General features: G+C 30.3%; 51 protein-coding genes, 2 riboswitches and 2 other annotated features (1 of these 55 only partly in view). Of the genes, 41 read left to right on the top strand and 10 right to left on the bottom strand.

Translation table 11 applies throughout. From position 1 onward, the window contains the following. Window positions 1-158, top strand: a binding site (T-box leader); it begins 67 nt to the left of the window's first position. A 103-nt stretch (window positions 159-261) separates the two neighbouring features. The 8 genes from tyrS to B3B03_RS16545 all read left to right on the top strand — a co-directional run bounded on the left by tyrS (window position 262) and on the right by B3B03_RS16545 (window position 7,106). Then, window positions 262-1,491, top strand: a complete 1,230-nt coding sequence (tyrS, locus tag B3B03_RS16580; RefSeq protein ID WP_346877851.1) for a tyrosine--tRNA ligase — start codon at window positions 262-264, stop codon at window positions 1,489-1,491. 101 nt (window positions 1,492-1,592) lie between these two features. Then, entirely contained in the window at window positions 1,593-3,230 is a 1,638-nt protein-coding gene (locus B3B03_RS16575; RefSeq protein ID WP_346848948.1) for a hypothetical protein, read from the top strand. Between the two features lie 16 nt (window positions 3,231-3,246). Continuing rightward, entirely contained in the window at window positions 3,247-3,513 is a 267-nt protein-coding gene (locus B3B03_RS16570; protein ID WP_346848949.1) for an EscU/YscU/HrcU family type III secretion system export apparatus switch protein, read from the top strand. A gap of 41 nt (window positions 3,514-3,554) precedes the next feature. Further along, window positions 3,555-4,244 carry a metallophosphoesterase gene (locus B3B03_RS16565; protein ID WP_346848950.1) on the top strand — a complete coding sequence of 230 codons (690 nt, stop codon included), beginning with the start codon at window positions 3,555-3,557 and terminating at the stop codon, window positions 4,242-4,244. A 102-nt stretch (window positions 4,245-4,346) separates the two neighbouring features. Beyond that, window positions 4,347-5,135, top strand: a complete 789-nt coding sequence (locus B3B03_RS16560; protein ID WP_035132458.1) for a GTP pyrophosphokinase — start codon at window positions 4,347-4,349, stop codon at window positions 5,133-5,135. A gap of 65 nt (window positions 5,136-5,200) precedes the next feature. Continuing rightward, the gene (locus tag B3B03_RS16555; protein ID WP_346877850.1) at window positions 5,201-5,611 is read left to right on the top strand and encodes a carboxypeptidase-like regulatory domain-containing protein; all 411 of its coding nucleotides are present in this window, start codon (window positions 5,201-5,203) and stop codon (window positions 5,609-5,611) included. A gap of 305 nt (window positions 5,612-5,916) precedes the next feature. Beyond that, complete coding sequence (locus B3B03_RS16550) at window positions 5,917-6,840, top strand: MFS transporter (protein ID WP_346877849.1); 924 nt, start codon at window positions 5,917-5,919, stop codon at window positions 6,838-6,840. 2 nt (window positions 6,841-6,842) lie between these two features. Further along, complete coding sequence (locus B3B03_RS16545) at window positions 6,843-7,106, top strand: hypothetical protein (RefSeq protein WP_346877848.1); 264 nt, start codon at window positions 6,843-6,845, stop codon at window positions 7,104-7,106. Window positions 7,107-7,183: 77 nt separating this feature from the next. On the opposite strand, the gene leuS is transcribed toward B3B03_RS16545, so the two are convergent. The 5 genes from leuS to B3B03_RS16520 all read right to left on the bottom strand — a co-directional run bounded on the left by leuS (window position 7,184) and on the right by B3B03_RS16520 (window position 12,511). Then, window positions 7,184-9,622, bottom strand: coding sequence for a leucine--tRNA ligase (gene leuS, locus B3B03_RS16540; protein WP_346877847.1), 2,439 nt, complete (start codon window positions 9,620-9,622; stop codon window positions 7,184-7,186). Window positions 9,623-9,688: 66 nt separating this feature from the next. Beyond that, window positions 9,689-9,891, bottom strand: a binding site (T-box leader). A gap of 67 nt (window positions 9,892-9,958) precedes the next feature. Next, window positions 9,959-10,465 carry a hypothetical protein gene (locus B3B03_RS16535; protein ID WP_346877846.1) on the bottom strand — a complete coding sequence of 169 codons (507 nt, stop codon included), beginning with the start codon at window positions 10,463-10,465 and terminating at the stop codon, window positions 9,959-9,961. A 12-nt stretch (window positions 10,466-10,477) separates the two neighbouring features. After that, complete coding sequence (locus B3B03_RS16530) at window positions 10,478-11,098, bottom strand: J domain-containing protein (RefSeq protein WP_346877845.1); 621 nt, start codon at window positions 11,096-11,098, stop codon at window positions 10,478-10,480. Next, complete coding sequence (locus B3B03_RS16525; protein ID WP_346877844.1) at window positions 11,091-11,963, bottom strand: DUF5685 family protein; 873 nt, start codon at window positions 11,961-11,963, stop codon at window positions 11,091-11,093. Before B3B03_RS16525 ends, B3B03_RS16530 begins: the two co-directional genes overlap by 8 nt. After that, on the bottom strand, window positions 11,963-12,511 hold the full coding sequence (locus tag B3B03_RS16520; protein ID WP_346848958.1) for a class IV adenylate cyclase: 549 nt from the start codon (window positions 12,509-12,511) through the stop codon (window positions 11,963-11,965). Before B3B03_RS16520 ends, B3B03_RS16525 begins: the two co-directional genes overlap by 1 nt. 183 nt (window positions 12,512-12,694) lie before the next feature. On the opposite strand from B3B03_RS16520, the gene B3B03_RS16515 reads away from it, so the two are divergent. Beyond that, a complete protein-coding gene (locus tag B3B03_RS16515; RefSeq protein WP_346848959.1) occupies window positions 12,695-13,735 on the top strand; it encodes a nucleoid-associated protein in 1,041 nt (346 codons plus the stop codon). A gap of 45 nt (window positions 13,736-13,780) precedes the next feature. Here the strand turns inward: B3B03_RS16515 and fba are convergent, their stop codons facing one another. The 3 genes from fba to B3B03_RS16500 form a co-directional block, all read right to left on the bottom strand. Next, window positions 13,781-14,728, bottom strand: coding sequence for a class II fructose-1,6-bisphosphate aldolase (fba, locus tag B3B03_RS16510; protein WP_035132444.1), 948 nt, complete (start codon window positions 14,726-14,728; stop codon window positions 13,781-13,783). A gap of 113 nt (window positions 14,729-14,841) precedes the next feature. After that, entirely contained in the window at window positions 14,842-15,222 is a 381-nt protein-coding gene (locus B3B03_RS16505; protein WP_150844052.1) for a DUF4363 family protein, read from the bottom strand. A 17-nt stretch (window positions 15,223-15,239) separates the two neighbouring features. After that, window positions 15,240-15,950, bottom strand: coding sequence for a DUF421 domain-containing protein (locus tag B3B03_RS16500; protein ID WP_346848960.1), 711 nt, complete (start codon window positions 15,948-15,950; stop codon window positions 15,240-15,242). Between the two features lie 226 nt (window positions 15,951-16,176). Between B3B03_RS16500 and B3B03_RS16495 the strand changes: the two genes are divergently transcribed. The 4 genes from B3B03_RS16495 to cax all read left to right on the top strand — a co-directional run bounded on the left by B3B03_RS16495 (window position 16,177) and on the right by cax (window position 20,889). Then, complete coding sequence (locus B3B03_RS16495) at window positions 16,177-17,832, top strand: nucleoside kinase (protein WP_346877843.1); 1,656 nt, start codon at window positions 16,177-16,179, stop codon at window positions 17,830-17,832. A gap of 288 nt (window positions 17,833-18,120) precedes the next feature. Further along, on the top strand, window positions 18,121-18,801 hold the full coding sequence (gene sdaAB / locus B3B03_RS16490) for an L-serine ammonia-lyase, iron-sulfur-dependent subunit beta (RefSeq protein ID WP_035132436.1): 681 nt from the start codon (window positions 18,121-18,123) through the stop codon (window positions 18,799-18,801). A 5-nt stretch (window positions 18,802-18,806) separates the two neighbouring features. Then, a complete protein-coding gene (sdaAA, locus tag B3B03_RS16485) occupies window positions 18,807-19,685 on the top strand; it encodes an L-serine ammonia-lyase, iron-sulfur-dependent, subunit alpha (protein ID WP_346848963.1) in 879 nt (292 codons plus the stop codon). Between the two features lie 118 nt (window positions 19,686-19,803). After that, window positions 19,804-20,889 carry a calcium/proton exchanger gene (cax, locus tag B3B03_RS16480; protein WP_346877842.1) on the top strand — a complete coding sequence of 362 codons (1,086 nt, stop codon included), beginning with the start codon at window positions 19,804-19,806 and terminating at the stop codon, window positions 20,887-20,889. A 62-nt stretch (window positions 20,890-20,951) separates the two neighbouring features. On the opposite strand, the gene pssA is transcribed toward cax, so the two are convergent. Further along, on the bottom strand, window positions 20,952-21,464 hold the full coding sequence (gene pssA / locus B3B03_RS16475; RefSeq protein WP_035132430.1) for a CDP-diacylglycerol--serine O-phosphatidyltransferase: 513 nt from the start codon (window positions 21,462-21,464) through the stop codon (window positions 20,952-20,954). 237 nt (window positions 21,465-21,701) lie between these two features. Here pssA and B3B03_RS16470 point away from each other — a divergent pair, with 237 nt between their 5' ends. After that, entirely contained in the window at window positions 21,702-22,589 is an 888-nt protein-coding gene (locus tag B3B03_RS16470; RefSeq protein ID WP_346877841.1) for a YegS/Rv2252/BmrU family lipid kinase, read from the top strand. Window positions 22,590-22,965: 376 nt separating this feature from the next. After that, a complete protein-coding gene (locus B3B03_RS16465) occupies window positions 22,966-23,319 on the top strand; it encodes a hypothetical protein (RefSeq protein ID WP_346877840.1) in 354 nt (117 codons plus the stop codon). Window positions 23,320-23,400: 81 nt separating this feature from the next. On the opposite strand, the gene B3B03_RS16460 is transcribed toward B3B03_RS16465, so the two are convergent. Further along, window positions 23,401-25,332 (bottom strand): YgiQ family radical SAM protein, encoded by a 1,932-nt coding sequence (locus B3B03_RS16460; protein ID WP_346877839.1) that lies wholly within the window; start codon window positions 25,330-25,332, stop codon window positions 23,401-23,403. Window positions 25,333-25,819: 487 nt separating this feature from the next. Here B3B03_RS16460 and B3B03_RS16455 point away from each other — a divergent pair, with 487 nt between their 5' ends. The 26 genes from B3B03_RS16455 to eno all read left to right on the top strand — a co-directional run bounded on the left by B3B03_RS16455 (window position 25,820) and on the right by eno (window position 57,649). Continuing rightward, entirely contained in the window at window positions 25,820-27,082 is a 1,263-nt protein-coding gene (locus B3B03_RS16455; RefSeq protein WP_346848968.1) for a magnesium transporter MgtE N-terminal domain-containing protein, read from the top strand. 140 nt (window positions 27,083-27,222) lie between these two features. Then, window positions 27,223-28,572, top strand: a complete 1,350-nt coding sequence (locus B3B03_RS16450; RefSeq protein ID WP_346877838.1) for a VanW family protein — start codon at window positions 27,223-27,225, stop codon at window positions 28,570-28,572. A 137-nt stretch (window positions 28,573-28,709) separates the two neighbouring features. Then, window positions 28,710-29,666, top strand: a complete 957-nt coding sequence (locus B3B03_RS16445; protein WP_035132421.1) for an AAA family ATPase — start codon at window positions 28,710-28,712, stop codon at window positions 29,664-29,666. Between the two features lie 94 nt (window positions 29,667-29,760). Next, window positions 29,761-30,822 (top strand): DUF58 domain-containing protein, encoded by a 1,062-nt coding sequence (locus B3B03_RS16440; protein WP_346848970.1) that lies wholly within the window; start codon window positions 29,761-29,763, stop codon window positions 30,820-30,822. Between the two features lie 4 nt (window positions 30,823-30,826). After that, window positions 30,827-33,232 carry a transglutaminase-like domain-containing protein gene (locus B3B03_RS16435; RefSeq protein WP_346877837.1) on the top strand — a complete coding sequence of 802 codons (2,406 nt, stop codon included), beginning with the start codon at window positions 30,827-30,829 and terminating at the stop codon, window positions 33,230-33,232. After that, on the top strand, window positions 33,232-34,053 hold the full coding sequence (locus tag B3B03_RS16430) for a Cof-type HAD-IIB family hydrolase (protein ID WP_346848972.1): 822 nt from the start codon (window positions 33,232-33,234) through the stop codon (window positions 34,051-34,053). The genes B3B03_RS16435 and B3B03_RS16430 overlap by 1 nt, the downstream gene beginning before the upstream one ends. A gap of 105 nt (window positions 34,054-34,158) precedes the next feature. Beyond that, window positions 34,159-34,626, top strand: coding sequence for a tRNA (cytidine(34)-2'-O)-methyltransferase (locus tag B3B03_RS16425; RefSeq protein ID WP_035132416.1), 468 nt, complete (start codon window positions 34,159-34,161; stop codon window positions 34,624-34,626). A gap of 513 nt (window positions 34,627-35,139) precedes the next feature. Then, window positions 35,140-35,245: riboswitch (glycine riboswitch) on the top strand. Between the two features lie 3 nt (window positions 35,246-35,248). Continuing rightward, window positions 35,249-35,303: riboswitch (glycine riboswitch) on the top strand. Between the two features lie 68 nt (window positions 35,304-35,371). Further along, window positions 35,372-35,749: a GrdX family protein gene (locus B3B03_RS16420; RefSeq protein ID WP_035132414.1), complete on the top strand. Its 378-nt coding sequence runs from the start codon at window positions 35,372-35,374 to the stop codon at window positions 35,747-35,749. 15 nt (window positions 35,750-35,764) lie between these two features. Next, window positions 35,765-36,688: a thioredoxin-disulfide reductase gene (gene trxB, locus B3B03_RS16415; protein ID WP_346848973.1), complete on the top strand. Its 924-nt coding sequence runs from the start codon at window positions 35,765-35,767 to the stop codon at window positions 36,686-36,688. Between the two features lie 72 nt (window positions 36,689-36,760). Continuing rightward, window positions 36,761-37,090 (top strand): thioredoxin family protein, encoded by a 330-nt coding sequence (locus tag B3B03_RS16410; protein WP_035132410.1) that lies wholly within the window; start codon window positions 36,761-36,763, stop codon window positions 37,088-37,090. Between the two features lie 100 nt (window positions 37,091-37,190). Next, entirely contained in the window at window positions 37,191-38,477 is a 1,287-nt protein-coding gene (locus B3B03_RS16405) for a glycine/sarcosine/betaine reductase component B subunit (RefSeq protein WP_346848974.1), read from the top strand. A 65-nt stretch (window positions 38,478-38,542) separates the two neighbouring features. Then, window positions 38,543-39,010: a glycine/sarcosine/betaine reductase complex selenoprotein A gene (gene grdA, locus B3B03_RS16400; protein ID WP_343826952.1), complete on the top strand. Its 468-nt coding sequence runs from the start codon at window positions 38,543-38,545 to the stop codon at window positions 39,008-39,010. A gap of 86 nt (window positions 39,011-39,096) precedes the next feature. Next, entirely contained in the window at window positions 39,097-40,401 is a 1,305-nt protein-coding gene (gene grdB, locus B3B03_RS16395) for a glycine reductase complex selenoprotein B (protein WP_346848975.1), read from the top strand. 175 nt (window positions 40,402-40,576) lie between these two features. After that, window positions 40,577-42,115 (top strand): glycine/sarcosine/betaine reductase complex component C subunit beta, encoded by a 1,539-nt coding sequence (gene grdC / locus B3B03_RS16390; RefSeq protein ID WP_346877836.1) that lies wholly within the window; start codon window positions 40,577-40,579, stop codon window positions 42,113-42,115. 100 nt (window positions 42,116-42,215) lie between these two features. Further along, window positions 42,216-43,379 carry a glycine/sarcosine/betaine reductase complex component C subunit alpha gene (gene grdD, locus B3B03_RS16385; protein ID WP_346848977.1) on the top strand — a complete coding sequence of 388 codons (1,164 nt, stop codon included), beginning with the start codon at window positions 42,216-42,218 and terminating at the stop codon, window positions 43,377-43,379. 217 nt (window positions 43,380-43,596) lie between these two features. Then, window positions 43,597-44,697: a BMP family ABC transporter substrate-binding protein gene (locus tag B3B03_RS16380; RefSeq protein ID WP_346877835.1), complete on the top strand. Its 1,101-nt coding sequence runs from the start codon at window positions 43,597-43,599 to the stop codon at window positions 44,695-44,697. A 231-nt stretch (window positions 44,698-44,928) separates the two neighbouring features. After that, window positions 44,929-46,458 carry an ABC transporter ATP-binding protein gene (locus B3B03_RS16375; RefSeq protein WP_346877834.1) on the top strand — a complete coding sequence of 510 codons (1,530 nt, stop codon included), beginning with the start codon at window positions 44,929-44,931 and terminating at the stop codon, window positions 46,456-46,458. A 1-nt stretch (window position 46,459) separates the two neighbouring features. Beyond that, window positions 46,460-47,536: an ABC transporter permease gene (locus B3B03_RS16370; RefSeq protein WP_346848980.1), complete on the top strand. Its 1,077-nt coding sequence runs from the start codon at window positions 46,460-46,462 to the stop codon at window positions 47,534-47,536. Continuing rightward, complete coding sequence (locus B3B03_RS16365) at window positions 47,529-48,470, top strand: ABC transporter permease (RefSeq protein WP_346848981.1); 942 nt, start codon at window positions 47,529-47,531, stop codon at window positions 48,468-48,470. Before B3B03_RS16370 ends, B3B03_RS16365 begins: the two co-directional genes overlap by 8 nt. Window positions 48,471-48,634: 164 nt before the next feature. Next, a complete protein-coding gene (gene rpoN, locus B3B03_RS16360) occupies window positions 48,635-50,020 on the top strand; it encodes an RNA polymerase factor sigma-54 (protein WP_346877833.1) in 1,386 nt (461 codons plus the stop codon). Between the two features lie 223 nt (window positions 50,021-50,243). Further along, window positions 50,244-51,284, top strand: a complete 1,041-nt coding sequence (locus tag B3B03_RS16355; protein ID WP_346848983.1) for a sugar-binding transcriptional regulator — start codon at window positions 50,244-50,246, stop codon at window positions 51,282-51,284. A gap of 219 nt (window positions 51,285-51,503) precedes the next feature. Then, the gene (gene gap, locus B3B03_RS16350) at window positions 51,504-52,511 is read left to right on the top strand and encodes a type I glyceraldehyde-3-phosphate dehydrogenase (protein ID WP_035132381.1); all 1,008 of its coding nucleotides are present in this window, start codon (window positions 51,504-51,506) and stop codon (window positions 52,509-52,511) included. A 103-nt stretch (window positions 52,512-52,614) separates the two neighbouring features. After that, window positions 52,615-53,811 carry a phosphoglycerate kinase gene (locus B3B03_RS16345; protein WP_346877832.1) on the top strand — a complete coding sequence of 399 codons (1,197 nt, stop codon included), beginning with the start codon at window positions 52,615-52,617 and terminating at the stop codon, window positions 53,809-53,811. Window positions 53,812-53,993: 182 nt separating this feature from the next. Beyond that, window positions 53,994-54,740 carry a triose-phosphate isomerase gene (gene tpiA, locus B3B03_RS16340; protein WP_346848985.1) on the top strand — a complete coding sequence of 249 codons (747 nt, stop codon included), beginning with the start codon at window positions 53,994-53,996 and terminating at the stop codon, window positions 54,738-54,740. Window positions 54,741-54,760: 20 nt separating this feature from the next. After that, window positions 54,761-56,287 carry a 2,3-bisphosphoglycerate-independent phosphoglycerate mutase gene (gene gpmI / locus B3B03_RS16335; RefSeq protein ID WP_346877831.1) on the top strand — a complete coding sequence of 509 codons (1,527 nt, stop codon included), beginning with the start codon at window positions 54,761-54,763 and terminating at the stop codon, window positions 56,285-56,287. 66 nt (window positions 56,288-56,353) lie between these two features. Continuing rightward, complete coding sequence (eno, locus tag B3B03_RS16330; protein WP_035132373.1) at window positions 56,354-57,649, top strand: phosphopyruvate hydratase; 1,296 nt, start codon at window positions 56,354-56,356, stop codon at window positions 57,647-57,649. Window positions 57,650-57,671 lie beyond the last annotated feature (22 nt).

Here is a 57,671-nt window from a genome sequence, read left to right as displayed (position 1 = left end):
GTAAAGGATTTTAATGAAATACATTTTAGAGTCTTAGGTCGAAGTAGTAGTAGGCTGTTACGGTTTCCTAACGTTATTAAGGAAGAGAATAATTTAAATGTTTTTAAAGATTTTAAATTATAAATTTGGGTGGTACCACGGAAATTTTCGTCCCTAGTATTTTTATACTAGGGACTTTTTTAGTTTCTTAATTATATTTGTTAAAATTGAAATCATAGCCGAAGATTAAAGTAAAAAAACTATAAGATGTTGGAGGAAGTTATGGAAAATTACAATGTATATGACGTTTTAAAGGAACGTGGATTTTTAAAGCAATTAACACATGAAGAAGAAATGAAAGAAATATTTGCAAAGGAAAAGGTAACTTTTTATATAGGATTTGATCCCACAGCAGATAGTCTTCATATAGGACATTTTATTGCTATGATGTTTATGTCTCATATGCAAAAGGCAGGGCATAGACCCATAGCTTTAGTTGGTGGTGGTACTGCAATGATAGGTGATCCATCAGGTAGAACAGATATGAGAAAAATGCTAACTAAAGAGGAAATTGATCACAATATATCTTGTATAAAAGGTCAACTTTCAAGGCTAATAGACTTTAGTGATGATAAAGCAATCCTAGAAAATAATGCAGACTGGCTTTTAGATTTAAATTATGTGGATTTTATAAGAAATATAGGTTCACACTTCTCAGTTAATAGAATGCTTACTGCTGAGTGCTTTAAACAAAGATTAGAAAAAGGATTATCCTTCTTAGAGTTTAACTACATGTTAATGCAAGGATATGATTTCTACGTATTGAATAAAAAGTATGATTGCACAATGGAATTAGGTGGAGATGATCAGTGGTCAAATATCTTAGCTGGAATGGAACTTATCAGAAGAAAAGAAGGTAAATCAGCTTATGGTATGACATGTTCACTACTTACAAATAGTGAAGGAAATAAGATGGGTAAAACAGCCAATGGGGCAGTATGGCTTGATCCTAATAAAACATCACCATTTGAATTCTACCAATACTGGAGAAACATTGATGATGCAGATGTAGAGAAGTGTCTATGCCTACTAACATTTGTTCCAATGGATGAAGTAAGAAGACTTTCAGCTTTAGAAGGAGCAGAAATTAACGAAGCTAAAAAGGTTCTTGCTTATGAGGTTACAAAACTTATCCATGGAGAAGAAGAAGCAGAAGGAGCTAAAAAGGCTGCAGAAGCTCTATTTAGTGGTGGAGTAGACATGAGCAATGTACCTACAGTAGAAATTGCTGAAGATATGAAATCTGCTTTAATTCTTGATATAATAGCACAAACAGGTATTGTTCCATCTAAGAAAGAAGGAAGAAGACTTATAGAGCAAGGTGGACTTACTATAAATGATATAAAAATAGAAGATGTTAATGAAATATTTAATGAAAGCTACCTAGAAAAGGATGGATATGCCTTAATAAAAAGAGGAAAGAAAAAATTCTATAAATTAGTGATAGCTTAGTAAAAAAAATTATGAGTATGCCTAATGGTATACTCATTGTTTTTGTAATATACTTCACTAAAATGAAAATGATACGATTAGTTTAATAGGGGGTGAAGTCTATGTCAAATGTATGGAAAATTAATATGGTACAAAACTATACAACAAGAGATGATTTTAACAAGCTCACCTTTAAAAAAGGAGATTCATTTTCTGCTAGAATTTTAAGGTTAGAGGGAAGTACAACTGATGTTATAATAAAGTTACTTGATGGAAGAGTATTTCCGGCAAGGGTAGATGGAGAAATACTTCAAGAAAATTTAGATGATTATATGTTTAAATTTCAACTAGATGGATTTGAAGGAGGAAAATTCCTTCTTAGAATATTAGAATCAAATGTTATAGATAGCCTTGGGAACAATGGTGACTCAGCTATTAAAGATCCATTAATGGAAGAACTACTTAAGAATTTAGATTTTCCAGTAGGCAAAGAGGATGTGCCTATATTAAAATCTATGCTTAAGAACAATATTCCAATTACAGAAGAAAATCTTTTAGAAATTAAGGGACTTAAGGAATTTATAGATCAAAGCAATAATTCTCCTAAGGAGTTAAATAAATTCATTGATAAATTTATAGAAGCTAAAGGAATACAAAATAATAGTTCTGAAGCTAAACAAATAAAAGAAACTTTAGGTAGAGTTTTAAATGAAATCAAGAATTTAAAGATAGATGATGTATTTGTTATGAAAGCTCTAGATATAAAGCTAAATGAACATAATATCAAAGCTTTTTCAAAGGTTATATCTAATGAATACAGTATTTTACCAGAGATAAAGGAAACTACCAATGTTATTAAAGAGCAGATTATTGGCAATATTAATAAAGATACACAGGGAGAAGCTATTGTTAATAGAAATTCAACTTTCATTGAAGGTGATAAATTAATATATTCTGAAAAAGATAGTTCTCAACCTATGGTATCAATAAAGGAAAGCTTAGAAAATAAAGAAGCTATATTATCTTCAGAAAAGATGGTAAACAAAGAAGGAAAGCATTCTAATGATATTATAAATGAAAGAACAATAGGAATAGTCAATGATGAAGATGATCTACTGGGGAAAATGGCATCTCACGGCAATGACGAAGTAGATAGCACTAATAAACTCTTTAAGCAGCTTAAATCAGATATCATGGTAGATAGAAGTATAACAAGCAATATGGTAAAGGATGAATTAAGAGAAAAAATATCCTTTATAAAAAATGATTTAATGGAATTAATTAAGTTATCCCAGAAAGAAACTAGTACTTTTAATAATGTGATTCAAAACTTAGAAACCAAGTTTCAAGAGTTTAAAATGTTTAATACAATAAATAATAATTATTATTTTCTTAATGTTCCACTGGATATGAAAGATAAGGAATATGATTGTAAGCTGATTATTAAGGATGAAAGAAGTAAAGGAAAAAAGTTAGATACTGAAAATATTAAAATAGCGGCTAGTGTAGCCACTGTAAATATGGAAAAGGTAGATGCTTATTTAACCGTTAATAAAAATTCAGCCACTATTGAAATAGAGAGTGAAGCCACATATGTAAAGATATTAGAAAGATTTAAGGGAAAGTTAATTAACGACTTAATGGATAGTAAGTATATGTTTAATATTTTTATAAAAGAGAAAAAACATGATTTTTCTTTTTCAAATTGCAGAAGTTTCTTTGAAGATGATGATTTCACTACAATTAATACTAGAGTTTAGCTAGGAGTGTGCTTATATGGAAGATAGAAAGAGAAAAAAAGCAGCAGCTTTAAAATATGAATATGGGCAGAATGCTCCAAAGGTTACAGCAGCAGGTATGGGTAATGTAGCTGATAAAATCCTTGAAGAAGCAGAAAAAAGTGATGTACCTATTGTATATAATGATGAACTTGCAGATATGCTTACTAAAGTGGATATAGATAGTGAAATTCCTTATGAGCTTTATGATGTAGTGGCAAAGGTTATAGCCTATGTTATGGAGATAGATAATAAGTACAAATAAATTTAAATAAAAAGATTATGAAATAGATAGTAGGTGGTTAAGTGGCATTATATGCAATTTCAGATCTTCATCTAGCCTCCACAGGAGAAAAGCCTATGGATATATTTGGGGAAAAATGGAGCAATCATGATGAAAAAATAAAAGAAAATTGGATTAGAATTGTGAAAGATGAAGATACAGTATTAGTAGCAGGGGATATTTCATGGTCTATGAATATGGAAAATGGCAAGGCTGATTTAGAATTTATAAATAATCTTCCGGGGAGAAAAATATTTGTTAGGGGAAACCATGACTATTGGTGGACTGGAATTACTAAGCTTAATTCTATGTTTCAGAGGATGGAGTTTATCCAAAATAATTTTTTCGTATATGAGGATTATGCTATATGTGGAAGTCGGGGATGGATTTTAAAGAATAATCCCAAATTTAATTCTCACGATAAAAAAATCTATGATAGAGAACTTATAAGATTAAGATTTTCCATAGATGCAGCAATAAAAAGTGGTTTTAAAAAAATAATATGTATGATTCATTATCCACCTATATTTCCTAATATGCAGGAAAATGAATTTTTAGAAATGTTTAAGGAATATAACGTGGATAAGGTAATCTATGGACATCTTCATGGTGGAGGACTTTTAAATGTCTTTGAAGGAGAAAAAGATGGGGTTGAGTATATTTTAACATCCTGTGATTATATAGATTTTGCTCCTATTAAGATTTTAGATTAATAAAAAATTCAATAAAAGTCATATAAAATACCATAAAAAATACCATTATATGATATAATTAAATACGGATTAATAGAATTGGTTAGTAAAGGAATGACATATATGGCAGTTATTGAGTGGAAGAGTTTTTTAATTCCATACGACCAAGCAGTAGAGGAATTAAAAGTAAAGTTTAGAAGTATAAGAAGAGAATTAAGAAAGAAAAATGAATACTCACCTATTGAATTTGTAACGGGTAGGGTTAAAGAGGTTTCCAGTATACTAGAGAAAGCTAATAAATTTGATATACCTTTAGATAGAATCCAGTATGAAATGGAAGACATTGCTGGACTGAGAATCATGTGCCAATTTGTAGATGATATAGATAAAGTAGTAAATATAATACGTGAAAGAAAAGACATGCATATAATTTATGAAAAAGATTATGTTACTAATGTAAAATCTAGTGGTTATAGAAGTTATCATATGATTATAAAGTATCCAGTAAATATGGCATCTGGAATGTGTGAAGTGCTTGCTGAATTTCAAATAAGAACTTTGGCAATGAACTTCTGGGCTACAGTGGAACATTCTTTAAATTATAAATATAAGCATGCTATACCAATAGACATTAAAGGAAAGCTTAAAAGTGCAGCAGATGCAGCCTTTAACTTAGATACAGAAATGTTAGCAATAAAAGATGAAATAAAGGATGCTCAAAAGCTATTTGAGGTAAAATCTTCTTTAGTAAGTAATATAGTGGAAAATATATTAACTATATCTTCCCTAGGGAAAACTGGAGAAGCATCAAGGTTTACAGAAGAGCTTAATAAGTTATTAGAAGTAGGAGATGTATTTGAACTTACAAGCCTATTAGAAGAAACTAAAAAGGTTCTTGAAAGGTACAAATAATTCATTGGTACAAAAGTTTTATATTCCTCATATGATGATATAAGCAATATTTCATGAGGTATAAAATGAGTGAGCAATTAATTAAATTTCAATCAACTACTTATGGAGATAAGTATGTAGATGCTAAGGTTGAAACTGGTGATGATAACAGAGGTGTTATCTATGGTAGAGTAATTGATAAAAATAATAAACCAATTAGTGATGCAGTAGTAAAGTTAATCATACTTGAAGATCCAAATGACCCATTAAGTATACTACCTATAACCCATACTTTTACAGATGAATATGGTCAATTTTTATTTGGTCCATTACCACCAAATAAGACCTATCTAATAAAAATATGGCATGATGATATTTATGTTAGGCCTGTTACCATAAAAGATAAAGAAGCAAGACATAGTTGCATAACCATAAGAGAAGGTAAATATTCTGATAATAGTGAAAGAAAATTACCAATAAATCATAGTGAAAAATAAAACAGAGGAGATTTTCCTCTGTTTTTTAACTTTATGTCCTAACTTATTCATAGAATACTCTTTTTGCTAAAACTTTTTAATGTTCTTTGTAAGAATATTAAAAAACAAAATAGATTTTATAGCATAAGTGAGAATTAATGCATTTATGTTATATAATTATATATAAATTAGTTACATACATATATATATATATATATATATAGTATTTTACAATTAGTTAAAAATATGTAAAGTATATTGTGAGAGATGAAATAAGGGAGGAAGCATATGAATAGAATATTACGAAACAGAAGTATTATGATTTTATGGATTCAAGAGCTTTATCTAGATTTGGTGATGCTATTGAAAGCTTAGCACTTATGTATTTAGTGTATGAATTAACAGGGTCTGGACTTGCTATGGGAACAGTTATGTTATTTAGTGGAATTCCTAATATATTTATAGGACCAATTGCAGGAGTAATTGTAGATAGATACAATAAAAAAGCAATAATGTTTATATGTGAATTAGTGAGGGCAGTAGCCTTAATATTGATTCCAGTATTTATGTATTTTAATATAATAAGTTTATGGCATATTTATATTCTAGCAAGTGTAGCATCAATAGCTGAGAGTTTTTATGAGCCATGCTATGGAGTAGCAAGTATTCAAATAACACCTAAAGAGGATTTACCTCTTGTAAATAGTTTAACTACCACCACTAATTCTATAATGAGGTCTATAGGTTATGCTCTAGCAGGGGTTATTATGGTAGCTTTAAACAAAGAAATATTATTTATTATAGATGCAGTAACATTTTTTATATCAGCTATTGCTGCACTAATTATATCCCTTCCTAAGGTTGAGAATAAAAATATTACAAATCCAAAAGAAATATTATTTGATTTAAGGTATGCTGGAAAGTATATAGCTTCAAATAAACACATAACTATAATGCTTATAGTTATATTTATAATAAATTGTGGAATAATTCCTTTAACATCATTTTTACCTATTTTTAGTGATGTTCATTTAAGTCTTGGAGAAGCTTGGTCTGGATATTTTATGACAACATTCTCCATTGGAACTATATTGGGGGCAGTAATATATCCTATGTTAGTGAAGAAAAATTTAAAGTTGAGAAGTGCATACTTATATAGTTTTACTATAATGGGAATTTGGGTATTATTAGTATGTCTATTTAATCATAGGTATATAGCATTAGCCATGTTTTTATTATTGGTTCTATAATAATGATGTGGGCATCTACAGACATCCAAAAGACTTGTGATGTTAGCTACTATGGTAGGGTAGGAGCACTTTCATCAACAGTTATATTAGCATCTTCACCTATAATGTCTTCAATTTATGGATGGGCTATAGATTCCATTTCAATAGTAAATGTATTTATAATAACAGGAGTAGTATTCCTTCTTTGTGGTTTAGTAATATACAAACTTTTTTCAAATAATGTTAATAGTAATAGCTATGAACAAAATATTAATAACGTAGGTTAAGGTTAAAAACTTTATACTTTATTTTATTAAGAATAAGGAATAGATTAGCAGGAGCAATCTATTCCTTATTTCTGTGATTAATTAGCTACTATATTTACAAGTCTACCTTTAATAACTATAACTTTTCTTACAGTTTTTCCTTCAAGGTTAGATTTTATCGTTTCATCATTTAAAGATGCTTCTTTTATTTCATCCTCAGAAGAAGAAGTTGCAACATTTATTTTTGCTTTAATTTTACCATTAATTTGAATAGCAATTTCTACTTCATCTTTAACTAAAGCAGCTGGATTAAATTCTGGCCATTTTTCATTAAATACTGAGTAACCCATTCCAAGGTTTTCCCATTGTTCTTCACTGAAGTGAGGAGCAAAAGGAGCTAAAAGCTTAATATAATCAACTAATACTTCTTTTAAGAAATCAGTATTTTTAACAGCTTCATTTAGATACTTATTAAGAGCATTGGTAAACTCCATAAGTCTTGCAATGGCAGTGTTGAATTGAAGCTTTTCAGCATCCTCACTAACACCTCTAATTGCAAAGTGTCTCCAATAGTTAAGCTCTTTTTCAGGTGCTTCTATTACATTTTTAGAAGACTTGTTACAGTTAATTTCTGAAATTGATGTTTCAAGAATTCTTTCTATTCTATCTACAAATCTACCAATAGATTTTAATCCATCATCACTCCAAGCTCCGCCATCAGTGTATCCAAATCCAAACATTAGGTACATTCTAAATACGTCAGAGCCATATTCTTTGATGTAGTCATCAGGAGATATTGTATTACCTTTAGACTTACTCATTTTCTGTCCATCTGGTCCTAGGATTAAGCCTTGGTGAGTTAATGATAGGAATGGTTCATCAAAGTTTAGAAGTCCCATATCTCTAAGAGCCTTAGTGATAAATCTTGCATATAGAAGGTGCATACAAGCATGTTCAGGACCACCTACATATTTATCTACTGGAAGCATCTTATTTATTATTTCACTATCAAATGCTTTTTCACTATTTTTATTATCTGCATATCTCAAATAATAGAAAGATGAACATACAAAGGTATCTAAAGTATCTTCATCACGGTGTGCAGCACCTCCACACTTAGGACAAGTTGCATTTATAAAGTCTTCAGATTTTGCAAGAGGAGATTTTCCATCTGGTGCAAACTCTACATTGTATGGAAGTTCTACAGGTAATTGAGCTTCTGGCACTGGAACAGTTCCACACTTGTCACAGTGAATCATTGGAATTGGAGCACCCCAATATCTTTGTCTAGATACTAGCCAGTCACGTAGTCTGTAGTTAATTTGTTTTTTACCAAGAACTAACTTTTCAAGCTCAGTAACCACTGCATCCTTAGCTTCTTCTCCCTTAAGACCATCAAATTTTCCACTATTTATCATTGGACCATATTCAGTGAATGGAAGAGCATCTCCACCTTCTATAACTCTTTCTATTGGAAGATTATATTTTTGTGCAAAAGTATAGTCACGGTCATCATGAGCTGGAACTGCCATTACTGCACCTGTACCATAAGTATTAAGTACATAGTCTCCAACCCATATTGGAATCTCACGGCTGTTTATAGGATTTATAGCATAGGAACCAGTGAATACTCCTGTTTTTTCTCTAGAGATAGACTGTCTTTCTATATCACTTTGCTTTGCAGATGTTTCTTTATAAGCTTCAATAGCAGCCTTATTTTCTTCTGTAGTAAGCTTTTCAACTAATTCATTTTCAGGAGCAAGAACAACGTAGCTAACTCCAAATAAAGTATCAACTCTTGTGGTAAATGTGTTGAATTCAATATTAGAATCCTTAACTTTAAAAGTTACTTCTGAACCAGTTGATCTTCCAATCCAGTGTTTTTGCATAGCTTTAGTTTTTTCTGGCCAATCAAGACCATCAAGTTTTTCTAAAAGCTCATCTGCATAGTCTGTGATTTTAAGGAACCATTGAGTTAAGTTTTTCTTTGTTACTTCACTTTCACATCTTTCACAATGACCTTCTACAACTTGCTCATTTGCAAGTACTGTGTTACAGCTAGGGCACCAGTTTACTGGAGCATTTTTTCTGTAAGCAAGACCTTTTTCATACAATTTTAGGAATAACCATTGGGTCCACTTATAATAATCTGGTCTACAAGTAACAACTTCATTTTCCCAGTTGAACATTGCACCCATTGCTTTAAGTTGTTTTTCCATAGTTTCAATATTTTTATCAGTAGAGTCTTTAGGATGTATCCCAGTTTTAATTGCAAAGTTTTCTGCTGGAAGACCAAAAGCATCAAATCCCATTGGTTGGAATACATTATATCCTTGCATTCTCTTCATTCTAGCCCATGAATCTACTGGTCCGTAGTTAAACCAGTGTCCTGCATGTAATTGGCTTCCTGAAGGGTATGAGAACATTTCAAGAACGTACAATTTTTTATCCATATTGTTTTCATCGAATTTATATAGGTTTGTTTCTTCCCATTTTTCCTGCCATTTTTTATCTGTAGCAGTTCCATATCTAGCCATAGTAATCCTCCTTGTTTGATAAATATCAAATATTATTTTAAATAAAAAAAAGCTTTCATCTCTTATGAAAGAGACGAAAACTATAATTCCGCGGTACCACTCTATTTAGACCATAAAGGTCTCCCTTGATAATATAACGGTTAAATCCGTACTTGCTTTTAACAAGTAAGCTCCCAGGCAAGTTCATATAAGCTTATTACTACATTACACCAAGCTGTAGCTCTCTTTAAATAAGTAATTATATTACTACTCCTCATCACTGCAATAAATAATTTAGTTTTTAAAAATTATACATTAAGAGTGAAGTAAATGTCAAGGGATTTGAATATTATATCCCTAAAATTTGAATTTTTTAGTTCTCACACTATTTATGAATACCGTAAGAACATAGTCAAATATAAAGAAGGCCACATTTCCACCTACAAACATAATTATTAAAGGATATCGTAGTTCAATAGTAGGCATAAATAATTGTTTATATAAAAGAAATGATATAAAGGTTATCACATTAAAATAAACTAGTTTTAATATGATTTCTATAGTTGTATTTCTTTTTTGCTCTATAAAAAATTTTACTATGCCATAGGGACCAAAGATTAGCACATAAAAAAGACAAAGAGTTTTGTCTGGGATTATGAAATAAGCTAATACAGAGGAGCCTATATATACTAATAAAGTAGTTTTCATATCAGCAATAAGTATTCCCAGGGGAATAAGTGCTGAAGCTAAGCCTAATAAAAATAAAGTGTTAAAGGTAATAAAATTAGCGGCATACAAGATAATAAGAGTGAAAGCAATAAGCATACCGCCCTTTGCCATATTCGAAGCCTTATTTTCTTTCATAGTAACCTCCTTTTAACAACAACTAATACAATCTCCACCCATACATTCACAACAAGTATCTAACATCCAAATATTTAAGCAAGTATTGCACATGTCATTAGAACTATTTCTTTGACCATAATAGGTACTTCTATAGTTATTTTGTGTATGATTTAATTGATTAAGCATTTGTCTATATTCAAAGTTATTAGGATCCATTCTACAAGCTGTATTTATTAAATTATTTGCGCTATCGTACCAACCTTTTCTAAGATGTACAACCCCCATTAAAAAGTTCCATTCAGCAGTTCTATTAGTCATAGCATTAAGTTTCGATTCTGCGCCGCCTATATTTCCTCTATTAATATCCATTCTAACAGATTGAAGATTAGGATCATTGTAGCTGTTAGAACCACCACCATAGGTTGAGGAAGGATTTCCATAGCTAGAAGATCCATTACTAGTATTACCTTTTTTACTTAATACGTCATAAGCTTCGTTTATCTCTCTAAGTTTTTCTTCTGCTAAATCTTTTAGCGGGTTATTAACATACTTGTCTGGATGATATTGTTTTACTAGCTCTCTATAAGCTTTTTTGATTTCATCTTGAGAGGCATTTTCTTTAACTCCAAGTACTTCATAAGGATTATTCATGTTTTTTGTCACTCCTTGATTTTATAGTTTCTATTTTATTCATAAGTCCTAATTGTAAAATATTAAATAGTAAGTCTTTATTTTTATTTATAGGAAGTTTATCTAAAGCTTCAGAAGTAGAATTCGCACTCATTATTAGGTTAAATTCTATTCTATTGCCCTCTTTAATAATTAAGTCTTCATAGGGTAGGTTTTCAACATTGAAGGCTTTGTTAATGGCGTTAAATTTATGTTTCTCCATATCTTCCTTTAAATCATCAAAGGCATCTATTATATAAATCCATCTCCCTAGATTATATCCTAAATTATATAAATCATTAAAAAAGTTTTCATTTTTATAATAGTAAGAGATTATAAAAGCTGTTAAAGAAGCAAAAGGGTCACTGAGTTCATCAATAGATATCACATTCTGAGATTTTTCAAGAGAACTTAATTTATTTATATTTTCTTCTATATTAACTAAAATTGGAGATAAGTCCTCTTTAGATTTATTTATAAATTTTTTTATGTACATAGAAATAAACTTTTTACTTAGAGAATTATCATCATTATAATCATCTAATAATTTGTAGTATACTAGGGACACGTTACAAAAGGCAGCATAATCTAAAGCTCTATTACCTATAACCTTAGGCTTTTTTTTCATAGGATGAGCTATACATTTAGTAACTACATACTTATGTTTACTGTATTCTAAACTATCCAAAAGTATACCTAAAAAAGTCATATCATAATTTAAAGTCATTCTGCATAAATTAGAAAAATTATTTTTTATAGATATACATAACCCACAATAGTAAGCTTTGAACATTTCATAGTCTTTAATTTTTAATTCCATTTTATAGGGTGTTACATAACCAAACATTATACTCCTTTTACTGATCCTTCACCATTTAATATTTCAAAGATTGTTTTAGAGGTGGTATCCTCCATAGTATATCCAAGTAAAGCTACAATTTCTTTTATTTCTTCCTCATCCGTTGATTCTATTTCTAAATAAGGAAAGGGACAAAAGCTCTTATCATTTATATCAATTTCAATAAGAGAATTCTTATATTTATAACTTTCTCTATGTTTTTTTATTGATGCTACTAGCTCAAGACCAAGGGAGGTGAAGATTTGACTTCCAATGGTGCTATTGTCTATAACAATTTCATTTTCTTCCATAACCTTATACTTTTCTTGGCTTAGAAGTTTTTTTGTAGTCATATAATTTATTATTACATTATTTAAATTATCTTCCACTATTCTAATTCTAGCATAACCTTTTTTACTTAGCAGTCTTCTATCTGGAAAATCATAGAGGTTATTAACTTGATTTTCATCCTTAACTTTTTCACAGCCTAGACTGTTAAGTTTAGATTTTATTTCATCTACATCTATCTTTAAGATTCTAGTTTCCATTTCTTCCAAGGATAGCACCCCTTTTTCTTTAATGATGACATTATACCTTATGTTTAAGATTATAACAAATTTTATTGATATTGTTAAAAAAAAATATATAATTATTCTTATACTGTTAAAAATCTATAGTAGATATACTAGAATAGTAAATATACATAAAGATATGTATACTAAAATTTATGGAGGTAAGTGATGGAGTATATAAATGAAATTAATATAAATGAAGCTATTATTCATATTTTAGATAACAATTCCGATGAGCCAGTTTTAAATGAGTATCCCTTAGAATTAGCAGAAGAGGTGTATACTTTTATTTTTAAACACATTCAAAGATGTTTAAAGGATGAGGAACTTAAATATGCTATTTTTAATAAGGAGAGAAATATTGTAAAGGAAGTATGTCAAGAATATTTGAATGGAGAAAATAATCTAACAAATGTATCTAAGGAGTTAGCTAGTCAGATGTTTATCTTGATGAGATCAAAGGGGAGCATACCTTCCTGTGATTTGCTTACTGTATCCTTTACTACAGAGTATGGAGCATTTATAGGTATATTTAAGATGGATTATATTAAAAATTATATGCACAATGTAGAGTTTGTAGATGGAAAGATTGGAATAGATATAATACCTCAATTTACAGGACTGCCTTCAAGTAGTTCAAGGATACAAAAGTGTGCATTTATCAAGGCTATGGCTAGTGATAATCCTTATGATTTATTAGTAATTGATAAGCAAAGTAAAAGCAATAAAGAAAATAAAGAATATGGAGCTAATTATTTTATAGATAATTATTTAGGCTGTACTATAGTAGAAAATGAAAGAGATAAGACAAAGCAGTTTTTGAAAGTAGCAGAAAAATGGACTCAAAATGCCCTTAGTGAAAATGCAGAAGGACAAGAAACAGTACGTAGAGAAGTTAAGAAGAGGCTCAGAGAAGAAGATTCTATAGACTTGAATAATTTTGCAGAAGAAGTTTTTAAAGAAAATCAGTCTCTAAAAGAGAACTTTAGAACCTTTGCAATTGAAAGTGGAGTAAGTGAAACTGTAGATTTAGATAAGCAATGGGTAGAAAAGAAATTGAAGAGAGTTAGGCTAAAAATAGATAAAGATATAGATTTATATATATCAGAAGAAGCTTATAATGATATTAATAGATTCGAAATTGAAAGAGTCGGGGATGGTAGTATTAATATGATAATAAAACATATTATCAATTATACTGAAAAGTAGATAAAATAAAAAAACATGGAATAAAAGTTCCATGTTTTTTTTATCTTATTTCATTGAGTCTATTGAACCTAAAACCGTTGTAATTTTATCTTCTACCAATTGTTGAAGATTAGTTCTTGCTACTCCAAGATATTTTCTTGGGTCAAACTCACTTGGTTTATCTGCAAATACTTTTCTACAAGAACCTGTAACACAAAGTCTTAGGTCTGTATCCATGTTAATTTTGCAAACAGCCATAGATGAAGCTTTTCTTAGCATTTCTACAGGTACTCCCTTAGCACCTTTTATGTCTCCACCATTTTCATTACACATTTCAACATATTTTGGATCTACAGCAGAAGCACCGTGAAGAACTATTGGATATTTTTCAAAACCAACTTCTTCTAATTTTCTTGTTATTGTTTCAAGTCTTTCAAAATCAAGTTTAGCTTCGCCTTTAAATTTGTATGCACCGTGGCTTGTTCCAATAGCTATTGCTAATGAATCAACACCAGTTCTCTTAACAAAGTCAACTGCTTGGTCTGGATCAGTGTAAGTAGCATCTTTAGCAGATACATTTACATCATCTTCAACTCCAGCAAGTTTACCTAGTTCAGCCTCTACCACAACTCCATGAGCATGAGCATATTCTACAACTTCTTTTGTAAGTCTTACGTTTTCTTCATAATCATAGTGAGAACCATCAAACATAACAGAGGTAAATCCATTGTCTATACACTCTTTACAAAGTTCAAAAGAATCGCCGTGGTCTAGGTGAAGAGCTACATCAACTCCACTTTCCTCAACAGCAGCAAGTACCATATGTCTTAAATAAGCTGGTCTCATATATTTTATAGCTCCACTAGAGCATTGAAGTATTACAGCAGAGTTTTGAGCTTTAGCTCCATCTACAATTCCCTGAATTATCTCCATATTGTTAATATTAAAAGCTCCTATAGCATATTTGCCTTCAAAAGCCTTTTTAAACATTTCTTTAGTAGTTACTAATGCCATAACATTATTCCACCCTTCTATTTATAAGATTAAGTCTATAATTTTATTATAGTTCAATCTTTAGTTAAATGCTATATAGAAAACCATATTTTGAAATCGTAACCAAAAACTTATCAAAAAATGTTTCCTATTGATATAGATTCTAATTCTTTTACTTGGTTAATTAAAGTTTTTACCACGTGAATAGATGAAAGAGCTTCATCTTTATTTTTGCATTTAGAATATTGACTAAGCTTTATAACTTCACTATAAATGTTATCAAAGTCTGTATGATTTAAAAATAAAGTTAAGTTTGCCACGTGTCCTTCATAGATGTTTAACAATTCAAAAGACAACATATAGCTTTCATCCCAATTATCATTTACTATGTTTTCTTCTATTTCTGATGAAACATCTAAAAGCTTATCACAAGTTAATACTATATATTTGCTTGCAAAAAAAAGAATGAATATCATTAGAAAGAAGATGATGCATGTTGCTATCATGTTTTTCATTGTATAGGAACTCCTCCTTAACTCTCTTTTTCATTAGCACTAGCATTAGTAGTTTGATTTTTAAGTTGAAAGTAGAACTTTTGGTTATTTGAATAAACTATTGCAATGAGCACATCTTTATAGCTTTTAATATTATTTTTAGCTAGTTTTTCTTCTAACCAATAATTATCTTTTTTAATAGACTTAAGATTGGCCTTGTTTATAACACCATCTAATATTACGGGAATGGGAAGAGGCTCATCTTCTATTTTTATATTAAAATCTTCCCTTGTAGGTGGTTCATAGTCTTTGTAAGGAACAATAGATAGAGAACCATCAGTTTCTAAAATTGCATAATGTATTTCTTGTAAATTAAAATAACCATTTTGTCTAAGCTCACCTAAAAGGTCATCAAGATTATATCTAACTTGCTTTAATTCCTTCACATTTACTAGTCCGTCTTTTATAAGTATACTAGGTTGACCGTTTAGAATAGAGCGAATGTGTTCACTTTTAAGTTCTAAAAAGGAAGTCATTACTTGAAGAAAAACTAAAGTAGTTATAGGAACTATAGCATATATTAGCGGAATTCGGTTATCACCCATAGGGAGAGTTGCAAGTTCAGAAATCATTAGTGCAACTACAAAATCTACAGGTTCTAACTGACCAAGCTGTCTTTTACCCATAACTCGCATAATGAAAATTAAATAAACATATAGTATAACTGTTCTAATTATAAGTATAAACATAAATATCACCTATATTTCTAATATAATGCTAAATATAGTATGCACAGAATATAATAAATTATTTGTGGTTTGTTGGTTTCATATTTACAATTATGTAATATAATAAGTAATACAAATATATAATATAATTTAAGTTTAAATTTTATTAGGATTATGATTTTATTAGTTAATTAAGGGATTAGGAAATAATATATGATAACTAAATAATTATAATAGAGGTGAGGGTATGGATAAAATCAAGATAAGAATAGAAGAAAGAATCATAGAAGTTCATAGAGGAATAACGTGTTATAATTTGATAAAAAGATATGGCCATGACAATAAAGTACCTATAGTTTTGGTTAAAGTGGACGGTAAACTTAGGGAGTTATCAACTGTTCTTGAGAAGGATTGTGATATAGAGTTTGTTGATATTACAGATAAACAAGGAATGATGTGCTATATAAGAAGTTTACAATTTGTTTTAATAAAAGCTACCAAGGATTTATTTCCAGATAGTAAAATAACCATAGAACATTCTTTAAGTAAAGGATTATTTGGTGAAATATATAAAGACATAAATCTAAGCATAGATGATGTATATGCCATAAAAAAGAGAATGCTTGAGATAGTAGATGCTAACATGGAAATTGAAAAGAAAAATTATAGTAAGGAAGATGCTATAGATTTATTTAGAGAAGCTGGCATGGATGATAAGGTTAGTGTTTTTAAAAATGTAAATGAGAGCAGTATAATAATTTATAAGTTGGGTGAAGAAATTGGTTATTTTTATGGACCAATGATACCTAATACAGATACACTAAAATGTTTTGATTTAATTTACTATGATCCAGGGTTTATTCTAAGATTTCCAACTCAAGAAGAGCCAACCCAAATTCCACGATTTGAAAAACATAGGAAGTTAGCAAAGATATTCTATGAAGCTGAGAAATGGGGAGATATACTAAATATAGCCCATGTAGGTGCTTTAAATGATGAGATAGAACATGGTGATATTGTGACTTTAGTACGAGTTGCAGAAGCTTTGCACGAAAAGAAAATAGCTAATATTGCTGATAAAATAAAGAAAAATCGTGATATAAAGTTAATATTAATAGCTGGACCATCATCTTCAGGAAAAACCACATTTTGTAAGAGGTTGGGAATTCAAATGAGAGTTAATGGATTAATTCCAGTACCAATATCACTAGATGACTATTTTATAGATAGAGAGCTTACTCCAAAGGATGAATTTGGAGAATATGATTTTGAAAGTATAACTGCATTGGATTTAGAGTTATTTAATGAACAACTAAAAATGCTTTTAAATGGAGAAGAAGTTGAGCTTCCAACCTTTAATTTTATAACAGGTAAAAGAGAGTGGTTAGGAAATAAAGTGAAGCTTCCAGATAGGGGAGTAATGGTAATTGAGGGAATACATGGCTTAAATGAAGTCCTAACAGCTTCAATTCCTCATAATCATAAATTTAAAGTATATATTAGTCCATTAACTCAAATAAATATGGATGCTCACAATAGAATAGCAACAACGGATGTAAGGATGATTAGAAGAATAGTTAGAGATTATTTGTCAAGAGGATATGATGTAGAATATACACTGAAAATGTGGTCTTCTATAAGACGAGGAGAAGATAAGAATATATTTCCGTATCAAGAAGATGCAGATGTAATGTTTAATTCAGCACTTATATATGAGTTAGCAGTTTTAAAGAAATATGCATTAGAAGAGCTATATAAAGTGAAACCAGAAAGTTCAGTCTACAATGAAGCAAGAAGACTTATAGAATTTTTACATTTTTTTAAAGAAGTAGATAAGGATGTTGTTCCAACAAATTCTTTAATTACAGAATTTATAGGGGGAAGTTGTTTTTATCAATATTAAATTTAAAATGAATATTAATTAAATAGAGCTAGGTAATAATGGTATACAAAAAAACACTATTACCGAGCTCTATTTATATCGAAAAAATATATATATTGTCAATAAGTTTTATGGTATAAATATTATAGATATATTTTTACATAATTCTTATTTAAAAGTTACATATTTTTAATCTTTAACTAATGGTATTATATAAAATGGATATACTAAGTAATAACTATTAATTCAGGAGTCAATGAAATAATAAATTTTAGTATATTCTATAGTGGTATTTTATAGGAGGAAATTATGAAAAGTTATAGCGTGTTTGACATTCTTGGTCCTATAATGATTGGACCTTCAAGCTCACATACAGCAGGAGCTGCAAGACTTGCAAAATTAGCTGCAAAGATTGCAGAAGATGATGTTAGGGAAGTTAAATTTTTACTTCATGGCTCCTTTGGAAAAACTTATAAAGGACATGGTACAGATAGGGCACTAGTAGCTGGAATTTTAGGAATGGATCCCTGGGATTATAGATTAAAAGAGTCTTTTACTATAGCAGAAGAAAGAGGAGTAAAATTTACCTTTGAAGAAACGGATCTAGGTGATGTACATCCTAATACAGTTAAATTTGTAATGAAGGATTCCAAAGGAATAGAAACCACTGTTACAGGTTCATCCATAGGCGGAGGAAATATTGTTATATTCGAATTAGATGGACAAAGCATCCATTTTACAGGAGAATATCCAACTATTATAATTACTCATCTCGATGTACCAGGAATGATATATAATGTTAGCAATCTTTTATTTAATGAAAATATAAATATAGCTTCAATGAATGTATATAGAAAAGCTAAGGGATTAGAAGCTTCAACGGTGGTTGAAACTGATGGGATAGTGAATCATCATGTGGTAGATAAAATAAGAAAGATAGAAAATGTGAAAAATGTAGAGGAAATATTACCACCAATGAAAGGAGAGTAGCTTTAATGTTTTTATCAAAGGCAACAGAAATAATTGAATTATGTAATAAAGAGAACATAACCATTGCAGAATATACTATAAGAGAGGAACTGGAATCTTCAGAAACTTCTAGGGAAAAATTAATTGAAATGATGAGAGAAAATCTAAAAGTTATGAAGTCTGCAACTCAAGAAGCTATGGATAAAGAGATTATATCTATAAGCGGTCTTATAGGTGGTGATGCAACTAAGATTAGAAAGTACTTCCAAGAAAAAGAAACCTTATGTGGTGATTTTATAGTTAAAGCTATGGCAAGAGCATTATCTTGTTCTGAGGTTAATGCAGCCATGGGAAGAATAGTAGCAGCACCTACTGCAGGGAGCTGTGGTATTATACCTGCAGCTATTATTACAGCAGGGGAGAAATTAAATAAAACTGATGATGAAATGATAACTGCTTTATTTACAGCTTCAGGGGTTGGGATTTTAATTGCTAAAAATGCAACTCTAGCAGGTGCTGAAGGTGGATGTCAAGCAGAATGTGGTAGTGCAGCTGCTATGGCGGCAGCTGCCATTGTAGAAATGATGGGAGGAACTCCCAAAATGGCCTTTGATGCAGGGGCTATGGTAATAAAAAATGTGGAAGGCTTAGTTTGTGATCCAATAGCGGGATTAGTTGAGATACCATGCGCTAAAAGAAATGTAGCAGGAGCGGTAAGTGCCCTTACCATGGCAGACGTGGCAATGGCAGGTGTTGAGAGTAAGATTCCTTTTGATGATACAGTCATATCTATGTACAAAATAGGAAGAGCCTTGCCTAGTGAATTAAGAGAAACTGCCTTAGGTGGTCTTGCAGTAACTCCATGTGGTCAAAAGTTAAAAGAAAAAGTATTTTCTAATAAATAAAAAACTAAAATAAAGTATTTCATTACAGTTACACCTTTAGTAAAAAATATAGGTGTAACTGTTTCTTTATGAAATGAATAGAGTAAATATATATCTATGTTATATTGTGGAGGAAAATATGAAAGACTTTAAGAAAAAAGATTTTATTGGAAAAGAAGAAGTAGTAACATTAACCATAGTATTAATCTCTATTGTACTGCTTTTTATAAATATAAATTCTAACATAATTAATGTTATAATGTATTCATTAGTAATGATCCCTTTAGCCATTTTATTAGGAAGAGGAACTTCAAAAATATCAGATTATATAGGTGAAAAAAGAGGCGGCCTTATTTCAGCTACAGCAGGTAATGTGCCAGAACTTATGATGGGACTTTGGTCTATAAAGTATGGTATGATTTCCATGGCAAAGGCAGGGCTCTTAGGTGCTGTTATTACAAATATGCTACTGGGGTTAGGAATTGCAGTGTTTTGTGGTGGTATAAAATATAGGGAACAAAAATTTAATAAAATAATTGCACGTACAAATTTAAATATGTTATTTTTAGTTATGTTTACTATAATAATTGTATCCGCTTTAAATAGATACTCTATTGTTGATAATGGTAGTTTTCAAAAAATAAGTTTAATCATAGGTGTTGTATTGATATGCGTATATATATTAGGACTAATATTTTCCTTATATACCCATAGTAATTTATTTATATTAGATGAAAAAAAAATGTTACCTAAGAATGGTGATAAGAACGACACTAGAAAAGTATTTGGGTTAATTATTATTGTAACTATACTTTTATATTTTATAAGTGAAAGATTAGTTGGTGGTGTAAATGCCATTGTTGAAGAATATAAAGTTTCACAAGAATTTTTAGGGATAATATTGATTCCACTTTTAGGCTCCTTTGGTGAAAATGCATCAAGCATAGTATGTGCTTTAGAAAATAAAATAGATGCTAGTCTAGAAACTGCCATAGGTTCTAGTATACAAATTACTATGTTTGTGATTCCTATATTAGTTATTTGCTCTTCCTTTATGGGGTTCCAAATAAACCTACTGTTTTCAACTTTTCAAATAGTAACCATGTCTATAGCTATGGGAATGTCTTATTTTGTGTTTCAAGATGGTAAGACCTATTGGTTTGAAGGGGCGTTACTTATAGCAGTATATTTAGTGGTTACTCTTTCATACTATTATGTGGTTTAGAATATATTCATGAGTAATATTAAAAGCGACTATTTTTAATAGTCGCTTTTAATATTACTATTTTATTTTTTCTTAATTTGAAAATGACTAACCATAAGGTATGAAAGCAATGTCATAAATACCATTGGAATGATTGATGGTATGGGTCTTACCGTAGAAAAAATCTCAAGTACAGCTAGTAAACTACCAGCTATAGTTATAGGTATGCCAGTAAAAACATTATTAAAATCTGTACAATTATATCTAGCTAAACGAAAAGCTCCTGCCACAGGGAATAATACTAATAAAATTTTACCTAAAAGTCCAAAATTACTAAATCCATATAGAGAAAAGGCTAAAATTGATGGAGCTACGCCAAAGGAAACTAAGTCCGCTAGAGAATCAAGTTCTTTTCCCAGTTCACTATGAGTGTTTAAAAAACGTGCTACAGTACCATCGTATCTATCAAGGATTCCTCCTAATAAGATTAAAATTCCAGCTGTAGTAAAATCATTATTTATAGTAAATTGTATTGATAAAACTCCACAAATTAAGTTACCCAAAGTCATAGAATTTGGGATAATAGATTTATTCACACTATCACCTCTATTTTATTATATACATTTTGGTTACCATTGTAAAATATATATGCAGTGAAAGTAAAAATTAATTGTTAAATATAAAAAAATATGAATAAATTTTAAATTTGAAAAAAGGTTTTTAAAATGGTAATATGATATAGATTAAGGTAAATAAAGTATTATATATAATTATAAATAATATTCATGGGCATAATTAAGTTATATTGTTTATAAATGATATAGGAGGAAATTATGAAAAGAGTTAAATTTATTTATAATCCTTACTCGGGAGAAAATTCAATAATAAACAACATAGATAAGGTAATCAAAATTCATCAACAGTATGGATATACTATAGAACCTTTTAGAATTAGTCATGATTCTGATATTAGAGATGCACTCATTGAAATAGATGAAAGCTATAAGTATATACTAATAGCAGGTGGAGATGGGACTATTGATTCAGTAATAAATAAAATGAAGCAAAATAACGTGGATATTCCTGTAGGTTTTTTACCAGTAGGTACAGCTAATGATTTTGCTAAATACTTAGGAGTTCCTAATGATATATCTGCTGCTTGTAAGCAAATTTTAGATGGGAAAGTCAAGCGTTTTGATCTTGGTAGAATAAATGATAAATACTTTGTAAATGTGGCTAGTGCAGGACTGTTTACAGATATATCTCAAAAAACTGATAATAGTCTTAAAAATACAATGGGCAAGTTAGCTTATTATGTAAAAGCTGCAGAAGAAGTTAAAAATCTAAAAAAAATAGATGTTAAGATTACTTCTCCAGTAGTAAATTTTGAAGGTAAAATATATACTATACTAGTATTTAATGGTCAAACAGCAGGAAATATTAAATTTGCAGATTACTCAGAAGCAGATGATGGATTATTAGATGTGGTTGTCATAAAAAAGGAAATTTTGAAAAATGCTTTTAATAATTTAATTATTATGATGAAAAAAGGTCAAGTTGCTGATATGGATGGAATACTTTATTTCAAATGTAAAGAGCTAACTATAGATTGTGATGAGAATATAGCTACAGATATTGATGGAGAAAAAGGCCCTGATTTTCCACTTGAAATCACCTGCGAACGTAGGTCTATTAAAATAATCGGATACAAAGAGGAGTAATGTTTTCATAAAACATATAAAAAAGTAATATATATATAAATATAATTATTATTTTGGAGTGTGGATATTGAATATTTATATATATTTGTTTTTAATTTTAGCCATAATATTTTTGAGTTATGAGTCTATAACCTCAAGCATAAGGTATTGCCCTGTTAAAATAAAAGAAGTACTTACCATATCTTTTATCCTAATTATGTTAAGAATAGTTAGCTTACTAGTGCTTCTTCTAGCAGATAACATGAAAAGTGTATACTTAATGAAGAATTTAGTGTTTTTAAACATTATATATATTCCTATAATTATATATACTTGTTTATATGTTTTTTATAGAAATACAAGGATGGATATAAAATGGTTTTATGGAATTTTTATTATGGGCATAGTTATTTATTTGATATGTATGTTTAAAGTGCCTATGGAGTATTATATATCATTATCCTATGGATATAATGTTATTCTAAGTAATCTGTTACCATATAAAATATTATTGTGTATTAATGGATTATCGTTTTTTATGGGAATAAAAAGCTTTAGGTATAAGCATAGTGTAAAGTGGGGGGCGGCATTAATTGGTATAGCTTCTCTAGTATTTGTAGGAACCACTGCAGTAACATTACAAAGCAGTGAGAATATAGGTTATTTGTTGTTAGGTGATTTATCATGGATGATAGTACTTTATGGAAGCATTAGAACTTTTAAACACAGAATAGTAAAAGGCATAAGATAGATATAAAATAAAAGGCTATTTGAGATTTATGTTTAATTAAAATCTTAAATAGCCTTTATCAGTTAGATGAATGATAATAAGTTATTTTCTATAAGAAGCTTTCTTAGTTCTTTTATTTGGGGTAGTATTTTTAGATGATTTTTTAAAATTAGTGTTCTTTACATTACTTTTTTCCTTATTATTAGGAGTTTGAGAAGACTTTCTTTTTATAATAGGATTAGTTGGAATTAGACAATTCTTACCGTTACCTATTAAATCTTCTCTATGACAACTAGTTAAAGCTGATTTAACTAGATTGTGATTTTCAGGGTTCCCAAATTGTAAAAGAGCTCTTTGCATATTTTTTTCCTTTTGACTTTTGGTTACATAAACTTTTTTATTAGTAAAAGGATTTATACCAGTATAATATATGGTAGTTGATAAACTACCTGGTGTAGGATAAAAGTCTTGAACTTGTTCTGGCATATGTCCCATGGATTTTATATATTGTCCTAGCTCTATGGCAGCATTTAAATCACTACCAGGATGACTAGACATAAGATAGGGTACCACAAACTGTTTCTTTCCTAATTTTTTATTAATGGCATGATATTTTGTTATAAACCTTTCGTAAACATCTTTAGAAGGTTTACCCATTTCACAAAGTACCTTATCACTTATATGTTCAGGAGCTACTTTTAGCTGACCACTTATATGGTGTTCACATAGTTCATTAAAAAATTTTGGATTTTTATCGTATATTAGATAATCATATCTGATACCAGAACGAATAAAAACTTTTTTTACATTAGGTAAGGTTCTAACTTTTTTTAGAAGACTTAAATATTCAGTATGATCTACTATTAAGTTTTTACAAGGTGTAGGAAACATACACTGCCTATCCTTACAAACTCCATGTTCAATTTGTTTTTTACAAGCCCTCTGTCTAAAATTAGCTGTTGGACCACCAATATCATGTATATATCCTTTAAAATCTTTATCTTCAGTTAAAAGTTTAGCTTCCGATACTATAGAATCTTGACTCCTATTTTGAATAACTCTACCTTGATGGTAAGTTAGAGCACAAAAGGAACAACTTCCATAACAACCTCTATGACTAGTTATAGAAAACTTAACTTCTTTAAGAGCAGGTATACCACCAGCTTCTTCATAAATAGGATGATAAGTTCTAGTATAAGGTAAATTATAAACCCTATCCATTTCCCTAGTACTTAAAGGTTTTTGAGGTGGATTCTGAACTACAAATCTATCACCATAAGGCTCTACTAAGGGCTTACCCCATACGGAGTCTTGTTCTCTAGAAGAAAGAAAATAGCTGTTAGCATAAGCTTTTTTATCAGAAGTAATTTCGTCAAATGAAGGCAACAATATATAGTCTTTAATGTCATCTAATTTATTGGTCACGTAAGAAGTTCCTCTAACTGAAGTAATATGATTAATTGGTTTTCCATATCTTAATAAATTGGCAATTTCAACTATAGGTTTTTCACCCATACCATATATTAAAAGATCGGCCTTGGAATCAAGAATTATACTTTTTCTAATTTTATCATCCCAATAGTCATAGTGGGCAAATCTTCTAAGACTAGCTTCTATACCACCAATAATTATAGGTGTATTTTTATATGCTTCTCTAGCTCTGTTTGAATACACTATAACAGCTCTATTTGGTCTATAACGACCCTTACCACCAGGAGAATAAAGATCATCATGTCTTTTCTTTTTAGCAACAGTATAGTGGTTTACCATAGAATCTATATTTCCGGAGTTTATAAGAAATCCATATTTAGGTTCACCAAGTTTTTTAAAGTCTTCACAAGAGTCCCAACTAGGTTGAGCTATAATTCCCACAGAAAAACCTTCGCTTTCTAAAAGCCTTCCAATTATCGCAGTTCCAAAGGATGGATGATCTATATATGCATCTCCAGTTATTATTATAAAATCAAGTTGAGAAATATGATTTTTTTTCATATCTTCTCTAGAAATAGGTAAAAATTGTGTATTACTTTTCATAGGTTTTCTTATATAAACTTACTTCGAGTAATTAAATTCTTAAAGAGAATACTAATGACAATAATAATTTCAATAATATCAGCAAGTTTATAATAAGATACCTCCTTTCTCGCACTAATTTGTACATTAAACTATATTATCATAATAAGAGACAAATATGAATAGGACTATCATAGGAAAATTTTATATAAAAGTTAGATTGACTTAGAATAAGATAGTAAATTGAATAAAAATAGAGAAAAGTCATGATATTAAATAAATATGAAGAAATTCAACCAAATTTGAATAATATAGTTACAAAATTAAAGATGTAGACTATAATAAGTAATATAAATATATTTAATTAGGTGGTGAGAAATTAATGGACGGTGGGCCTTTGTTGTGTAAGGACTGTGATGACATTTATAAATCGAATAGAAATAGAGGAGTACTGTTTATTAAGTTATAGACACTTATATACATATTCCTCTATTGAAGGAGGAATAACATGGATAGACTATCAGAATTTTATCTAAGTAGTATTTTAAACAGATGGGTTTATGATGAATTAAATTATTGTATAGGAAAGTTAGAAGATATTTATGTAACTACAGATTATGGATATCCAAGGGCTATTGGATACAAGATTAAAAATGGAAGAGAAATTGAAAACTTTGAATTTAGAAATATTGATGTGTATAAAGAAAATGGTAAATTCATTATAAAGGTTGTACAAGTTAAAGATATAATTCCAAGGAAATATTCATATCTTTTATCTCAACATTTATTAGATAAAGATATAGTAGATGTAAATGGTAAAAAAATAGTTAGAGTTGTTGATTTGAAAATGGTTAAAAGAAATGGCTATTTAACTGTGATTGGAGTAGAGTCGGGTACTTTAGCAATTGCTAGAAAAATGAAAATTGAGAATCCAATAAAGCATGTATATGCTCTATTTAATAAAGAGCCAAAAGAAAATTTAATAAGTTGGGAGAGCGTTCAATCTTTAGAGATGGTAGATTCTTCTTTAAAGCTAACAACTCCATACAATAAGTTAAGTAAGTTACATCCAGCAGATATTGCTAAAATTCTTGAAGATTTATCATTAGAAGACAGAGTTAAAGTAATAGATGGACTAGATATAGATTTAGCTTCAGATACCTTAGAAGAAGTTGACCATGATATGGTAAAGGATATTTTAAAAAATTTGAGTGAAGATAAGGCAAGGGAAATATTGGATATTATGCCCAATGATGAAATTGCTAATATGCTAGATGATATGGACGAAGAAACTACCAATCGTGTATTAGTGAATTTAGATGATGATGATGAAACTGAAATTAGAGATCTTATGAAATATGAGGATGAAGTAGTTGGTAATATAATGAATACTGATTTTATATCCTTTAATATAGATATAACTGTAAAAGAAACCATTAATATACTAAAAGAGCTTAGACCAGATGAAGAAATAGCTCATTATATATATATTGTTGACAAAGAAGAAAGGCTACAAGGAGCTGTTCCTCTAATTGATTTAGTGATATCTGATTCAGATGCTAAACTAAAGTCAATGATGAATACACAACCATTTAAAGTGGTGGACACAGATGAAATCGATGTTGCTATAGCTATAGCTGTAAAGTATGATTTATACTCTGTACCCGTTGTGGATGAAGAAGATAGGTTATGCGGGATTGCAGTTATGGGAGATATTATAGATGAAATTTTATCTCCAAGCTGGAAGCGAAGAATAAAAAGAATGTCATAGTACAATATAATATATCTTAAATAATTTTAATAGGCACTTGGATTAAGGATTTAATCTAAGTGCCTATTTTTGAAAATTTATAACTACATATTATAATGACTTACTTAGACTCATATATTTTATATATGGAGGTGAATGGTTTGAAAAAAAAGTTTATGGGAATAACTTTTCTATTACTAACAATATTGTTTATTGTTTGTTCTTTCATATTAATAAAGGTACAAATTATTATTAGAAATCATGAAAATTTTATATGTAAAGGAATTAGTATTAACAAAATAGATGTTTCATTATTAAGTAAAGAAGAAGCTATTTTTAAAGTAGATAAAGATATAACAGATATAAATTTAAATAGAAATGTAAAAGTTCAAATTGATGAAAAGAGTTATGAAATATCTTTTAGTGAACTAGGTGTTAGTGAGAATATAGAAGAGATTGTTGATATGGCATTACTTTGGGGAAAGGAAGGCAGTTTTATAGGTAAATATAAAAATATTAAGAAAGGTATAGACAGGGAGTTTTATACGGAAACAAGTCTAAAGGCTGATAGTTTTAACAAGTTTTTAAAGGTTATAGAAAAAGAACAAAATAAGTCACCGGTAAATGCAACAGTAGATCATGAATGGAGTGGATTTCTTATAACGCCTCACGAAATAGGTAGAAAGATAAATGGAGAAGCATTAAATAAAAGTATTATAGAAGCTATAAATAATAGTGTAGATGATGGTGATATTATCATAAATGCGGATTTTAATAAGGTGTTTCCTAAGATTATGGAAGATGACTTAAAAAGTATAAATACTAAGATAGCATCCTATACAACTAGTTTTATAAATTCTAGTTTTGGAAGGTGTAGGAATATTGAAATGGCAGCTAAGTATATAGATAATACTATAATTATGCCAGGAGATGAATTTAGTTTCAATAAGGTTGTAGGTGCAACCACCCCAGGAAAAGGTTTTGAATATGCAAAGGTAATTAAAAACGGAGCTTTTATAGATGAAATTGGAGGAGGGGTATGTCAAGTTTCTTCAACTTTATATAATGCCGTACTAAAAAGTAATTTATATATAACGGAAAGGAAAAATCATAGTAAGATAATATCATATGTGCCCATGGGACAGGATGCCATGATAGCTTATGGAGCTTCAGATTTTAAGTTTAAAAATAATTATAGCTATCCTATTTTACTTGAAGTTATTGTCAAAAACAAAGAAATAACTTTTAATATATTTTCTAATGAAGAAGAACGGGACCCCCATTATGAAATAAGAAGTGAAATTGCAAAGGAAATAAAGCCTAAAAAAGAAATTATTTATGATTATAGCTTAGAAGAGGGCAAAATAGTGATAGAAAAAAATGGTGTAAATGGATATATAGTAAATACCTATAGAATTAGATATGAAAATGGTGAAATAGTAGAAAAGATTTTAGTTGGTGAAAGTATATATGCTAGTAAAAATACTGTTGTTAGAATAGGAAAAGATTAAAATTATTACCCAGATATAGGCATAGAATGTCTATATCTGGGTAAAATTTTTAAAAAATTCAAAAAATTAAAAGGTTTTTTTGGTGATGTTACCGAAATAGTAAGAATAAAATAAGGGACAAAATTGGGAGGATTAAAATGAAAAACAATGTAGAACTTATTGAAAATATTGTTACTAATATAGAAAAAGTTATAGTTGGAAAACAAAAGGAGATTTATGATATCATGAAAGGTATGATTTCAGGAGGTCATATTTTAATAGAAGATGTACCAGGAGTTGGAAAGACAACTTTGATAAAAGCCATAAAAGAAAGTTTGAGCTTAACATATAGTAGAATTCAATTTACACCTGACTTACTTCCATCAGATATTACTGGTATCTCAATTTACAATGCTGGTACAGGGAAGTTTACGTTTAATAAGGGACCTATATTTTCAAATATAGTGTTAGCAGATGAGATTAATAGAACATCACCAAAAACACAGTCTGCACTATTAGAAGTCATGGAAGAAATGCAAGTTTCAGAAGGAGGCATAACCTATGAGGTAGAGAAGCCATTTTTTATAATGGCTACAGAAAATCCTATCGAATATGAGGGAACTTTTTCTTTACCTGAGGCTCAACTGGATAGATTTATGATAAAAGTACATCTTGGTTATCCAAGCAAAATGGATGAAGCTTATATTTTAAATTTGTATAGACAAGAAAATCCATTAGATAAATTAATGCCAGTGGCTTCAAAAGAAGATATAATAAATATTCAAAAACAGGTTAAGGAGATAAAGGTTAATGATGAGATTAACAAGTATATAGTAAATATTATTGATGCCACAAGAAACCATAAAGAGATAGTATTAGGTGGAAGTACAAGAGCTTCATTAGCATTACTTAGGGTTGCACAGGCTACAGCCTTAATAAAGAATAGAAATTATGTAATACCAGAAGATGTTAAAGAAAATGTTAAGTTAGTTCTTTCTCATAGGATAATATTAACCAATGGCTCCATTGCAAGGGGAATAAAGGCTGAAAATGTTTTAGAAGAAATTTTAAATGTGGTAATAGCTCCAAAGGTGAGAGTGTATGTTGAAGATTAAAAAGTCCTATTTTATATTAACTATTCTGTCTTATATATTTGCTCTGTTTTCAGGAGGGAATTTACCCTATTCTATTTTTTATTGCTTTCTCTTAGTGTTGATCATTACAAGTATATATATTTATTTTGTAAGTAAAAATTTAAATATTGATGTAGTTAGTGATAAAAAGGAAATAATTGCAGGTGAAAATAATAATATAATTATAAAGGTATACAATGATTCAATATTTCCAATATCATATATGGAAATTGAAAATTCTCTTTTAAAAAGAATTATGAATAAATATAGAGGAGATATTATTTCTATAAAAATAAATGGTAATAAATTTATAAAGAAAGATATAAAAATACCAATTAGAGGTGACTATAGGTTAGGTAGCACAACGAGTATAGTTAGTGATATATTTGGAGTTTTTACTTGGAAATGTTCCTATAGCCATAAAGAAACTATAAAGGTATATCCTAGCATATACACTTTGAAGAGCATTAAAATTAAAGGAGCTAATTTAAGAGAGTTTAATACTAAAACAATAATGCAGGAGCTAAACAAAGGACCAGAAAGCTTAGAAACTATCAAAAATATTAGAGAATATAGAATTGGAGATAGTTATAGAAGGGTAAACTGGAAGGTTACTGCAAAACATGGAAAATTATTTGTAAAGGAATATGAAAGTAGTGAAAGTCCTCGTATACATGTGTTTTTAGACTTAAGAAAAGATCCTCTTAGTATGGATAAAGATGGAGTAAGAGAGGAAGAACTTGTAGAGTTTTTCTTATCTCTAATAAAATATATGCAGGAGAAAAGCGCTAATTCACAAGCTATAATTATAGGAGAAAATACTGAAGTTTTTAATATTAGCAATAAAGAGCATTTAGAAGGATTAAAAACTCATATGGTAAGTAAGTACAGTGAGGGAAGAGGTAAGTTGCCTCTTTTTATGAAGAAGTTTATGTATAATGTGAATAAGAAAAGTGCTGTTGTCATAGTAACCTATGATATGAGTAAAGAAAATATAGATTACTTTATAAATTTATCTACAGAGGGATATGAGGTTACATTATTTTATTTAGATAAAATACCGAAGGTTAGTGATGATGCTATTTCACATATGTTAAATAAAGGTATAAATTGTTATAGCATAGAAGAAATAAGGTGATGCCATGAGAGTGATTGAAGAAAAAATATTAAAATCTTTTTTAGTTATTATAAATTTTACATTAGTAATAAAGCTTATAGTAGATTGTTTTAAAATAGAGGAACTAAATTTTGTATTTTTACTTCTACTATTTGCCATGGGTATACTAATTTACCTGTTTTTTTCTAAAGTACTTAATAGTATAAGGAAAAAAATAATCTTTTTTATTATTGTTTTTATTTTAATAGGGATAATTAGCTATAAAACTTCTGGAATATTTGTATTGAAGGAAATTGAAGTAATATCACTTAATTTAAAAAATATAAATAATGCAGCCCTCAAGGCTAAAAATATTAACTTTGAGGAGTTTATTCATATATTTTCAATAGGAATTCCTTTACTTATAGCTGTGCTTATATCTATAACTCAGAAATTCATATATACTCCTTTGTTTTTTTCAATAGGTGTTTTTGTGATTTTCTGGTACCAAATATTCTATAAAAATGTTATTCCTAACATTCCTTATTTTTTAGCAGCTGTTATTATAACATTAGGAACAGGAGAATATATTAAAAAATGCAGAGAATATAGAGGAAGAGAAGTTAAAATAGATATTAATATAACATATATGATTACGTTAATACTAATACTTGCTTTACTAATTCCTGGATTAGTATTTATGTTACCACAGGAATACAAAGGGAAAACTGTAGACAGTGTTACTACTTTTTTTAGAAATGAATTTGCAAGAAAAAAAGAAAAGGAAAAAAATCCTTCTTTAGAAGCTTTGAAGGGAAGCTTTTCAATGAAGCAAAGTGGGTATAGTGATTCATCTACAATTTTAGGAGGATCAATAGCATTAAATCGTAGAGAGGTGTTTAAAGTAATATCAGATAAGCCTTTTTATTTAAGAGGAAAGGCTATGGATTATTATACAGGAAGATCATGGATAAAATCTGAAGATAAAGTAATGAGAAAGGTTGAGATTAATGAAGCTTCCAATATGCCCATGCATAAACTTATGCAACCAACAAAAGATGAAAGTTTTCAGACTGAAGAAAAAACATTAACTATAATTCCAGGAAAAAACTTTAAAACTACTTCTTATTTTACTCCTAATAATAGTAATAATATTATTAATGATAGTAAGGATTTGTTTGTAGATTTAATTCCTATATTTATGAGTGATGTAGAGATAAAAGAACCTTACAAGGTTAGTTATATATCTTATGGTGATTTTGATAATTATCTTGAAGGAATTCAAAATTCTATGTATAAAAAAACTCCATTGAATGAAATTTATATAATGCCTCAAAGGGAGTTTGGAGTTGATGATTATTCTTATAGAGAAAATTTAATGTCATCAATAGATACATCTAAAGGTATGGAGTATGTAAACAAAGAAAGTTCCTTTTTAAATAACTTTATGCTACATTACATGAATTATCTTCAGCTTGATGCTCCGATTAATGATGAAGTATATAAAATAGTTGATGATATATTAATTGGTGAAGCACAAGCAAAAGAAAAGACTGTGGAGGGACTAACCACTCACGAAAAAGCCTTAGCTATAAGAAGTTATTTGATGAAAAATTATAAGTATGTTACTAATGTTGGAGATAATGATGAATATAACGATTTTGTAAGTAATTTTATACTGTTAGATAAGAAAGGATATTGTACTTATTTTGCGTCTGCAACAGTAATGATGTGTAGAATTGCAGGTGTTCCAGCTAGATATGTAGAAGGATTTAAGATGTCAGATGATAAAGGAGAGGATGGTAGCTATAAGGTAACTAATGCTGACGCTCATGCATGGGCAGAAATACTTATAAACCCTTATAGAAATCAATGGGCCATAGTAGATTCGGCACCAACTCCCACAGAATACGAAGAATCTCAAGAAGAAATTGAATTAGAAAATACAGCAACAGAAAGTAATTCCAATAATGAATCTAATAATAATAAAATTAATAAAAATAAGCCAGGATTTAATGAAGAGGAAAGTGAAATAGGAGAAGATGATAAATTAAATAGATATATAGGAATATATGTAACTACAGGAGCATTAGCTGTAATGATAGCTATATTTGCTGGACTGTATGAGATTAATAAGATGAGAATAGTTAATAATAAAAGCATGATACCTTTATATAATTATTATTTAAAAAGACTAAGAACTCAAGGTATAGTAAAAAGTAAAAGTAGTGGAGATTTAGAATTTGTAGAGTCTATAAGGGATAGAGAACTACAAAATAGATTAAGAGATATTGTAAATTTGGTCTATGATGAATTTTATGGAGAAATATTATCAAGTACATTTGAAAAAAAAGAATATTTCATGTATATTGAGAATTATATTAAGGAAAGAGAAAAATGGTATAAATACATTATTAATAAGTATTTTGTATTTAATCTATGGAGGGACTAATGAAATATAAATTAATTTGTGTTGATATGGATGGCACATTATTAAATAGTAAAAAGAAAATATCTGAAAGAAATTTAAATGCAATCAATGAAGCTCATAATAAAGGAGTTAAATTTGTAGTTGCCACAGGAAGAATATTTGTGTCAGCCAATTATTATGGGGATATAATAGGGGTGAAAACTCCTATTATAGCTTCAAATGGAGCTTATATTAGAGAAAAAGATTTAGATAAAGCTATATATGAAGAGTATCTAAATAAAGAAGAATGTAGAGTCATTTTAAAATTATTAAAAAAGTATGATATTATGCCTCAATTTTATAGTACTGACACAATATATACAGAAGAGATAAAGCATTCAGCATTAATATATAGTAAAGCAAATGCAACCTTACCTAAAAATAGACAGGTAGCCATAAGAATTATAAATGAATGGGAAAAGTTATTTGAAGAAAATGGAAATCTGATTAAGGTTATGGTAGTACATGAGGATAAAGAGAGAGTTATAGCTGCAAAGGAAGAATTTTTAAATCTAAAAAGCTTTGAAGTAGTAAGTTCTATGGAGAGTAGCTTTGAGATTATGAAAAAGGGGACATCCAAGGGAGAAGCAGTAAAGAAAATATGCGAGTATTATGGAATTCATAGAGAGGAAGTAATTTGTATGGGAGACAACGAAAACGACATTTCTATGATTAAATTTGCTGGGGTAGGTGTAGCTATGGGAAATGCTGAAGAATTTGTAAAAAAACAAGCAGATTATGTGGCTCTTAGTAATGAAGATGATGGAGTTGCTCATGTCATTGAAGAGTTTATATTAAAATAGAATGTTAAACAAAGTTTTTAAAGTTATAAACTTTACATAGAAATAGAAATGAAGTATTATATCTTTATCAAGCCTGAATAGGCTTATTTTTAGGAGGACGTAATAGTGAACTTAAACATAGTATTATTTCAACCAGAAATTCCTCAAAATACTGGGAATATAGGTAGAACTTGTGTACTTACTAACTGTAAGCTGCATTTAATAAAACCTTTAGGATTTAGCTTGGATGAAAAAGCAGTAAGAAGGGCTGGACTTGACTATTGGCCACAGTTAGAGTTAGAAATTCATGAAAGTTATGAAGCTTTAAGGGAAAAATATAAGAATGGAACATTTTATTTTTGTACTACTAAAGGAACTAAATATTATAATGAACCCAATTTTAAAGAAGGTGATTTTTTAGTATTTGGTAGAGAATCTAAAGGATTACCTGATTATATAAGAGAAGAAAATAAAGATAATCTTATAAAGGTGCCTATGGTAGATACTACAACTAGATCTCTTAACCTTTCCAACACAGTTGCTATAATTGCTTATGAGGGATTGAGACAAATCGGATTTAAAAATATGAAGTAGTGTATTAAAAAGGATATGATTTAAGGTTATATCCTTCCATATTATTATAAACAGAATAAAAATTTATAATTTAAATTATAATATACAAATAAATTTATTGTACATTGGGCGGTTCAAATATATTTTAATAACAATAAAGTACAGAAATTGATTTATAGAAAAAATAATAACCATATTTAAAAAGTTAAAAAAATATCAATGTATTTTTACGTTTATACGCATAGGCATTTGAATATATCATAAGTAAATTTATTTTAAAATTTTTTTGAAAATGAAAAAAATAGGTATATGAGTATGCTCTAGGGGTTGGTATGCAACGAATTTCTCCATATTAGTAGGGGATATATATGTAGGATATAATGATATATACAATTGACAGAATATTTTCATTAAAAAAACTTTATAGAAACTATAGAAAAATCAAATAACAAAACAATAAAAATATGTAGAATATTAGACAAATATATTATATACTGGTATTAAAGATAGCAAGTAAAGAAAATAATAATTTGGATGATATTTTCGGGAGAGGATCTATTAAATTAGGTAGCCGAAGAAGCAAGTATTTATTTTGCCAAATAAATATGAAACTCTCAGGCAAAAGGACCGAAAATGGACAAAACTCTGGAAAGCGTATATGCACCGAAGGAGCAAAACTCTCAGGTTAAAATACAGAGGCATAGGGCAAAATATATTAATATTTTGCGCTATGCTTTTTTATATGCACCTAATAGGAGGAATTTAAATGATAGAACCATTATTTATTGTAACTAACAATCCTATGTCAAAAGAAAAATTTGAAGAAAAGTTTAAAGTTGAGTTTATAGATGTGCCCCAGTTGGATATACTAAAAAAAGTAAGAAATTATATTCATAAAGGCAATAGAATACTTACTCATCCATTGATGGGAAGTGTAAAGCCCAATGAAACTCCTTACAGAACTGTTTGTGTTTCAACGGAGGTTGTCAATGGAGTTGATTTGCAGTCTTTAGAAATTATAGAAAATGCTATAGGTACAACAGAAAAATTTTTAAGAGATTTTAACACTCCAAAATGGAGTGAAAAAATATTAACAGATTTTCAAGTAATAGATTCAGACTTAATAGATCATGCTATTAACTAAGGGAGGTATATTGATATGTCACAAATTTATGACACTATAATAATTGGAGGAGGACCTGCAGGATTATCAGCAGGACTATATGCTTCAAGATCACGAATGAAAACGTTAATCATTGAGAGGGCGAAATATGGTGGTCAGGCAACAACAACTGACGAACTAGAGAATTATCCAGGTTCAATTGAAGAGTGTACTGGAACAACATTAAGTCAAAGAATGAGACAACAAGCAGAAGATTTTGGTACTGAGTTTGTTAAAGACGAAGTAGTTGAAACTGTTTTAGAAGGTGATATTAAAGTTATTAAATGTAGAAAAGGTGAATATCAAGCTAAAACAATAATAATTGCAACTGGAGCGACTCCAAGACTTGGTGGATTTAAAAATGAGATAGAGTTAAGAGGTAGAGGAGTTTCTTATTGTGCTACATGTGATGCAGATTTCTTTACTGATCTTGATATTGCTGTAATTGGCGGTGGTGACTCAGCTATTACTGAAGCTATATATCTTGCTAAATTTGGTGAAACTGTTACTGTAATTCATAGAAGAGATTCATTAAGAGCAGCTAAATCACTACAAGAAAAAGCTTTTGCAAATCCTAAAATCAAATTTATTTGGGACTCTGTTGTAGAAGAAGCTAACGGAGATGAAATTCTAGAAAGCTTAACTATAAAAAATAGAAAAACTGGTGAAGTTAGTACTTTAGAAGTTAATGGTTGCTTTGTATTTGTTGGATATTTACCAATTTCAGAACTGTTTAAAGGTAAAGTAAACATGACTGAAAGAGGAGATATAATAACTGATGAAGAAATGAGAACTAACATACCAGGAGTATTTGCAGCTGGAGATGTTAGAGAAAAATCATTAAGACAAGTTATTACAGCGGCAGCAGATGGAGCTATTGCGGCTACTAATGCAGAGCATTATATAGAAAATTTACATTAGAATATAATTTATTTACTTTAGGTAAATTATATATTAATAAATATTTATAATATGAAAGGTAGGTAAAATAAAATGATAGAATTAAACAAAGATAATTTTGAGTCAGAAGTTTTAAACAGTGATAAACCAGTTTTCGTAGATTTTTGGGGAGATAAATGTGAAATATGTATAGCTTTAATGCCAGGTGTTCACGATTTAGAACCTAAGTATGAAGATAAAATAAAATTTGCTAGCTTAAACATAGGTGGAGCAAGAAGAGTTGCTATAGGACAAAAAGTTCTAGGACTTCCAACTATGAAAATTTACAATGGTGGAGCTTGTGTAGCTACAATAACTCCAGATAAAATTGCTACACTAGATGATATCGAAGGATTCATTAAAGAATACTACGAAACATTATAATTTCAATTTTCAAGGTTTAAAAGGTTATTAGATGAGGAGGATTACCTCCCATCTTCTAATAAATAAAAAGTGACCTATATATTTTTAGGAGGTGAAGGTTTTGCGTCTAGAGATTGGAAAGATATTTATTAAGGATCTTCAATTTGGACCAGAAACAAAAGTTGAGAACGGAGTTCTTTATGTAAACAAAGAGGAGTTATTAAACGAGGTATCTGGTGACGAAAGAATTGCAAGTATCGATTTTGATATTGCAAGACCAGGTGAGGAAGTTAGAATAATACCTGTAAAAGACGTAGTTGAACCAAGAGTTAAAGTAGAAGGAAATGGTGGAATATTTCCAGGTTTTATTAGTAAGGTAGATACAGTAGGTTCTGGAAGAACACATGTTTTAAAAGGAGCTGCAGTTGTAACTACTGGTAAAATAGTTGGGTTCCAAGAAGGTATAGTTGATATGAGTGGAGAAGGTGCTAAATATACACCGTTCTCAAAAACAAATAACCTTGTGATTATATGTGAACCAAAAGAAGGAATTTTACAACATGATCATGAAGAAGCAGTAAGAACTATAGGATTTAAAGCAGCTACATACCTTGGAAAAGCAGGTAAGAATGTGGAACCTGATGAAGTGAAAACTTATGAGACACTACCACTTCTACAACAAGTTCAACAATATCCAGAGTTACCTAAGGTAGTATATGTATATATGCTTCAAACACAAGGATTATTACATGATACTTATGTATATGGTGTAGATGCTAAGAAAATAATTCCTACATTTATTTATCCAACAGAAGTATTTGACGGAGCTATCGTAAGTGGAAACTGTGTATCTGCTTGTGATAAGAACCCTTCTTATGTTCATATGAATCATCCAATAATAGAAGATTTATATGAGAGACATGGCAAGGACTTTAACTTCTTAGGTTGCGTTATAACAAATGAAAACGTATATCTAGCTGATAAAGAGAGATCATCAAATATGGTTGCTAAGTTAGTAGAATTCTTAGGAGCAGATGCTGCTATAATTTCTGAAGAAGGATTTGGAAATCCAGATGCGGACTTAGTTATGAACTGTAATAAGGTTACAGCTAAAGGCGTTAAAACTGTTCTAGTTACAGATGAGTATGCTGGTCAAGATGGTATGTCTCAATCATTAGCAGACTCAACTCCAAAGGGTGATGCTGTAGTAACTGGAGGTAATGCTAACGAAGTTGTTATTTTACCACCTATGAAAAGAGTAATTGGTCATGTAGATGCTGCAAATACTATTGCTGGTGGACACATGGGAAGCTTAAGAGAAGATGGATCAATTGAAGCTGAAATCCAAGTTATTACTGGAGCAACTAGCGAAGTAGGATTTAACTACTTAACAGCAAAAGGATATTAATTTTAAAATATAACTAAAAAGTTTAGTTTAATGATTATGAGTACATTGAAAAGGAGATAGATACTATGTTACAAGGAAAAAAAGCTATCTGTATAGGAGATAGAGACGGAATACCAGGACCAGCTATAGAGGCTTGTGTTAAATCAGCAGGAGCAGAAGTTGTTTTTGCATCAACAGAGTGCTTTGTCTGAACAGCTGCAGGTGCAATGGATCTGGAGATCCAACAAAGAGTTAAAGATTTAACTGAAAAATATGGTGCAGAGAACATGGTGGTAGTAATCGGAGGAGCAGAAGCGGAAGCATCTGGATTATCTGCTGAAACAGTTGCTGCTGGAGACCCAACATTTGCAGGTCCTTTAGCAGGAGTTGATCTTGGATTATCTGTTTTCCACGTTGTAGAGCCAGAAATGAAAGCAGAATGTGATGAAGCTATTTATGACGAACAATGCGGAATGATGGAAATGGTTCTTGATGTTGATGCTATTATAGAAGAAGTTAAAAATGTAAGAGACCAATTCTGTAAATATCTTTAATAAATAATTTTAATAGAAAATGTTAAATTAATTGACCTAAGAAATAGAATTTCTAGAGGGCAAGTCCCATGAAAGGGGGAACACCTATGTTAAAAGTTGTTCATTATATAAACCAATTCTACGCAGGAATAGGCGGAGAAGAAAAAGCTGATATTAAACCTGAGGTTCGTGAAGGGTTTGTAGGACCTGGACTTGGATTAAATGGGTTATTAAAGAAAGAAGACGTTGAGATAGTTGCTACAGTTATTTGTGGAGATTCTTATTATGCTGAGAATACAAAAGAAGCACAAGCTGAAATTATCGAAATGGTAAAAAAATATAATCCAGATTTATTTATAGCTGGACCTGCATTTAACGCTGGAAGATATGGTGTTGCATGTGGAGATGTATGTAAGGCAGTTAAAGAAGAGTTGAATATACCTGTATTATCTGGAATGTACATTGAAAATCCAGGTGCAGACATGTATAAAAAAGATTTATATCTTATCTCTACAAGAAATAGTGCTGTAGGTATGAGAGATGCATTACCTAAAATGGCTAAATTAGCTATTAAATTAGCTAAGGGAGAAGAAGTAGGTTCTCCAGTAGAAGAGAACTACATTGAAAGAGGAATAAGAAAGAACTATTTTGCAACTGAAAGAGGATCTAAGAGAGCAGTTGACATGCTTGTTAAAAAATTAAAAGGTGAAGAATTCGTTACAGAATTTAAAATGCCTGACTTTGATAGAGTTGATCCAATGCCAGCAATAAAAGATATAACTAAAGCTAAAATTGCTATAGTTACATCTGGTGGTATAGTTCCAAAAGGAAACCCAGATCACATAGAGTCATCTTCAGCTTCTAAAATTGGTAAATATGATATAGAAGGAATTAATGATTTAACTGGAGAAACTTTTGAAACAGCACACGGTGGTCATGATCCAGTGTATGCTAATGAAGATCCAGATAGAGTTATCCCAGTAGATGTTCTAAGAGATCTTGAAAAAGAAGGGAAAATAGGAGCATTACACAGATACTTCTATTCTACAGTTGGAAATGGTACAGCTGTTGCATCTTCTAAAAAATATGGTGAGTTTGCAGCTAAAGAATTAATAGCTGACGGCGTAGATGCAGTTGTATTAACTTCTACGTGAGGAACTTGTACACGTTGCGGTGCAACGCTTGTTAAAGAAATAGAAAGAGCTGGACTTCCAGTAGTTCACATGTGTACTATTACTCCAGTATCTTTAACTGTTGGAGCTAATAGAATAATTCCTACAGTAGCTATTCCTCATCCACTTGGAAATCCAAACTTAACAAAAGAGGATGAATATACATTAAGAAGAAAACTTGTTGAAAAGGCTTTAAAAGCTCTTGAAACAGAAGTTGATGGACAAAAAATATTTGAATAATTAAAATTAATGATTTAGTAATTAGGGGATTACCCCTAATTACTAAATATATTAATAAGAAGATGTCTAGTTTGCACAATGTACAATGAATAGTTTGTACCTATTTATTATAGATTGTGCAAATTACAAAATAAATTATTATAAACGCACATTATTAAGGGAGGTTGAATTAAAAATGAATTTTCCAGTTATAAAGAAAGCATCTTATATTTTAGTGAATACTCCAGATATGGTAATACATAATGGAACTACACAAACATTAGAAAAACAAACAAATCCAGATTCAGAATATTTAAAGGCTATAAAAAATAATTTAAGAAGTTTTGAGGATGTTGTAGCTTATGCACCAAATCAAACTTATATAGGAAACATTACACCAGAAGAGTTAGGCGAAATGCCAAGACCATGGGTTGGAAAGAATGTAGAAAATGCTAATAGATTTGGTAAATACGGCGAAATAATGCCACAAGATGAATTCTATGGATTAATGAAGATATCTGATGTATTTGACTTAGTTTTATTAGAAGAGTCTTTTGTTGAGACTATAAAAGAAAAATTAGCTAATCATCCATTACTAAAAGAAAAAGCAGGAAAAATTACTGGGGATGAAATGGCTAAAATTGAAGAGTTAGTTAATAATGCTGGAGCAGAAGGATTATATGTAGATGGAAACCTTGTTGGTTGTGTAAGAAGAGCACATGAGTTTGATCCAAACCTTTCAGCTCACTATATGCTTGAAAATTTAGCAGTTAAATCATCAGGAGTACTTGCTGGAATGCATCTAGTTGACAATTTAGATATTCCTGTAGAAGAAATAGGTTATATAATAGAATGTTCAGAAGAAGCAATAGGAGATATGAACCAAAGAGGCGGCGGAAACGTAGCTAAATCTATAGGTGAAGTTGTAGGTCTTTCTGGAGCTACTGGTTCAGATATGAGAGGATTCTGTGCAGGACCTACTCATGCATTAATAAATGCAGCGTCACTTGTTAAGAGTGGAATATTTAAAAATGTATTAGTAATTGCAGGTGGAGCTACTGCGAAGCTTGGAATGAATGGTAAGGATCACATAAAAAAAGAATTACCAGTACTTGAAGATTGTTTAGGAGGATTTGCTATTCTTGTTTCAGAAAATGATGGAGTAAGTCCAATTTTAAGAACTGACATAATTGGAAAACATACAATTGGCCATGGTGCTTCTCCACAAGCTGTACTTGAAGCATTAGTACTTGATCCATTAACAGCAGCTGGATTAAAAGTAACAGATGTAGATAAGTATGCACCAGAAATGCAAACTCCAGATATAACTGAACCTGCAGGAGCTGGAGATGTTCCAACTCAAAACTATAAAATGATTGGTGCTTTAGCTGTTAAGAAGGGTCAATTAGATAGAAAAGAATTACCAGGATTTATAAAAGAACATGGATATCAAGGTTACGCTCCAACTCAAGGACATATACCATCTGGAGTGCCAATAGTGGGACATGGAATAGATCACATAAAAGATGGCATTTTAAATAACTTTATGATCGTAGGAAAAGGAAGTTTATTCTTAGGAAGAATGACTAACTTATTTGATGGAGTTTCTATACTAGTTGAAAAGAATACTGGAAAACTAGACAATGAGTCAGGTGTTAGTAAAGAAGAAGTTAAATCAATGGTAGCAGATGCCATGAAGGATTTTGCAAGCTTTTTAATGAACTCTGATAAATAGAGCCTTAAAACTCAGAAGGATAATTGCTCCTACTGAATCTTAACAATTACTAATTTATCTCTTTAAATATAAGAGGTTATTAAAGAAACGGGGTGTAGAAATGAGTCAAAATGCTACTAAAGCAATGATTGCTGAAGTATTTAATGATATAGCAACAGGAATAAAAAGCGGACAATTCAAGAAAAAAGTTAGAATAGGTTTAACTATACTAGGTTCTGAACATGGAGTCGAAGAGATGGTTAAAGCTGCTGAACTTGCAAAAGTAAAATATGGCGATTTTGATATAGTTTTAATTGGACCTAAAGTAGATGCTGATTTTGAAGTAATAGAAGTAGAATCAGCTGAGGAAGGTCATAAAAAAATGACATCTATGTTAGAGTGTGGAGAATTAGATGGTTGTGTTACACAACACTTTGATTTTCCAATAGGAGTTTCTACAGTAGGTAAAGTAATGACTCCTGGAAAAGGAAAAGAAATGATAATTGCTACAACTACAGGAACTACTTCTACAAATAGAGTTGAGGGTATGGTTAAAAATGCTATATCTGGGATATCTGTAGCTAAAGCTAGTGGTATTAAAAATCCAAAAGTTGGAATACTAAATCTTGATGGTGCTAGACAAGTAGAAAGAATTCTAAGAGAAACTCAAGAAGGTGGATATGACATATCCTTTACTGAATCATTAAGAGCTGATGGTGGAGCTGTAATGAGAGGAAATGACCTTTTAGCAGGAACACCGGACGTTATGGTTTGTGATTCATTAACAGGAAATCTTTTAATTAAGATATTCTCTTCATTTACTACAGGTGGGAATTATGAAACTGTAGGAGCTGGATATGGTCCTGGAATTGGAGAAAACTATGATAAGTTAGTTAATATAGTTTCTAGAGCTTCAGGAGCACCGCTTATTGCAGAAGCATTAAGATTCTGTGCAACTTGTGCAGAAAACAAGGTTTTGGATATAGCTAGGGATGAGTTTAAGTCAGCTAATGTAGCTGGATTAAAAGAATTTATAGATAAGACTACAAAAAAAGCTAACAAATCTCAAGAAGAGGAAGAGGTAAAAATGCCACCTAAAAAGGTAGTAACTTTCTCTATAGCAGGTATAGATATACTAGAGCTTGAAAATGCATGTAAAGCGCTTTGGAAAGAGGGTATATACTCAGAGAGTGGAATGGGTTGTACTGGGCCAATAGTACTTGTAGCTGATGAAGACGGTGAAAAAGCTCAACAGGTATTAAAGAATGCAGAGTTTGTATCTTAAAATATAGATAATAAAAATAAAATTGACTGTAAGACTACAGTCAATTTTATTTGATTTTTACGGATAATTATGGTATATTCAGCATATAAATATATGAAATTAAATAATACTGAATATATTTATTTACATGATAAAAATTTTTTATTAGGTTATAATACATACTATAATAAAAATTTTTATATATTTATATTACTTATTTATTTCAGGAGGGTTTAAGATGAAAATGAAAAAAATAGTTGCTCTTATGGCAACGGTTGCTATGACTGCATCCCTACTTGTAGGTTGCGCTGGTAACGGAAACGATGACAAAGGCACAGCAAGTGAAGGCAAAGATACTCCTAAATCAGAAGTATCAGTAGGTCTTTCAACAGATGAAGGTGGATTAAATGACAAATCATTTAACCAATCAGCTGATGAAGGAGTTAAAAAAGCAGTAGAAGAGTTTGGAGTTAAATACACTTCAGTTGAAGCTCAAAAGAAAGAAGATTATGAACCAAACCTACAAGCATTAATAGATGGTGGTTCTGATCTAACTTTTGCAATTGGATATCAATTATATGATGCAGTTGCTAATGTAGCTAAAAACAACCAAGATTCAAAACTTTGTATCATAGACTCTGTAGTTGAAGCTGATAACGTAATGTCAGTAACATTTAAAGAAGAAGAGGGTTCTTTTTTAATGGGAGTTATAGCTGGTTTAACTACTAAAACTAACAAAGTTGGATTTATAGGTGGAAAAGATACTGAAACAATACAAAAGTTTGAAACAGGATTTGCAGCTGGAGTTAAAGCTGTTAATCCAGAAGCGGCTGCTGGACTTATAAGTGCAGATGGCAAGAACCCAGGAATAACAGTTAAATACGCAGATTCTTTTGCTGATGGAAACAAAGGTAAAGAGTTAGCTATATCACTATACGGAGCTGGATGTGATGTAATATATCATGCAGCTGGAGGAGCTGGTACAGGGATGTTCCAAGCTGCTAAAGAATTAAGAGATTCGGGTAAAGAAGTTTGGGCTATTGGTGTTGATAAAGATCAAGCAGTTTCTCTTCCAGAATTTAAAGATGTTATTCTTTCTTCGATGATGAAAAGAGTTGATAATGCTACTTATGATGTAACAAAATCAATTGTTGAAGGAACATTCAAAGCCAAGCATATTGAATTAGGAATTGCTGAAGGTGGAGTAGGAATGTCTTCAACAACTAAAGACAATACTGCTGCTGATGTAATTAAGAAAGCAGAAGAGTTTGAAACTCAAATTAAAGAAGGTAAAATTAAAGTGCCTGCTACAAGACAAGATGTTATTGATTTTAAATAATCAATGAAAAAGAGATAAAAAGCTAGATTTTACATCTAGCTTTTTTTTATACCTTTTGATAGTATATTTTTATGAAAGTAAAATAGTATGAAAAATAAAAATAATATTCAATGAAATATTTTTATGGTATAATGGGAGATGGATTCTATAAAGTGCATATCGTATTTTAACTAATGTTAAGTATTTTAATGTAATATGTAAACGTAGGTAATATTATAAGGAGGAAGGGAAATGGAAAAAGTAATTGAAATGAAAGGTATAACTAAAGTTTTCCCTGGTACCATTGCAAACGACAGTGTAGACTTTGATTTATTACAAGGAGAAACTCACGTATTGCTAGGTGAAAATGGTGCAGGAAAAACTACCTTAATGAATATACTTTATGGCTTGTATCAGCAAGAAAAAGGTGATATTTATGTTAATGGAAATTTGGTTAAAATTAACAATCCTAGTGAAGCGATAAAGCTTGGAATAGGGATGGTTCACCAACACTTTATGTTAGTTCACAACTTTACAGTAGCTGAAAATATTGTACTTGGATGTGAACCCAATAAAGGATTATGTATGGATAGAAAAAAATCATATAAAGATGTAAAGGAATTATCAGATAAATATGGATTTTCTATAGATCCTAATGCTATTATTGAAGATATATCTGTAGGACAACAGCAAAAGGTGGAAATTCTTAAGGCTCTTTATAGAGGAGCAAAGATTCTAATTCTTGATGAACCAACAGCGGTTCTAACACCACAAGAAATTAAGGAACTAGGCAAAATATTAGATAATTTAAAAAATGAAGGAAAATCTGTCATTCTTATAACTCATAAATTAAAAGAAGTTATGAGTATGAGTGATAGAGTTACTATAATTAGAAGAGGTAAGGTTACCGGTATTGTTAATACTACTGATACTAGTATTGATGAATTAGCAGAGTTAATGGTTGGAAGAAAGGTAAACTTAGTGGTAGAAAAAAGAGAATCTGAATTAACAGGAGAAATTCTTAAGGTTGAAAATCTATATGCCAATGATCAAAGAGGTATTCCTGCTGTGAAAAATGTTTCCTTTACTGTTAATGGGGGCGAAATTTTAGGAATTGCAGGAGTAGATGGGAATGGACAAACAGAACTATTAGAAGTACTTACAGGTCTTAGAAAAGGTCACAATGGAAAAATATTATTAAATGGAAAAGATTTATATGGAAAATCTCCTAGAGAAATTATTGACTCAGGTATTGGACATATTCCTGAAGATAGACATAAAAGAGGACTTATACTAAAATATTCATTATTTGAAAACTCTATTCTTGGAATTCATAAAAACAAAGAATTTAATAAAGGTATTATGATGGACTATAAGGCTATCAAAAAACATTGTGACACACTTATAGAAGAGTTTGATGTAAGAACACCTAGTAATGAAGTAAATGCATCTGCTTTATCTGGAGGTAACCAACAAAAGTTAATTGCAGCTAGAGAAATTTCTAAAGACCCAACATTATTAATTGCTGCTCAGCCTACAAGAGGTATAGATGTAGGTGCTATTGAATATATTCATAGTAGACTTGTAGATGAGAGAGATAAAGGGAAAGCGGTACTTTTGGTATCTTTAGAATTAGACGAAATTTTAGCTCTTTCAGATAGAATTGCTGTTATGTATGACGGTGAAATAGTAGATATTTTAGATAGAAAAGATGCAGATGAGCAAAAGCTAGGAATATTAATGGCTGGTGGAAGCTTAGATAAGAAAGGGGAAGAGAAATAAAATGAGTAGTAAAGTTAAGGATACAATTAAAGCTATACTCTTTCCTGTAGTAGCAGTTATACTTTCTTTGTTTATATCAGTATTTTTTGTTATGTGGGCAAAAGGATATTCAATAACTCAGTACTTTACAGCATTAACTGATTTAGTTTCGGTTATATGGAAGGGGAGCTTTGGAACATCAAGAAATGCAATGACTACATTAGCAGAAGTGACACCTTTGATTTTTACAGGTGTAGCTAATGCTGTAGCTTTTAGATGTGGACTATTTAATATTGGTGTAGGTGGGCAATTTGTATTAGGTATGGTTGCAGCTGCTATAGTAGGAACCATACCAGGATTAAGTCCTATAGTACACATTCCATTAATAATTGTAAGTGGTATAGTTGCAGGAGGAATTTGGGGAGGAATACCGGGATTTCTTAAGGCTAAGTTTGGAACTAATGAAGTTATAAATACAATTATGATGAATTATATTTCTATAGCTTTAGCTAACTATATTATACTTAGAACCTCTTTCGGAGTTTATGGAAAATCAGCAACTCCAATGATAGAAGACAGTGCAAAACTTGCAAGATTTGTTCAAGGAAGTTCAGCTAATATAAGTTTATTTATAGGTATTATAACAGCTATTATTATGGCGTTTATATTATGGAAAACTACCATTGGATATGAGATAAGAGCCGTTGGTATAAATCCTCATGGTGCAGAATATGGTGGAGTAAATGTTGCTAAGAATGCAGTTTTAGCTATGGTTTTATCAGGAGCTATAGCTGGACTTGGTGGAGCTACACATGTAGCTGGTGTGAAACATTTAATTCAAGATTTTATGGTGGTTCCTAGCTATGGGTTTGATGGTATAGCAGTAGCACTGTTAGCTAAGAAAAATCCAGTAGCATGTATTTTATCAGCCATATTGTTCGGAGCTTTAAATAGTAGTTCAAGAGCTCTTCAAATTAGTGGAATACCAAAAGAAATAGTATTTTTAATTCAATCAGTAATTATTATATTTGTAGCAACAGATTACATTGTGACTTACTTTGGAAATAAGAAAAAGAAAGGGGAGATAATGAATGGATAATATAATTGTTGTTAGTATCATTTCATTAATAACAGCTACTTTAAGAATAGCTACACCTCTTATTTTCACATCCTTAGGAGGAGTGTTTTCTGAGCGTTCAGGAGTAGTAAATATAGGTCTTGAAGGTATGATGACCATAGGAGCATTTTTTGCTGTATATGGAACATATATAACAGGTAGTCCTGTAGTAGGAATAGTGTTTGCTTTAGTATCGGGTGGATTACTTGCATTAATTCATGCAGTTCTTAGTATCCACTTAAAATCAGACCAGGTTATTTCTGGTACAGCTATTAACTTGTTTGCTACAGCTCTAGCTAGTTTCTTGATATATATATTATTCAATGGAAAGGGAGGTCAAACAGACTTGGTAACCCTTCTTCCTTACAACTTACCAGAATTCATTGTGAATATTCCTATTATTGGTGATATTTTATCTGGGTTAAACTGGTTTGTAATAATGGCAATAGTATTGGTATTTGTAGCCCATTTTGTACTTTACAAAACTTCTATTGGACTTAGAATTAGATCTGTAGGAGAACATCCAAAAGCTGCAGATACACTAGGAATAAATGTATACCTAGTAAGATACATTTGTGTAATATTATCAGGAATGTTAGCTGGTCTTGGTGGAGCTGCTTTATCAATTGGTGTTACACCGATATATAGAGAAGGAATGATAGCAGGTAGAGGATTCATTGCTTTAGCAGCTGTAATCTTTGGTAACTGGACACCTATCGGTTCCTTTGGAGCATGTTTGTTGTTTGCCTTTGGTGAATCATTCCAGATATTTGCCCAAGGGCTTGGATGGTCATTACCATCTGAAGTGTTTACAATTATACCATATCTATTAACTATGTTAGCACTTGCTGGCTTTGTAGGAAAAACAAATGCTCCAGCTGCTTCAGGAGAAGCATATGAAAAGAATGGTAGATAATATTTAAATTAATTTAAATTGTAATATAGTTTAGAGAGTTAGTTTGTTATAGGCTAACTCTCTTTTTATAAATTATTGTCGGGGAAATATGGATTGTCTCTATTTAGTTAGAAATATCATATAATTTATGATATGATTAGTTAATATGAGTAGGAGGGATATTTATGAATTTAGGCTTTGATTTAAGGCTATCACAGGAACAAAAATTGATTATGACAATGGAGATGCAACAATCAATAAAGTTATTACAAATGTCATCCTATGAACTTTTACAACATATTGATAAGGAATTACAAGAAAATGTAGTTTTGGAAGTAGAAAACAATTTAGAAACAACTAAAGAAGAAATAGTTGATAATGAGTTGAGAGAGTATAGAGAATTAATTAGAGACATGGCCATGGATAATTATAATGATAGATCATACTACAAACATGAAGAAGATGATTTGGTATCACCTTTTAATTTTATAAGTAGCAAGCCTACTATTAAGGATTATTTAAGAGAACAAGTTATGCATAGTAATTTAGATAGACAAGATGAGTGTATTTGTAGATATATTGTAGATAATATTGATCATAGAGGATATTTAGATGAAAAGATTATAGATAATTTAATGGAAGAACTGAGTATTTCAAGGGATTCTGCGATGAGATGTGTAGATATAGTTCAGGGACTTGAACCGCCTGGAATATGTGCTAGGTCACTGAGTGAATGTTTAATACTTCAACTGCATAGGAAAAATATAATGAATAATTATGTTGAGGAAGTAATAAATAATTATTTATATGAGTTATCAAAAGGAAAATATCAATTAATAGGTAAAAAACTTGGAGTTTCGGCTAAAATAGTTCAAGAATGTGAAGATATAATAAAAAAATTGGAACCTAAACCTACCAGGGGGTTTTTTACTGGTGAAGAGATTGGATATTTGATTCCAGATGTTTATGTAAAAAAAATAAGTGATGAATATGTAGTTTTAATGAATGATAATTTATTACCTAAATTAATAATTAATAATACATATAAAGATGTAATTAATAGCAGTAATGATTCGGAAGCTATAGATTATGTAAAAGACAAAATAAGTAGTGCTATGTTTTTGATTAAAAGTATACAAAATAGAAAAAATACTTTGTGTAAAGTCATGGAGGAAATAGTTAAAAATCAAGAGGAGTATCTAGATAAGGGGAATAATTATATAAAACCTATGACTATTAAATATATAGCTAATAGTCTAAATATGCATGAATCTACGGTTGGTAGAGCTATTAGAGATAAATATGTAGCTCTTCATACAGGGGAAATTAAGAGAATAAAGGATTTATTTACTAATAGTGTAAACATTTTAAGTCAAGATATATCATCTGTTAGTGTAAAAGATATGATAAAGAATATAATAGAATCTGAAGACAAGTCAAAACCACTATCTGATTCAGTTATATGTAAACTAGTTAATGAAAAAGGCATAGATATATCTAGACGTACTATAGCCAAATATCGAGAGGAGTTAGGAATAAAATCCTCATCTCAACGAAAAAGATTAATATAGATTTTGATATTCCATATGAAACATTAATTTATTATTATGATTTATATGGAATTATTTTTTTGTATAAATTGTAGATGAATGTAGAAATATAACTTATATAAAACTAAAATTAACATAAGTACTTCACAAACAATGAATATTGGCATATAATATAAATAGAGGTTTAAAATGTTGATGGGACAAATAGTGTCCATAGGGACATATTTTGTCAATGAGGTGAAGGATGGAGAAGTTATTGAAATTACAACAGAAAGTAGTGCCGGAATTGCTAGAAGTTTTAGATATGCGATATACCATATTAAAAAATATAAAGTATAGAGAACCCATAGGCAGAAGGCTGCTGTCAACCATAGTGAATTTAAGTGAAAGGGTTGTAAGAAGCGAAACAAATCTATTGAAAACTCAAGGATTAATTGATATTAAGTCCTCTGGTATGTATATTACTGAAGAAGGTGATGAAGTTTTTATTGGACTTAAGGCTTTTATGAAGGAATTAAGTGGGTTAAATCACTTAGAAGAGGAATTGAAGAAAATTCTTAAAGTTAGAGAAGTAATAGTTATTAACGGAAATGTAACAGAAGATAATTCATTATATACTGAACTTGGTAGGGTAGCGGGTAATTATTTAAAAAGTATTATTAAAGATGATATTACAATATCCCTTACAGGAGGACGAACAATTAAGGAGGTAGTTTACAATTTCCTTCCAATGACTAAATATAAAAATATAAAGGTTTTACCTGGAAGAGGTGGTATAGGAAAGGAAACAGAAATACAATCTAATACCTTAGTAGAGATTTTAGCAAATAAGTTAGATGCTACTTATGAATTGTTACATATTCCAGATAACATAAGTAGTGATTCTTTTAAAGCGTTGATTAAGGAATCAGATATTAAGGAAACTTTTGAACATATAGAGAAATCAAATATTCTTATCCATGGTATAGGACTGGCTAAAGATATGTGTGATAAGAGAAGTCTAGGTAAGGACATAAAGGAAAGAATATTAGAATTAGGAGCTATAGGAGAAGCTTATGGACATTATTTTAATAGCAAAGGTGAGGTTGTATATTCTATGCCTTCAATTGGAATAACTAAAGATAGAATTAAAAATATCCCTAATGTAATAGCTGTAGCAGCTGGTGTTGAAAAGGCAGAAGCTATCATGGTTATACAAATGGATAAATTAAATTCAACATTAGTTACTGATGAAGCTACGGCAAAAGAAATTTTAAAACTATTTTTAAATAAAGTTGGTTGTTAATACTTAATGATTTTATCCTAGAGTTACTTATTAAAGTACTTATATGTTTTTAAAATTAATATATTATGATTTTTAGGATTCTATGCTTTAAAATCAATATGTATATAAGGAAATGTATCTCTAGATAAGGATTTTTAGGATTAAATCTCCTAAAAATCTGTTTATATCAATTAAGTTTAATATAAAAATTATTAAATTAAATGTTGGAGGTATTTTATAATGGTTAAAGTTGGAATTAATGGATTCGGTAGAATTGGAAGAAATGTATTTAAGGTTTTGGTAGATAAATATGGAAATGACATAGAAGTTGTAGCAATTAATGATTTAACAGATCCTGAGACACTAGCACATCTTTTGAAGTATGATACCCTTTATGGAAAATTCAATGGAACAGTTGAAGCTACTGAGAATTCAATTATAGTTAATGAAAAGGAAATAAGAATATTTGCAGAAAGAGATCCTAAAAACATACCATGGGGACTTCAAGGTGCAGATATTGTAATAGAATCTACAGGATTATTTACAGATGCTACAAAAGCAAAGACTCATATAGAAGCTGGAGCTAAAAAGGTGTTAATTTCCGCACCAGCAAAAAATGAAGATATAACAATTGTACTGGGAGTAAATGAAGATAAATATGATGCTAAAAATCATAATATTATTTCAAATGCTTCATGTACAACTAACTGTTTAGCTCCTTTTGCAAAAGTTTTGGATGAAAAGTTTGGTATAGTACAAGGGCTTATGACTACAATACACTCATATACTAATGATCAAAAAATATTGGATGCTCCACATAAAGATTTAAGAAGAGCTAGAGCTGCAGGAGAATCAATGATTCCAACAACTACAGGAGCGGCAAAAGCGGTCGCATTAGTTTTACCACAGCTTAAAGGAAAATTAAATGGTATGGCAGTAAGGGTTCCAACACCAACAGTTTCAATGACTGATTTAGTATGTGAACTTGGTAAGTCTGTGAGCGTAGAGGAGGTTAACGGGGCTTTAAGAGAAGCGGCAGAAGGAAAACTTAATGGGATTTTAGGCTTCTCTGAGGAACCATTAATTTCAATGGACTTTAGAGGTGATGAGAGATCTTCAATTGTAGATGCATTATCAACTATGGTTATGGGAGATAATCTAGTTAAAGTAGTAGCTTGGTATGATAATGAGTGGGGTTACTCAAATAGGCTAGCAGATTTAACAAAATATGTTGCAGATAGATTATAATCTTCAAAATGTGTTAAAATAGGTATGTAATAAAAATCTAGTTCTATGATTTATGATTGAACTAGATTTTTATTACAATAAGTTTAAAAAAGGAGATTTTAATATGTCATTTAACAAGAAATCATTAGAAGACATCAATGTGAAAGGTAAAAAGGTTTTAGTAAGGTGTGATTTTAATGTACCTATAGTAGAGGGTAAAATTACTGATGAAAATAGACTTCTAGGAGCAATACCTACTATAGAGTACTTAGTTAACAATAATGCAAAGGTTATATTATGTTCACATTTAGGAAAACCAAAGGGGGAGCCTAAACCAGAGCTTTCGCTATCACCAGTAGCAGCAAGATTAAGTGAACTATTAAATAAGAAGATAATTTTTGCAGCGGATGATAATGTAGTGGGAGATAAAGCAAAGTCAGCTATTTTAGATATGAATGATGGAGATATAGTACTATTACAAAATACTAGATTTAGAAAAGAAGAAACTAAAAATGAAGAAAATTATTCTAAGGAATTAGCTTCTCTTTGTGATTTATTCGTAAATGATGCTTTTGGAACAGCACATAGAGCACATTGTTCTACAGTAGGAGTAACTGAATTTGTAAAAGAGTCAGTTTGCGGATATTTAATTCAGAAAGAGCTTAAGTTTTTAGGAGAAGCTATAGAAAATGCTGAGAAACCATTTACTGCTATTTTAGGAGGCTCTAAAGTATCAGATAAAATTAATGTAATAAATAATCTTTTAGAGAAAGTAGACAATCTTCTTATAGGAGGAGCCATGGCATATACTTTCCTGAAAGCTAAAGATTATAAAATGGGTATATCAAGGGTAGAAGAAGATAAAATTGATTATGCACTAGAGATGATGGATAAGGCTAAAGAAAAAGGAGTAAAATTATATTTACCGATAGACCACGTAGTAGCTACGGAATTCGATAAAAATGCAAATCCAGTAATAACAGAAGATGAAAATATTCAAGATGGATATATGGCTTTAGATATAGGACCCAAAACAAGAGAATTATATGCAGAAGTGATAGCAAAATCTAAAACTATTATTTGGAATGGTCCAATGGGAGTTTTTGAATTTGAAAACTTTAATAAGGGAACAATAGCAGTAGGCGAAGCTATGGCTAATTGTGATGGAATCACAATAATTGGTGGAGGGGATAGTGCTGCGGCTGTTAATATATTTGGTCTAGGAGATAAAATGACACATATTTCAACAGGTGGCGGAGCTTCCTTAGAATTTTTAGAAGGAAAAGAACTTCCAGGAATTGTTGCTTTAAATGATAAATAAATGTAAAATCTATAAAGAAAGTAATAAACAAGATAAAATCTTGTTTATTTACTTTCCTTTTCGAGAGTAATATATTATATTTGATTTAGAGAAAAAAATGTAATATGTCTCTTAAGGAAAAAACTTGGATATATTAGCATCATTAAAGATGTGTTGCAAAGTTATTAATAGGAGGATTAATCATGAGAAAAGCAATAATAGCAGGAAACTGGAAGATGAATAATACAATAGAAGAAGCAGTAAATTTAGTTAAGGAATTAAAGCCTTTAGTAAATGATGCTAGCTGTGATGTAGTAGTTTGTCCCACTTTTTTAAGTTTACCAGCAATAGTTGAAGAATGTAAGGGAAGCAATATTATGGTTGGGGCTCAAAACATGCATTTTGAAGAGTCAGGTGCTTTTACAGGAGAAGTTTCTCCATTAATGCTTAAAGAACTAGGAGTAAAATTTGTTATAATTGGACATAGTGAAAGAAGACAGTATTTTAATGAAACTGATGAAGCTATTAATAAAAAATTAAAGACTGCTTTTCATCACAAGATTACACCTATATTATGTATAGGTGAAAGTTTACAGCAAAGAGAATTAGGAATAACTGAAGAAGTATTAGGTGCTCAAATAAAGCAAGATTTAATAGGAATAAAAAAAGAGCAAGTTGAAAATATGGTTATAGCCTATGAACCTATTTGGGCAATAGGGACAGGGAAAACTGCAACTGCAGATGATGCTAATAATACAATAGGATTTATTAGAGGAGTTATATGCAAGTTATACGGAGAAGAAGTTGCATATAAAGTTAGAATTCAATATGGCGGATCAGTTAAGCCATCAACTATAAAAGAGCAAATGTCAAAGGAACACATAGATGGAGGATTAATAGGTGGAGCTAGTCTTAAAGCTTCAGATTTCGCAGCTATTGTAAATTACTAATAAAAGGATGGTCAAATATTATGAATAAAAAACCAGTAATGCTAATGATATTGGATGGTTTTGGAATAAGCGATAATGTGGATGGAAATGCAGTTAGAGAGTCTAATAAGCCTAACTACGATGGATTAAAGGCTAAATATCCTCACACCGCATTATCAGCTTCTGGTCTAGATGTAGGGCTTCCTGAGGGGCAGATGGGTAACTCAGAAGTTGGACACTTAAATATAGGTGCGGGAAGAATAATATATCAAGAATTGACTAGAATAACAAAATCAATTAAAGATGGCGATTTCTTTGAAAATAAAGCTTTTAATACTGCTATTGATGATGCGTTAAAAAATAACTCAGCTGTTCACTTAATAGGATTATTATCAGATGGAGGAGTTCATTCTCATATAAATCATGTAAAAGCTCTTATAACTCTTTGTAAGAGAAGGGCTGTAAAAAAAGTTTTTGTTCATTGCTTTTTAGATGGAAGAGATGTATCACCAACATCTTCAAAAATATTTATAGAAGAGTTACAAAACCATATGGATAGTGAGGGAATAGGAGAAATTGCAACTATTTCTGGTAGATATTATGCTATGGATAGAGATAATAGATGGGAAAGAGTACAATTGGCCTATAATGCAATGGTAAAAGGTGAAGGAAATACTAGTACTTCTCCATTTGCAGTTATAGACGATGCTTATCATGATAATAAAACAGATGAGTTTGTAATTCCTAGTGTAATTGTGAAGGATGGTAAACCGGTAGCTACTATAAAAAATAAAGATTCCATAATATTTTTTAACTTTAGACCAGATAGGGCAAGAGAGATAACTAGAGCTTTAAAAGATAAGGATTTTAAAGGTTTTGAAAGAGAAAGTTTAGATGTAACCTATGTATGTATGACTCAATATGATAAAACTATTGAGGATGTACAAATAGCTTATAAACCTGAGAGTTATGAGAATACATTAGGTGAATATGTTAGTAGCAAAGGATTAAAGCAGCTTAGAATTGCGGAAACAGAAAAATATGCTCATGTAACTTTCTTCTTTAATGGTGGAGTAGAGGAACCTAATAAGGGTGAAGATAGGGTATTGATTCCATCACCTAAAGTAGCAACCTATGACTTAAAACCAGAAATGAGTGCCTATGAAGTTACTGATGCAGTATTAAAAAGTATTGAAAAGGATGAATATGATTTAATTATATTAAATTATGCTAACCCAGACATGGTTGGACACACTGGAGTTATTGAAGCAGCAGTAAAGGCTATTGAAGTTGTAGATTATTGCTTAGGCAAGGTTGTAAATAAAGTACTAGATCATAATGGTACAGTGTTTATTACAGCAGACCATGGTAATGTTGAGTCTATGATTGATTACTCTACAGGCAAACCAATGACTGCACATACTACTAATCTGGTTCCATTTACATACGTAAGTAAAGAAGTAGGAACACTTAGAAGTGGAGGAATACTTGCAGATATTGCTCCAACTATCTTAACAAAGATGGAATTAGATATTCCAAGTGAAATGAGTGGAAAATCATTAATTTAAGTTGTTAAGTTAAAATATTTAGCCATGCTAAATTTATTATAAACATAATATGAAGGAGGAAAAAAAATGAAACAATATGTTGAAATTATTGATGTCTATGCAAGACAAATATTAGATTCAAGAGCGTTCCCAACAGTAGAGGTTGAAGTTGTTCTAGAAGATGGTACAGTAGGGGTAGCGGCAGTACCTTCAGGAGCATCAACAGGTCAATTTGAAGCTGTTGAATTAAGAGATGGAGATAAATCTCTATACAATGGAAAAGGTGTATTAAAAGCTGTTGATAATGTAAACAACATAATAGCAGAAGAATTAATTGGAATGAATATATTCGATCAAGTTGCTATAGATAAGACTATGATAGAATTAGATGGAACTCATAATAAAGAAAAATTAGGTGCTAATGCTACTTTAGGAGTGTCCCTTGCTTGTGCAAAAGCTGCAGCTAATTACTTAGGACTTGGTTTATACCAATATATTGGTGGAGTTAATGCTAAAGTTTTACCAGTACCTATGATGAATATCTTAAATGGTGGAAAACATGCTGATAATAATGTGGACTTACAAGAGTTTATGGTTATGCCAGCAGGAGCTACATCTTTTAGCGAAGCTTTACGAATGGGAGCAGAAGTTTATCATGCATTAAAAGGAATCTTAAAAGCTAAAGGACTTGGAACAGGTGTAGGTGATGAAGGTGGATTTGCTCCAGATTTATCATCAAATGAAGAAGCAATAAAAGTTATAATCGAAGCAATAGAAAAAGCTGGATATGTTCCAGGAAAAGATGCTTTCATAGCACTTGACCCAGCATCTTCTGAATTCTTTGAAGATGGAAAATATAATCTTGCTGGAGAAGGAAGAATGTTAACTCCTCATGAGATGGCAGATTACTATGTAGAATTATGTGAAAAATATCCAATAATATCTATTGAAGATGGTATGGCTGAAGAAGATTGGGAAGGATGGAAGTACTTAACTGATAAAATAGGTAAAAAAATTCAATTAGTTGGAGATGACTTATTTGTAACTAATACGTCTAGACTTGGAATGGGAATTGAAAGAGAAACTGCAAACTCAATTCTTATAAAATTAAACCAAATAGGAACTTTAACTGAAACTTTAAATGCTATAGAAATGGCTGCAAGAGCTGGTTATACTGCAGTGGTTTCTCACAGATCTGGAGAAACAGAGGATACTACAATAGCTGACTTAGTAGTAGCTACAAATGCAGGTCAAATTAAAACTGGAGCTCCTGCAAGAAGTGAGAGAGTTGCTAAATACAACCAGTTATTAAGAATCGAAGAAGAACTTGGTGACATGGCTGAATTTAGAGGATTAAAATCTTTCTTTAACATAAAAAGATAACTAATTTCTATAATAAAAACAT

This window comes from Clostridium sp. UBA5712, assembly GCF_002419845.1.
GTDB lineage: Bacteria > Bacillota > Clostridia > Clostridiales > Clostridiaceae > Clostridium_J > Clostridium_J sulfidigenes.
Note: the sequence above shows the minus strand (reverse complement) of the source record. Positions and strands in the feature narration are given on the sequence as shown.

Bases quoted from the DNA above. Each gene is read 5' to 3' on its own strand.
- tyrS (WP_346877851.1), top strand. From the start codon at position 262: ATGGAAAATTACAATGTATATGACGTTTTAAAGGAACGTGGATTTTTA.
- B3B03_RS16575 (WP_346848948.1), top strand. From the start codon at position 1,593: ATGTCAAATGTATGGAAAATTAATATGGTACAAAACTATACAACAAGA.
- B3B03_RS16570 (WP_346848949.1), top strand. From the start codon at position 3,247: ATGGAAGATAGAAAGAGAAAAAAAGCAGCAGCTTTAAAATATGAATAT.
- B3B03_RS16560 (WP_035132458.1), top strand. From the start codon at position 4,347: ATGGCAGTTATTGAGTGGAAGAGTTTTTTAATTCCATACGACCAAGCA.
- B3B03_RS16555 (WP_346877850.1), top strand. From the start codon at position 5,201: ATGAGTGAGCAATTAATTAAATTTCAATCAACTACTTATGGAGATAAG.
- B3B03_RS16550 (WP_346877849.1), top strand. From the start codon at position 5,917: ATGGATTCAAGAGCTTTATCTAGATTTGGTGATGCTATTGAAAGCTTA.
- B3B03_RS16545 (WP_346877848.1), top strand. From the start codon at position 6,843: ATGATGTGGGCATCTACAGACATCCAAAAGACTTGTGATGTTAGCTAC.
- leuS (WP_346877847.1), bottom strand. From the start codon at position 9,622: ATGGCTAGATATGGAACTGCTACAGATAAAAAATGGCAGGAAAAATGG.
- B3B03_RS16535 (WP_346877846.1), bottom strand. From the start codon at position 10,465: ATGAAAGAAAATAAGGCTTCGAATATGGCAAAGGGCGGTATGCTTATT.
- B3B03_RS16530 (WP_346877845.1), bottom strand. From the start codon at position 11,098: ATGAATAATCCTTATGAAGTACTTGGAGTTAAAGAAAATGCCTCTCAA.
- B3B03_RS16525 (WP_346877844.1), bottom strand. From the start codon at position 11,963: ATGTTTGGTTATGTAACACCCTATAAAATGGAATTAAAAATTAAAGAC.
- B3B03_RS16515 (WP_346848959.1), top strand. From the start codon at position 12,695: ATGGAGTATATAAATGAAATTAATATAAATGAAGCTATTATTCATATT.
- fba (WP_035132444.1), bottom strand. From the start codon at position 14,728: ATGGCATTAGTAACTACTAAAGAAATGTTTAAAAAGGCTTTTGAAGGC.
- B3B03_RS16505 (WP_150844052.1), bottom strand. From the start codon at position 15,222: ATGAAAAACATGATAGCAACATGCATCATCTTCTTTCTAATGATATTC.
- B3B03_RS16500 (WP_346848960.1), bottom strand. From the start codon at position 15,950: ATGTTTATACTTATAATTAGAACAGTTATACTATATGTTTATTTAATT.
- B3B03_RS16495 (WP_346877843.1), top strand. From the start codon at position 16,177: ATGGATAAAATCAAGATAAGAATAGAAGAAAGAATCATAGAAGTTCAT.
- sdaAB (WP_035132436.1), top strand. From the start codon at position 18,121: ATGAAAAGTTATAGCGTGTTTGACATTCTTGGTCCTATAATGATTGGA.
- sdaAA (WP_346848963.1), top strand. From the start codon at position 18,807: ATGTTTTTATCAAAGGCAACAGAAATAATTGAATTATGTAATAAAGAG.
- cax (WP_346877842.1), top strand. From the start codon at position 19,804: ATGAAAGACTTTAAGAAAAAAGATTTTATTGGAAAAGAAGAAGTAGTA.
- B3B03_RS16470 (WP_346877841.1), top strand. From the start codon at position 21,702: ATGAAAAGAGTTAAATTTATTTATAATCCTTACTCGGGAGAAAATTCA.
- B3B03_RS16465 (WP_346877840.1), top strand. From the start codon at position 22,966: ATGGGCATAGTTATTTATTTGATATGTATGTTTAAAGTGCCTATGGAG.
- B3B03_RS16460 (WP_346877839.1), bottom strand. From the start codon at position 25,332: ATGAAAAGTAATACACAATTTTTACCTATTTCTAGAGAAGATATGAAA.
- B3B03_RS16455 (WP_346848968.1), top strand. From the start codon at position 25,820: ATGGATAGACTATCAGAATTTTATCTAAGTAGTATTTTAAACAGATGG.
- B3B03_RS16445 (WP_035132421.1), top strand. From the start codon at position 28,710: ATGAAAAACAATGTAGAACTTATTGAAAATATTGTTACTAATATAGAA.
- B3B03_RS16435 (WP_346877837.1), top strand. From the start codon at position 30,827: ATGAGAGTGATTGAAGAAAAAATATTAAAATCTTTTTTAGTTATTATA.
- B3B03_RS16430 (WP_346848972.1), top strand. From the start codon at position 33,232: ATGAAATATAAATTAATTTGTGTTGATATGGATGGCACATTATTAAAT.
- B3B03_RS16420 (WP_035132414.1), top strand. From the start codon at position 35,372: ATGATAGAACCATTATTTATTGTAACTAACAATCCTATGTCAAAAGAA.
- trxB (WP_346848973.1), top strand. From the start codon at position 35,765: ATGTCACAAATTTATGACACTATAATAATTGGAGGAGGACCTGCAGGA.
- B3B03_RS16410 (WP_035132410.1), top strand. From the start codon at position 36,761: ATGATAGAATTAAACAAAGATAATTTTGAGTCAGAAGTTTTAAACAGT.
- grdC (WP_346877836.1), top strand. From the start codon at position 40,577: ATGAATTTTCCAGTTATAAAGAAAGCATCTTATATTTTAGTGAATACT.
- grdD (WP_346848977.1), top strand. From the start codon at position 42,216: ATGAGTCAAAATGCTACTAAAGCAATGATTGCTGAAGTATTTAATGAT.
- B3B03_RS16380 (WP_346877835.1), top strand. From the start codon at position 43,597: ATGAAAATGAAAAAAATAGTTGCTCTTATGGCAACGGTTGCTATGACT.
- B3B03_RS16375 (WP_346877834.1), top strand. From the start codon at position 44,929: ATGGAAAAAGTAATTGAAATGAAAGGTATAACTAAAGTTTTCCCTGGT.
- B3B03_RS16370 (WP_346848980.1), top strand. From the start codon at position 46,460: ATGAGTAGTAAAGTTAAGGATACAATTAAAGCTATACTCTTTCCTGTA.
- B3B03_RS16365 (WP_346848981.1), top strand. From the start codon at position 47,529: ATGGATAATATAATTGTTGTTAGTATCATTTCATTAATAACAGCTACT.
- rpoN (WP_346877833.1), top strand. From the start codon at position 48,635: ATGAATTTAGGCTTTGATTTAAGGCTATCACAGGAACAAAAATTGATT.
- B3B03_RS16355 (WP_346848983.1), top strand. From the start codon at position 50,244: ATGGAGAAGTTATTGAAATTACAACAGAAAGTAGTGCCGGAATTGCTA.
- gap (WP_035132381.1), top strand. From the start codon at position 51,504: ATGGTTAAAGTTGGAATTAATGGATTCGGTAGAATTGGAAGAAATGTA.
- B3B03_RS16345 (WP_346877832.1), top strand. From the start codon at position 52,615: ATGTCATTTAACAAGAAATCATTAGAAGACATCAATGTGAAAGGTAAA.
- tpiA (WP_346848985.1), top strand. From the start codon at position 53,994: ATGAGAAAAGCAATAATAGCAGGAAACTGGAAGATGAATAATACAATA.
- gpmI (WP_346877831.1), top strand. From the start codon at position 54,761: ATGAATAAAAAACCAGTAATGCTAATGATATTGGATGGTTTTGGAATA.
- eno (WP_035132373.1), top strand. From the start codon at position 56,354: ATGAAACAATATGTTGAAATTATTGATGTCTATGCAAGACAAATATTA.